The 57671-nt window shown below is 67.1% G+C and carries 45 protein-coding genes (1 of these 45 only partly in view); 25 read left to right on the forward strand and 20 right to left on the reverse strand.

Annotated elements, in window-relative coordinates:
* The first annotated feature begins 60 nt into the window (after positions 1–60).
* The 5 genes from KB874_RS14120 (at position 61) to KB874_RS14140 (ending at position 5297) form a co-directional block, all read left to right on the forward strand.
* Positions 61–1143: a Zn-dependent alcohol dehydrogenase gene (locus KB874_RS14120; protein ID WP_212537183.1), complete on the forward strand. Its 1083-nt coding sequence runs from the start codon at positions 61–63 to the stop codon at positions 1141–1143.
* Between the two features lie 82 nt (positions 1144–1225).
* Positions 1226–2458: a mandelate racemase/muconate lactonizing enzyme family protein gene (locus tag KB874_RS14125; RefSeq protein WP_212537184.1), complete on the forward strand. Its 1233-nt coding sequence runs from the start codon at positions 1226–1228 to the stop codon at positions 2456–2458.
* 56 nt (positions 2459–2514) lie between these two features.
* Positions 2515–2850 carry an ArsR/SmtB family transcription factor gene (locus KB874_RS14130; protein WP_249200490.1) on the forward strand — a complete coding sequence of 112 codons (336 nt, stop codon included), beginning with the start codon at positions 2515–2517 and terminating at the stop codon, positions 2848–2850.
* A complete protein-coding gene (locus tag KB874_RS14135; protein ID WP_212537185.1) occupies positions 2837–4255 on the forward strand; it encodes an amidase in 1419 nt (472 codons plus the stop codon). Before KB874_RS14130 ends, KB874_RS14135 begins: the two co-directional genes overlap by 14 nt.
* Before the next feature lie 13 nt (positions 4256–4268).
* Positions 4269–5297, forward strand: coding sequence for a trans-3-hydroxy-L-proline dehydratase (locus KB874_RS14140; protein WP_212537186.1), 1029 nt, complete (start codon positions 4269–4271; stop codon positions 5295–5297).
* Here the strand turns inward: KB874_RS14140 and KB874_RS14145 are convergent.
* The 3 genes from KB874_RS14145 to KB874_RS14155 all read right to left on the reverse strand — a co-directional run bounded on the left by KB874_RS14145 (position 5294) and on the right by KB874_RS14155 (position 8471).
* On the reverse strand, positions 5294–5941 hold the full coding sequence (locus tag KB874_RS14145) for a DUF924 family protein (protein ID WP_212537187.1): 648 nt from the start codon (positions 5939–5941) through the stop codon (positions 5294–5296). The two genes, KB874_RS14140 and KB874_RS14145, sit on opposite strands and share 4 nt — an antisense overlap.
* 60 nt (positions 5942–6001) lie before the next feature.
* Positions 6002–7897, reverse strand: a complete 1896-nt coding sequence (locus tag KB874_RS14150) for an acyl-CoA synthetase (RefSeq protein WP_212537188.1) — start codon at positions 7895–7897, stop codon at positions 6002–6004.
* A 145-nt stretch (positions 7898–8042) separates the two neighbouring features.
* Positions 8043–8471, reverse strand: a complete 429-nt coding sequence (locus tag KB874_RS14155) for an FKBP-type peptidyl-prolyl cis-trans isomerase (RefSeq protein ID WP_212537189.1) — start codon at positions 8469–8471, stop codon at positions 8043–8045.
* A gap of 192 nt (positions 8472–8663) precedes the next feature.
* On the opposite strand from KB874_RS14155, the gene KB874_RS14160 reads away from it, so the two are divergent.
* Both KB874_RS14160 and KB874_RS14165 read left to right on the forward strand, forming a co-directional pair.
* Complete coding sequence (locus tag KB874_RS14160) at positions 8664–9341, forward strand: haloacid dehalogenase type II (protein WP_212537190.1); 678 nt, start codon at positions 8664–8666, stop codon at positions 9339–9341.
* Positions 9341–10162, forward strand: a complete 822-nt coding sequence (locus KB874_RS14165; protein WP_212537191.1) for an alpha/beta fold hydrolase — start codon at positions 9341–9343, stop codon at positions 10160–10162. The genes KB874_RS14160 and KB874_RS14165 overlap by 1 nt, the downstream gene beginning before the upstream one ends.
* 103 nt (positions 10163–10265) lie before the next feature.
* Here KB874_RS14165 and truB read toward each other — a convergent pair whose 3' ends face one another.
* Entirely contained in the window at positions 10266–11171 is a 906-nt protein-coding gene (gene truB, locus KB874_RS14170; protein WP_212537192.1) for a tRNA pseudouridine(55) synthase TruB, read from the reverse strand.
* A gap of 125 nt (positions 11172–11296) precedes the next feature.
* Entirely contained in the window at positions 11297–12313 is a 1017-nt protein-coding gene (locus KB874_RS14175; protein WP_212537193.1) for an NADP-dependent oxidoreductase, read from the reverse strand.
* Positions 12314–12409: 96 nt separating this feature from the next.
* On the opposite strand from KB874_RS14175, the gene KB874_RS14180 reads away from it, so the two are divergent.
* The 5 genes from KB874_RS14180 to KB874_RS14200 all read left to right on the forward strand — a co-directional run bounded on the left by KB874_RS14180 (position 12410) and on the right by KB874_RS14200 (position 17250).
* The gene (locus tag KB874_RS14180) at positions 12410–14044 is read left to right on the forward strand and encodes a long-chain fatty acid--CoA ligase (protein WP_212537194.1); all 1635 of its coding nucleotides are present in this window, start codon (positions 12410–12412) and stop codon (positions 14042–14044) included.
* Positions 14034–14471 (forward strand): MaoC family dehydratase, encoded by a 438-nt coding sequence (locus KB874_RS14185; protein WP_212537195.1) that lies wholly within the window; start codon positions 14034–14036, stop codon positions 14469–14471. Before KB874_RS14180 ends, KB874_RS14185 begins: the two co-directional genes overlap by 11 nt.
* Positions 14472–14569: 98 nt before the next feature.
* Positions 14570–15802: an acyl-CoA dehydrogenase family protein gene (locus KB874_RS14190; protein WP_212537196.1), complete on the forward strand. Its 1233-nt coding sequence runs from the start codon at positions 14570–14572 to the stop codon at positions 15800–15802.
* Between the two features lie 49 nt (positions 15803–15851).
* A complete protein-coding gene (locus KB874_RS14195) occupies positions 15852–16862 on the forward strand; it encodes a phosphotransferase family protein (protein WP_212537197.1) in 1011 nt (336 codons plus the stop codon).
* Positions 16855–17250 carry a PaaI family thioesterase gene (locus KB874_RS14200; RefSeq protein WP_212537198.1) on the forward strand — a complete coding sequence of 132 codons (396 nt, stop codon included), beginning with the start codon at positions 16855–16857 and terminating at the stop codon, positions 17248–17250. The genes KB874_RS14195 and KB874_RS14200 overlap by 8 nt, the downstream gene beginning before the upstream one ends.
* A 115-nt stretch (positions 17251–17365) precedes the next feature.
* On the opposite strand, the gene KB874_RS14205 is transcribed toward KB874_RS14200, so the two are convergent.
* From KB874_RS14205 to KB874_RS14230, 6 genes are all read right to left on the reverse strand, one after another.
* Complete coding sequence (locus tag KB874_RS14205) at positions 17366–18301, reverse strand: 2-hydroxyacid dehydrogenase (protein ID WP_212537199.1); 936 nt, start codon at positions 18299–18301, stop codon at positions 17366–17368.
* 124 nt (positions 18302–18425) lie between these two features.
* On the reverse strand, positions 18426–19565 hold the full coding sequence (rodA, locus tag KB874_RS14210; RefSeq protein WP_212537200.1) for a rod shape-determining protein RodA: 1140 nt from the start codon (positions 19563–19565) through the stop codon (positions 18426–18428).
* Positions 19562–21481 carry a penicillin-binding protein 2 gene (gene mrdA, locus KB874_RS14215; RefSeq protein WP_212537201.1) on the reverse strand — a complete coding sequence of 640 codons (1920 nt, stop codon included), beginning with the start codon at positions 21479–21481 and terminating at the stop codon, positions 19562–19564. The genes rodA and mrdA overlap by 4 nt, the downstream gene beginning before the upstream one ends.
* On the reverse strand, positions 21478–22017 hold the full coding sequence (locus tag KB874_RS14220) for a rod shape-determining protein MreD (RefSeq protein WP_212537202.1): 540 nt from the start codon (positions 22015–22017) through the stop codon (positions 21478–21480). Before KB874_RS14220 ends, mrdA begins: the two co-directional genes overlap by 4 nt.
* Positions 22010–22930, reverse strand: a complete 921-nt coding sequence (gene mreC / locus KB874_RS14225) for a rod shape-determining protein MreC (RefSeq protein WP_212537203.1) — start codon at positions 22928–22930, stop codon at positions 22010–22012. Before mreC ends, KB874_RS14220 begins: the two co-directional genes overlap by 8 nt.
* Before the next feature lie 125 nt (positions 22931–23055).
* Entirely contained in the window at positions 23056–24234 is a 1179-nt protein-coding gene (locus KB874_RS14230; RefSeq protein WP_212537204.1) for an MHYT domain-containing protein, read from the reverse strand.
* 433 nt (positions 24235–24667) lie between these two features.
* On the opposite strand from KB874_RS14230, the gene KB874_RS14235 reads away from it, so the two are divergent.
* The 12 genes from KB874_RS14235 to rsgA all read left to right on the forward strand — a co-directional run bounded on the left by KB874_RS14235 (position 24668) and on the right by rsgA (position 47887).
* The gene (locus KB874_RS14235) at positions 24668–25723 is read left to right on the forward strand and encodes a TRAP transporter substrate-binding protein (protein WP_212537205.1); all 1056 of its coding nucleotides are present in this window, start codon (positions 24668–24670) and stop codon (positions 25721–25723) included.
* A gap of 84 nt (positions 25724–25807) precedes the next feature.
* Positions 25808–26401 (forward strand): TRAP transporter small permease, encoded by a 594-nt coding sequence (locus tag KB874_RS14240; RefSeq protein WP_212537206.1) that lies wholly within the window; start codon positions 25808–25810, stop codon positions 26399–26401.
* Positions 26398–27714, forward strand: coding sequence for a TRAP transporter large permease (locus tag KB874_RS14245; protein WP_212537207.1), 1317 nt, complete (start codon positions 26398–26400; stop codon positions 27712–27714). Before KB874_RS14240 ends, KB874_RS14245 begins: the two co-directional genes overlap by 4 nt.
* 87 nt (positions 27715–27801) lie before the next feature.
* On the forward strand, positions 27802–28563 hold the full coding sequence (locus KB874_RS14250; protein WP_212537208.1) for an SDR family NAD(P)-dependent oxidoreductase: 762 nt from the start codon (positions 27802–27804) through the stop codon (positions 28561–28563).
* Position 28564: 1 nt separating this feature from the next.
* The gene (locus KB874_RS14255) at positions 28565–30349 is read left to right on the forward strand and encodes a feruloyl-CoA synthase (RefSeq protein WP_212537209.1); all 1785 of its coding nucleotides are present in this window, start codon (positions 28565–28567) and stop codon (positions 30347–30349) included.
* A 197-nt stretch (positions 30350–30546) separates the two neighbouring features.
* Complete coding sequence (locus KB874_RS14260) at positions 30547–39765, forward strand: calcium-binding protein (RefSeq protein ID WP_212537210.1); 9219 nt, start codon at positions 30547–30549, stop codon at positions 39763–39765.
* Positions 39766–40048: 283 nt separating this feature from the next.
* Entirely contained in the window at positions 40049–41932 is a 1884-nt protein-coding gene (locus tag KB874_RS14265) for a BMP family ABC transporter substrate-binding protein (RefSeq protein WP_212537211.1), read from the forward strand.
* Between the two features lie 209 nt (positions 41933–42141).
* Positions 42142–43242, forward strand: a complete 1101-nt coding sequence (gene dctP / locus KB874_RS14270) for a TRAP transporter substrate-binding protein DctP (protein ID WP_212537212.1) — start codon at positions 42142–42144, stop codon at positions 43240–43242.
* A gap of 129 nt (positions 43243–43371) precedes the next feature.
* Positions 43372–44643, forward strand: a complete 1272-nt coding sequence (locus KB874_RS14275) for a TRAP transporter small permease subunit (RefSeq protein ID WP_346346555.1) — start codon at positions 43372–43374, stop codon at positions 44641–44643.
* 3 nt (positions 44644–44646) lie between these two features.
* The gene (locus tag KB874_RS14280) at positions 44647–46002 is read left to right on the forward strand and encodes a TRAP transporter large permease (RefSeq protein WP_212537214.1); all 1356 of its coding nucleotides are present in this window, start codon (positions 44647–44649) and stop codon (positions 46000–46002) included.
* A gap of 275 nt (positions 46003–46277) precedes the next feature.
* Positions 46278–46817, forward strand: coding sequence for a GNAT family N-acetyltransferase (locus KB874_RS14285; protein WP_212537215.1), 540 nt, complete (start codon positions 46278–46280; stop codon positions 46815–46817).
* Positions 46817–47887, forward strand: a complete 1071-nt coding sequence (rsgA, locus tag KB874_RS14290) for a ribosome small subunit-dependent GTPase A (RefSeq protein ID WP_212537216.1) — start codon at positions 46817–46819, stop codon at positions 47885–47887. Before KB874_RS14285 ends, rsgA begins: the two co-directional genes overlap by 1 nt.
* A 94-nt stretch (positions 47888–47981) precedes the next feature.
* On the opposite strand, the gene KB874_RS14295 is transcribed toward rsgA, so the two are convergent.
* The 9 genes from KB874_RS14295 to KB874_RS14335 form a co-directional block, all read right to left on the reverse strand.
* Positions 47982–48434: an SRPBCC family protein gene (locus tag KB874_RS14295; RefSeq protein WP_212537217.1), complete on the reverse strand. Its 453-nt coding sequence runs from the start codon at positions 48432–48434 to the stop codon at positions 47982–47984.
* 38 nt (positions 48435–48472) lie between these two features.
* Positions 48473–49312: an XdhC family protein gene (locus tag KB874_RS14300; protein WP_249200491.1), complete on the reverse strand. Its 840-nt coding sequence runs from the start codon at positions 49310–49312 to the stop codon at positions 48473–48475.
* Positions 49309–50490 (reverse strand): vWA domain-containing protein, encoded by a 1182-nt coding sequence (locus KB874_RS14305; protein ID WP_212537218.1) that lies wholly within the window; start codon positions 50488–50490, stop codon positions 49309–49311. Before KB874_RS14305 ends, KB874_RS14300 begins: the two co-directional genes overlap by 4 nt.
* Positions 50487–51332, reverse strand: coding sequence for an AAA family ATPase (locus KB874_RS14310; RefSeq protein ID WP_212537219.1), 846 nt, complete (start codon positions 51330–51332; stop codon positions 50487–50489). The genes KB874_RS14305 and KB874_RS14310 overlap by 4 nt, the downstream gene beginning before the upstream one ends.
* Positions 51333–51396: 64 nt before the next feature.
* Complete coding sequence (copM, locus tag KB874_RS14315; RefSeq protein WP_346346556.1) at positions 51397–51810, reverse strand: CopM family metallochaperone; 414 nt, start codon at positions 51808–51810, stop codon at positions 51397–51399.
* 22 nt (positions 51811–51832) lie between these two features.
* On the reverse strand, positions 51833–54247 hold the full coding sequence (locus tag KB874_RS14320) for an aerobic carbon-monoxide dehydrogenase large subunit (RefSeq protein ID WP_212537220.1): 2415 nt from the start codon (positions 54245–54247) through the stop codon (positions 51833–51835).
* Positions 54244–54735: a (2Fe-2S)-binding protein gene (locus KB874_RS14325; RefSeq protein ID WP_212537221.1), complete on the reverse strand. Its 492-nt coding sequence runs from the start codon at positions 54733–54735 to the stop codon at positions 54244–54246. The genes KB874_RS14320 and KB874_RS14325 overlap by 4 nt, the downstream gene beginning before the upstream one ends.
* 11 nt (positions 54736–54746) lie before the next feature.
* Positions 54747–55601 carry an FAD binding domain-containing protein gene (locus KB874_RS14330; protein ID WP_212537222.1) on the reverse strand — a complete coding sequence of 285 codons (855 nt, stop codon included), beginning with the start codon at positions 55599–55601 and terminating at the stop codon, positions 54747–54749.
* Between the two features lie 205 nt (positions 55602–55806).
* Positions 55807–56853: a rod shape-determining protein gene (locus KB874_RS14335; protein WP_212537223.1), complete on the reverse strand. Its 1047-nt coding sequence runs from the start codon at positions 56851–56853 to the stop codon at positions 55807–55809.
* Between the two features lie 234 nt (positions 56854–57087).
* Here KB874_RS14335 and KB874_RS14340 point away from each other — a divergent pair, with 234 nt between their 5' ends.
* A protein-coding gene (locus tag KB874_RS14340) for a hypothetical protein (protein WP_212537224.1) crosses the window boundary here: on the forward strand, positions 57088–57671 show its 5' portion. The gene runs 250 nt beyond the window's last position; 584 of the gene's 834 nt are visible here — the first part of the coding sequence; its start codon is at positions 57088–57090; its stop codon lies beyond the right edge, outside the window.

A 57671-nucleotide genomic window follows, 5' to 3' on the forward strand; every position in this document is an offset into this window, starting at 1 on the left:
TTCCCGCTTGCGTCGCCGCATTGGCCCGGCCAGTTTCGGCGCAAGACAGGGAGAGAGACCATGACCACCACCCGCGCCGCCGTCTGCACCGCCTTCGGCGCCCCGCTGACCATCGAAGACCTGCACCTGCGCGCGCCCGGACCGGGCGAGATCGAGGTCACGCTCGAGGCGGTGGCGATCTGCCATTCCGACATCTCCTATGCCGACGGCATCTGGGGGGGCGACCTGCCGATGGTCTTCGGGCACGAGGCGGCTGGGCGTGTCACCGGCATCGGCCCTGGCGTGACCGGGATCGAATCCGGCCAGCGCGTCGTGGTCACGCTCATCAAGTCCTGCGGCCGCTGCGCCAACTGCGCGGCCGGCAAGCCCACGATCTGCGAGGGCGCAACGCCGGTCCCGCCCAAGCTGACACGCGCCGACGGCACGCCGGTCGTGGCGGCGATGAATTGCGGCGCCTTTGCCGAACGCGTCATCGTGGACCAGAGCCAGGTTGTCGCCCTGCCCGAAACCATGCCGGCCGAAAGCGTGGCTCTGATGGCCTGCGGAGTGATCACCGGCATCGGCGCGGTGGTCAACGCCGGACGCCTGCGCCCCGGAGAGGACCTGGTGGTGATCGGCGCGGGTGGCGTCGGGCTCAACGCCATCCAGGGCGCGCGCATTGCGGGCGCCCGCCGCATCGTCGCCGTCGACATGAGCGAGGAAAAACTCGCCATCGCCAGGGAATTCGGTGCCACCCACGGCGTCCTTGCCACGAAGGGCGAGCCGTGGAAGGCCGCGATGAAGGCGCTCGGCCGGGGCGCCGACCTCGTCGCCGTCACCGTGGGATCGACCCGCGCCTATGACGAGGCGCCGCGCTATCTTGGCTGGGGCGGGCGCATGGTGATGGTGGGCATGCCCGCCTCCGGCGCCATGTCGCAATACGAACCGGTCATCCCCGCCTACATGGGGCAAAGCTTCATCGGCTCGAAAATGGGCGACGTGGTGATCGCCCGCGACATCCCCTGGATGGCCGATCTCTACGAACAGGGGCGGCTGAAGCTCGACGAACTCGTGTCGGGCCGCTGGACGCTGGAACAGATCAACGAGGCCATCGCCGACACCAAGACCGGCGGGGCCAAGCGCAACGTCATCCTGTTCGGCTGATGCTTCTTCATCTTGCCAGGTAAACTCCGGGGGTCCGGGGGCAGAGCCCCCGGTCCTGTCCCCGAAACACGGAGCGACGGACATGAAACTGACGGACCTCGACATCATCGTGACCGCCCCGCCCGCGCCGGGCTGGGGCGGGCGTTACTGGATCCTGGTGAAACTAACCACCGCCTGTGGCATCACCGGCTGGGGCGAGTGCTATGCCGCCGCCGTCGGCCCCGACGCAATGCGCGCCGTCATCACCGACCTCTTCCAGCGCTATTTCGAGGGTGAGAACCCCGAGAACATCGAACGCCTGTTCCGCCGCTGCTATTCCTCGGGCTTCACCCAACGCCCCGATCCCACCGTCATCGGCGCCTTCTCTGGCATGGAGATCGCCTGCTGGGACATCCTGGGCAAGGCGCGGGGGCGGCCGGTCTGGGCGCTGCTGGGCGGGATGATGAACGAGCGCGTGCGGGCCTATACCTATCTCTATCCGCTGCCGAAACACCCGCTGCCCGCGTTCTGGATCGACCCCGACATGGCCGCAGAGGCCGCCGCCGATTGCGTCGCGCGCGGCTGGACGGCGGTCAAGTTCGACCCGGCCGGCCCCTACACGATGCGTGGCGGGCATGAGCCGGCGATGACCGACATTTCCACCTCGGTCGCCTTCTGCCGCAAGCTGCGCGAGGCTGTGGGCGACCGGGCCGACCTGCTGTTCGGCACCCATGGCCAGTTCACCACCGGCGGCGCGATCCGGCTGGGGCATGCCATCGCGCCCTATTTCCCGCTCTGGTTCGAGGAACCCGTGCCCCCCGACAACTTGGCGGCCATGGCGCGCGTGGCCTCTGGCCAGCCGGTTCCCGTCGCCACGGGCGAGCGGCTGACCACCAAGGCGGAATTCGCCCCGGTGTTGCGGCAGGGGGCGGCCACGATCCTGCAACCGGCGCTCGGCCGCGCGGGCGGCCTGTGGGAGGCGAAGAAGATCGCCACCCTGGCCGAGGTCTACAACGCCCAGGTCGCGCCGCATCTCTATGCCGGGCCGGTCGAATGGGCGGCGAACATCCACCTCGCCGTCTCGATCCCCAACATCCTGATGGCCGAGACGATCGAGACGCCGTTTCACAACGATCTGATCCGCGGCGCGATCCGGGTGGAAGAGGGGTTCATCGCGGCCCCTACGGAACCCGGTCTTGGCATCGAGATCGACGAGGATCTGGCCCGCGCGCATCCCTATTCCGGGTCGGGACTGCACCTTCAGATGCAGGATGCGCCTTGCAGCTATACAGGCGGAAATCTTTTCGAGGGCGGCGCGCCCGCCCCGAAAGCGTGATCTCGCCTTTTCCCGGGGGCGCTGCTATCGTAACCTTCGGACAAGTGGGAAAAAGCATGGCAGACACGAAAGCACCCCCCGCGCCGCCTGAAGAAATGGCGACAAACGCCCAGAACGCAGCGGCTTTTCTCAAGACGCTCGCGCATGAGGGGCGGCTCATGATCCTGTGCCATCTCGGCTCGGGCGAAAAGTCGGTGGGCGAGTTGGAGGAATTGCTGGGCATTCGGCAGGCGGCGGTCAGCCAGATGCTGGCGCGGCTGCGCGAGGAGGGGCTGGTTGTCACCCGCCGCGACGGCAAGACGATCTACTACAGCCTCGCCAACGAGAATACGAGCCGGGTAATCGGTCTGCTCTACGACATCTTCTGCGCGGGCTCCGATGGCTCCTGCTAGACCGGCCTTCACCGGCCCGGACCTGTGCGCGCTGACGGCGCGCGACGCGGTGGCGATGCTGCGCAAGGGCGTCGTCTCGCCCTCTGAACTGATCGACGCCGCGCTTGCGCGCATCGAGCAGACTGGCCCGGCGATCAACGCCACGGTCACGCTCTGCGCCGAGCGTGCGCGCACTGCGGCCGCCACGGCCACCGGCCCTCTGGCGGGCCTGCCGCTGACCATCAAGGACTTGACGCCCGTTGCGGGCGTGCGCACCACCTGGGGCACGCCGGCGCTGGCCGACACGATCCCGCAGGTCTCGCACCCGCTGGTGCTGCGGCTGGAAGAGCGCGGCGGCGTGGTGCTGGGCAAGTCCAATACGCCCGAGATGGGCGCGGGGGCGAATACCTTCAACCCGGTCTTCGGCGCCACCCGCAACCCGTGGGACACGCGGATGAACGCGGGCGGATCATCGGGCGGGGCGGCGGCGGCGCTGGCCACGGGTGAGACCTGGCTGGCGCATGGGTCGGACCTTGGTGGCAGCCTGCGCACGCCGGCCAGTTTTTGCGGTATCGTCGGGTTGCGGCCCAGCCCTGGCGTAGCCGGAGGGTCCGAGACGCAGCGGTTCGACACGATGGGTGTGCAGGGACCGATGGCGCGCAACGTGGGAGATGTGGCCCTGCTTCTGGACGCGATGGCGGGCTTCGACCCGGCGACACCAGTCTCTTGGCCCGCACCCGAGGAGCGTTACCTCGACCAGTGCCTGCGCGATCCGGGCCCGGTGCGCGTGGCCTTTTCCATGCTGCCCGACCTTGCCCCGGCCACACCCGAGATGCAGGCCGTGCTGCGCGACGGCCTGTCCCGCATCGACATTCCGGGCTTCGCCATCGAAGAGGCGACGCCGGACCTCGCCGGGGCCGAAGCGACTTTCCGCACGCTGCGGGCGCTGGGCTTCTGGACCGAGGCGCGCAATACGCCCGAACGCGTCACCAGCCGCTACAAGCCCGCGCTTCAGCGCAACATCGAGGAAGGCCGCGCGCTGGACGTCGACACCATCGCCGAGGCGACGACCACGCGATCGCGCCTGTATCACACGATGCGCATGTTCCTCACGCGCTACGACGTGCTGGCCTGCCCGGTGACGGGCCTGTTCCCGCTACCGGTCGAGGTGGAGTATCCGCCCGAGGTCGCCGGTGTCGCCGGCCGCGATTATCTCGACTGGCTGCGCTTTGCCTTTCCGGCGACGCTGTGTGGCCTGCCCGCGCTGTCGCTGCCGCTGGGCTTTACCGATGACGGTCTGCCGGTGGGCATCCAGCTGATCGGCCGTCCGAGAGGCGAGGGGCGTCTGTTGTCCATCGCCCGCGCGATGGAAGAGGCGCTGGGCCTCGACGCCACGCCCATCGACCCGGTGGTCCGTCACCTGTGAGAGCGACACCGCGATGCGCAGCGTCAAGACGATCCACGTGATTTCCGCCCATGCCGAGGGCGAGGTCGGCGATGTGATCGTGGGCGGCGTCCTTCCGCCGCCCGGCGACACCCTGTGGGAGCAAAGCCGCTGGATCGCCCGCGACGGGGCCTTGCGCAACTTCGTCCTGAACGAGCCGCGCGGCGGCGTCTTTCGCCATGTAAACCTGCTGGTGCCGCCCAAGCACCCGGACGCGCAGGCCGCCTTCATCATCATGGAACCCGAGGACACGCCGCCGATGTCGGGCTCCAACTCGATCTGCGTCGCCACGGTGCTGCTGGATGCCGGCCTCATACCGATGCAAGAGCCCGAAACCCACCTGATGCTCGAGGCGCCGGGCGGGCTGGTCGCTATACGCGCGGAATGCCGCGACGGCAAGGCGCAGCGCATCCACGTGCGCAACCTGCCGTCTTTCGCCACGGCGCTGGACCGGTCGATCGAGGTCGCAGGGCTGGGAAGCCTGACCGTCGACACGGCCTTTGGCGGCGACAGTTTCGTGATCGTGGACGCGGCGGCGCTGGGGTTCTCGCTGCGCGAGGACGAGGCCCACGACATTGCGCGCCTGGGCGTCCGGATAAGCGACGCCGCGTCGGAACAGCTGGGCTTTGTCCACCCGACGAACCCGGACTGGCGGCACATCTCGTTCTGCCTGTTCGCCGGTCCGCTGGAGCAACGCGAGGACGGGCTGCACTCGGCCGCCGCCGTGGCGATCCGTCCCGGCAAGGTCGACCGCTCTCCGACCGGAACCGCGCTGTCGGCGCGCATGGCCGTGCTGCGGACGCGTGGCCTGATGCAGGTCGGCGACCGGCTGACGGTGCGCTCGCTGATCGGATCGACCTTTGCAGGCCGGATCGTGGAGGACACCACCATCTGGGATCTGCCGGCCATCCTGCCGGAAATTTCGGGGCGCGGCTGGATTACCGGCATCCACCAGCACATGCTTGACCCCGACGACCCCTGGCCGGGCGGCTATCGCCTGACGGACACCTGGGGCGCGCGCTAGGCGGGTTGCCCGTTGTCCTTGGGCAAGTGTGGAAAGTCGCCCGTGGCAATGTAGGGTTCCTCGTCCAGCGTCGACACCCGCCCGAGGATCGCGTTGCGGTGCGGGTGGCGGCCAAAGCGCCGGATCACTTCCGTCACAAGGGCATGCTGGGCGCGCAACTGGCCGCCCATCGGGGCCAGTTGTTCCGGCATCCGGTCGATGATCTGTTCTATCACCGGATCGAGCGCGATCAGCCGCTGAAGGTGATCCGGCCCCTCGCAATGCCCGAGCGCGATAACGAAAAAGACCTGCTCCCACGGCGCAAGCCCGTCGAAATCGCCGTTCGCAATGCCGTCAAGCGCCAGCCGCGCGGCCTTGATGTCCTGGGCAAAGGCGCCCGGCGTGTCCCGCCAGAGCGAGCGGGGAAACTGGTCCAGCGCGATCAGCAGCGCGAGCCTGCCACGCGGCGTGTCGGCCCAGTGATCCAGCTCTCCGCGGGCGGCGGCGCGGGTCAGCGGCCCGAAACGGTCGATGATCGCGCCATCCATGCCGCCCTGCATGCGTTCCGTCCAGAAGGCGGCATGGGTTTCCACGCTGCCCTCGTGCCCGCTGTCCGGGAACCAGAAGTCGAGCACTTGCCCCGGTGCGAAATCTTCCGTCTGCATGCTGCCATCCTCCCGCCGGTTCGGGAGAGGATGGCACCTTTTGCAGGTCTTGTCGCCCGCTCAGGCCGCGACCTTGGCCTGAACCCATTCCCACGGCCTCACAAAGGCGCCCAGCACCTCGGCCACCTGTGCCTCGGGGGTGCCATGCGCCTCGAGTTGGGCGACCAGCCCGCGCTTCTTGTCGTCGATCACCGACACGACCCGCGCCGGCAGTCCGGCCTTTTCCAGCGCCTCATTGTAGACTCGGGTGATGGCGTGCTTGCGCAGGTCGGGCTTGAACACCTTGCCCACGGCGGTCTTGGGCAGTTCGGACAGGATGGTCATGTGCTTGGGCTGGGCCGCGCGTTCATGCACGTTCACGCGGCAATGCTCGAGCAGTTCCTCCTCGGTCACCGAGGCCCCGGCGACCAGTTCGACGAAGGCGCAGGGCATTTCGCCGGAATGCGCGTCGGGCTGGCCGATGGCTCCGGCAAAGGCGACGGCGGGATGAGTCAGCAGCGCTTCCTCGATCTCGGCCGGGTCGATGTTGTGGCCGCCGCGGATGATCAGATCCTTGGCCCGGCCTGTGATCCAGAGATAGCCGTCGCCGTCCACCCGGCCCAGGTCGCCGGTGCGCAGATGCGTGTCCAGGTAGAACAGGTCGTTGTTCTTGTCGGCCTCGGTATAGGTGTTGCCGGCAAAGACGCCGGGGTTCGACACGCAGATCTCGCCGATCTCGTCCACGGCACATTCCACCGGGCCCTCGGTCGTCTGCTTGACGATCCGGACGTCGCAATAGGGGAAGGGGATGCCGACGCTGCCCACCTTCTTCTCGCCGTCCACCGGGTTGACGGAGACAAGGCAGGTCGCCTCGGTCAGGCCATAGCCCTCGCAGATGGTGACGCCGCAGGCGCTCTCGAAGCGCTTGAACAGTTCCATCGGCATCGGTGCGGACCCTGAGAACGCCGTCTTGACCGACGATATGTCGGCATCGACCTTGCGCTGCATGAGCGCCGAGACAGCGGTCGGCACGGTGATGATAAAGGTCGTCTTCCAGCGTTCGCAGAGCTTCCAGAAATTGTCGAACACGCCCTCGCCGCGATAGCCCGCGGGCGTCGGGAAGACCACATGCGCGCCCGAGCACAGCATCGCCATCAGGATTACGTGGCAGGCGAAGACGTGGAACAGCGGCAGCGGGCACATCACGCTGTCGGTCTCGGAGAACAGCAGCTTGTGGCCAAGCCAGCCGTTATACAGCATGCCGGAATACTTGTGCTGCGCGACCTTGGGCATGCCGGTGGTGCCGCCGGTGTGGAAATACGCGGCCACCCGGTCGCCCGTGCTGTCGGCGAAGGCCAGCTTGGTCGGCTGTTTCGCGACTTCCTTGGCAAAGCTCTTGTAGGTTGCATGGGGGTCGCCGTGGGGCTTGGGGCGCACCAGCGGCACGATCCAGCTTTTCGGCGGGGTCAGGTAGCGGTTCAGGTCGACCTCAAGCACCGTGTGCACCTTGGGCGCGTGGCGCACGGCCTCGCGCACCTTTTGCGGCAGGTCGGTCTTGGGGAAGGGTTTCAGCGTGACGACAACCTTGGCGTTCGTCTCGCGCAGGATGGAGCCGATCTGCTCGGGTTCCAGCAGCGGGTTGATCGGGTTGACGATCCCCGCGACCATGCCCCCCAGCAGCGTCGTGATGGTTTCTGTCGCGTTGGGCAGCACATAGGCGATGACGTCGTCCTCGCCGATGCCAAGGCTGCGGAACAGGTTCGCCGCCTGCGCCGTGCGGTCGCGCAACTCCGCCCAGGTCAGCGTCTCGGCCTTGTCCGTGGGGCCCGACAGCAGCTGATAGCTGGTCGCGGATCGGTTGGGGAACTGCTGCGCGATACGGCTCAGCTGGCCCCAGATGGTGGCGGGGATGTCCCGCGCCTCCCACGGCTTTTCCTGTTCGATGGCGTTCCTGTCGGCCATTCCCGCATAGGTCATGGTCGGCTCCCCTCCCTGTTGGCTGTCATGCCGCCCCTCCCGGACGGTTTGCGCCATGATGGAAAGGAACGCCCCCGCGCGCAAGAAGGATGGACGCTGCGGCAGGGTCGGTCTGACGCAGCGTTCCTTTGCGCGGACCCGGCGATCAGCCGATCTTGACCAGCTCGATGGCGAAGGTCAGGTCCTTGCCCGCCAGCGGGTGGTTGGCGTCAAGCGTGACCTCGGTCTCGGTCACTTCGGCCACCGTCACCGGCATGACCTGTCCGGTCGGTGTCTGCACCTGCAACTGCGTGCCGATATCCAGCGGAATGTCGGCCGGGATCTCGGTCCGCGGAACGGCCTGCACGGCCTGCGGGTTGGGCTGGCCATAGGCCTCGTCGGCGGGGACGGTAACGGTCTTCTTGTCGCCCACGGCCATGCCGGTCAGCGCCTTGTCCAAGCCGGGGATGATCTGGCCGGAGCCGACCTCGAATTGCAGCGGGTCGCGGCCCGCGCTGCTGTCGAACTGGCTGCCATCCTGAAGCGTTCCGGTGTAGTGAATGGCGACGGTATCGCCGGTCTTGACCTGCGTCATGGTATATCCTTCGTGTCGTGGAAAGGTTGGTTGGCAAGGCCGGGTCGCTCCCGGGTGCTTGCATGGGCTGGAGGCAAGGTAAGCGCTGCGGGCGCGAATTGCAAACCGCCTGCCCGCGCCGCGAGGTTGCGGGGTCTTTTGCCCGCCCGGCATCCGTGCCAGTCTGCCGCCCGAGGATGACAGGGGGGTGACATGGCGATTTCCGTTTGCGTGTTCGATGCCTATGGCACGTTGTTCGACGTGGCCGCCGCCGCGCGCATCGCGGCCGAGGAGCCGGGGCGGGACGAACTGGCGAGGGTCTGGCCCGCGCTGGCCGAGGACTGGCGGCGCAAGCAGCTTGAATACAGCTGGCTGCGCGCGGTGACGGGCGATTACGTCTCGTTCTGGCAGGTCACGAAAGATGGGCTCGACTGGGCGATGGAGCGCGCGGGCCTGGACGACGCCGAACTGCGCGAACGCCTGCTGGCGCTGTATTGGGAACTGCCCGCCTACAGCGAGGTGCCGTTCATGCTGGCGCGGCTCAAGGCGGCGGGCAAGGCCTGCGCCGTCCTGTCGAACGGCAGCCCCGACATGCTGGAGGGCGCGGTGGACAGCGCGGGCATCGGTGAATACCTGGACGCGGTGCTGTCGGTCGAAAGCGTCGGCATCTTCAAGCCTGCCCGCGCGGTCTATGACATGGTGGGCGCGCGGTTCGGTTGTGCGCCGTCCGAGGTTCTGTTCGTCTCGTCCAACGGCTGGGACGCGGCGGGGGCCTCGGCCTATGGCTTCGACACGGTTTGGGTCAACCGCGCGGGCCTGCCGGTCGACCGGCTGATGGCCGCGCCCGGCCGCATCCTGACCGATCTCAAGACCATCCCGGAGCTTGTCTGATGCCGCGTTTCACCACTTCCGACGGCTTGTCGCTGTTCTTTAGCGACGAGGGTGAGGGGCTGCCGCTTCTGTGCCTTGCGGGGCTGACGCGGGACGGGCGGGATTTCGATTTCGTCGCGCCGCATCTCGAGGGCGTGCGGCTGATCCGGCTGGATTACCGCGGACGCGGGCAGTCGGACTGGGGCCCGCATGAAAACTACCAGATACCCATCGAGGGGCGCGACGCGGTCGAACTGCTGGATCACCTCGGGATCGAAAAGGCGGCGGTGCTGGGCACCTCGCGCGGCGGGCTGATCGCGATGGTCCTCGCGGCCACGGCGCGGGACCGTCTGCTGGGCGTGGCGCTGAACGACATCGGGCCGGAGATCGCCGACGCCGGGCTGGAGGTCATCAAGGGCTATCTCGGCCGCAAGCCGCCACAAAAGACGCTGGCCGAGGTCGCCGCGCGGCGGGCAGAACTGCTGACCGGCTTTGTCGGCGTGCCGGAGAGCCGCTGGCTGGAAGAGGCGGAGCGGCTGTTCGTCCAGACCGAAAATGGCCTGGAACTGACTTATGACCCGATGCTGCGCGATGCGGTGCTGGGCGGCGGAGCGCAGCCCGCGCCGGATCTCTGGCCGCTGTTCGACGCGCTGGCGGGCCTGCCGCTTTGTGCGATCCGCGGGGCCAATTCGGACCTGCTGTCGCCGTCGACCTTTGCCGAGATGCGGCGTCGCCGTCCCGACATGATCGCGGCCGAGGTGCCGGGCCGGGGGCATATCCCGTTCCTCGACGAGCCGGAGGCGCTGGAGTCGCTGCGGCGCTGGCGGGCGATGCTGGGCTGAGGGTTTCGCCGCGGCTGGCGCCGCGTCGATCCGCCGGGGGGGCTCTGCCGCCCGGACCCCCCGAGATATTTTCAGCCAGAAGAAGGGCAGGGCGGCGGCGTGCTCAGAGATTGAACACGCGGTCTGGATGCAATTCGCCGGCCTTGTAGCGGCCCACGGCGACAGCGCGGCCCTCGAAGCTGGCCCAGGCCTCGTCGCCGTATTCCACGTCCGCAGGGATCACCATGCCGGGATTGCCGTGGCGCAGGCGGGTGGCGCCTTCGGGCGTTGCCTTGAGTTCGGGCAGGTCGGCAAGCCCTTCTTCGAGCGGGCGGATATGGGTGTCGAGGTCGGGCGTCTGGGCCAGCTTGTCGACCTGGTCGATCGTCAGGCCGTCCTCGGCCTCGAAGGGGCCGGACCAGGTGCGGCGCAGGCGCAGGACATGGCCGCGGCAGCCCAGTTTCCGGCCAAGGTCGCGGGCGATGGCGCGGACATAGCCGCCCTTGCCGCAGACCATTTCCAGTTCCACATGGTCGGCATCGGGGCGGTCCAGCATCACCAGGCTTTCGACCCAGAGCGGCCGGGCCTGGAGGTCGAGTTCCTCGCCGTCGCGGGCGCGCTTGTAGGCGCGTTCGCCGTCGACCTTGACCGCCGAGAAGGCGGGGGGCACCTGCATGATCTCTCCGACGAAACCGTGCAGGGCTTCCTTGACAATGTCATCGGTGGGGCGCTGGTCAGAGGTGGCGGTGACCTCGCCCTCGGCGTCGTCGGTATTGGTCTCCTGCCCGAGGCGCACGGTAAAGACATAAGCCTTGAGCGCGTCGGTGATGTAGGGCACGGTCTTGGTCGCTTCGCCCAACGCAATGGCCAGCACGCCCGTCGCCTCGGGATCCAGCGTGCCCGCATGACCCGCCTTCTTCGCCTGGAGCGCCCAGCGCACCTTGTTCACGACGGCGGTCGAGGTGATGCCCGCGGGCTTGTCCACCACCAGCCAGCCGGAAATGTCGCGTCCCTTGCGCTTGCGTCCCATGATCGTGCCCCTTTCCGGATGAGGCGCGCCGCGTAGCAAGGCGGGGCGGGGCTGTCAATTGGCAGGGATTCGATCCGGACCTCGCGGAACCTGCGTGAATCCCTCTGCCGCTTGGGGAGCGCGGGTCAGACCCGAACGAGCTGCTTGCCGCGGTTGCGGCCCTGCAGCAGGCCGATGAAGGCCTCGGGCGCGTTTTCCAGCCCGTCGGCCACGTCCTCGAGAAAGGCGATTTCGCCCGCGGCGACCTTGGGGGCCATGTCGGCGAGGAACTCGGGGAAGTGCTGCCAGTGGTCGAAGATGATGAAACCGTGGACATGCAGGCGTTTCACGAGGATGGCGCGCCAGGCCATCGGCAGGCGATCCTGCGCGCCGTCGGCACCGCCATACCACGCGATCGTGCCGCAGACCGGGATGCGGCCATGGGTGTTCATCAGCGGCAGCACCGCCTCGAGCGTCTTGCCGCCCACATTCTCCCAGTAGATGTCGACGCCGTCCGGCGCGGCCTGCGCCAGCGCCTTGCGCAGGCTCGAGGCGTCGTCATGTGCGCGGTGGTCGATGGCGGCATCGAAGCCGAAGGTCTCCGTCGCCAGCCTGCATTTCTCGGGCCCGCCCGCAACCGCCACGGTGCGCAAGCCCGCGGCCCTGGCCAGTTGCCCGACCAGCGAGCCCACCGGGCCGGTCGCGGCGCCCACCACCAGCGTTTCGCCGGCCTTGGGGCGGCCGTATTCGCGCAGGCCGGTCCAGGCGGTGAAGCCGGGCATGCCCAGCACGCCCAGCGCGGTCGAGGGCGGCAGTCCTGCGTCGAGCTTGCGCAGGCCCGGGGCGGGCAGAACCGCGTGGCTGGCCCAACCGGTGATGCCGGTGACCTGGTCGCCCGCGGCGAAACCCGGCGCGCGCGAGGCCAGCACGCGGCCCGTGCCCTGGCCGGTCATCACCTCGCCGAGGCCGACCGAGGGGGCATAGCTGCGCACGTCGTCCATCCGGCCGCGCATGTAAGGGTCCAGCGAGAGCCATTCGACCGCGACCAGCACCTCGCCCTCGGCAGGGTTGGGCAGGGGCGCGGTGTCCAGCGCGAAATCCTGCGGAACGGGCATGCCCTGCGGGCGGCGGGCCAGCGTGATGCGGCGCATCTGGTCTGTCATGGTCTCTCCTTTCGCGGGCGGAAAACGGGTTGCGCCCGGCTGCTGCTTGGGATCACCCTATGCCACGACACGCGGACGGCAAGGGAGGAGCGCCCGATGCAAGGCATGATGATGACTATGCCGCTCTCGATTATCGAGATCCTGCGCTATGCGGCAGAAGCGCATCCGGGGGCGGGGATCGTCTCGGTCCGGACCGAGGGAGATGTTCACCGCGAGACCTATGCCGAGGCCTATGCCCGCGCCGCGCAGCTGGCGCATGGGCTGGGCGCGCTGGGCGTGGGGCAAGGGGACCGGGTGGCGACGCTGGCGTGGAACGGCTACCGGCATTTCGAACTGTATTTCGCGACCGCCGGCATGGGCGCGGTCTGCCACACGATCAACCCGCGCCTCAGCGCCGAACAGATGCTGTACATCATCCGCCACGCGGGCGACCGGGTGCTGTGCTTCGACCTGACCTTTGTCCCGCTGATCGAGGCGCTGGTCGAACACTTGCCCGCCGACCTGATGCTGGTGGTGCTGACCGACCGGGGGCACATGCCCGAATCGGCGCTGGACCTGCATTGCTACGAGGACCTGCTGACCGGCCAGCCCGAATTCTACGACTGGCCGCTGCTGGACGAGAACAGCGCGGCGGGCCTGTGCTATACCTCGGGCACCACGGGCAACCCCAAGGGCGCGCTTTATTCCCATCGCTCGACGGTGCTGCATGCGCTGTCCATCGCGGTCACGCTGCCCCGCAGCCTGCACGAGGGGGCGCGCGTGCTGCCTGTCGTTCCGATGTTCCACGTCAATTCCTGGGGCCTGCCCTATGCCGCGCCGATCGTCGGCGCCTCTCTGGTGATGCCGGGGGGCAAGCTGGACGGCGCGTCGCTGTTCGACCTGATGGAGACCGAGAGTGTCAGCGCCAGTTGGGGTGTGCCGACCGTCTGGCTGGGCCTGCGCGCCGAGATCGAGAAGCGCGGCGCGCTGCCCTCGAGCCTGAAACAGCTGGTGATCGGCGGCTCTGCCGCGCCGCGCGCGATGATCGAGTTCTTCGAGAAACGCGGCGTCGATGTCTGCCACGCCTGGGGCATGACCGAGATGAGCCCGGTGGGCACCCATGGCCAGCTGTCGGACTCGATGAGCGACCTGCCGTTCGAGCGCCGCATGGCGCTGAAGGCGCGGCAGGGTCGCCGGGTTTTTGGTGTCGAGCTGAAGATCAACGATGAGCAGGGCAAGCGCCTGCCGCATGACGGCAAGGCGGTGGGCGAGCTGTTCGTGCGCGGCAACACGATCATCGCGGGCTATTTCGAGAATGCCGAGGCGTCTAAATCGGCCTTCGACGCCGAGGGCTGGTTCGGCACGGGCGACGTGGCCAGCATCGACCCGCATGGTTTCCTGTCGATCCAGGACCGGTCGAAGGACCTAATCAAGTCGGGGGGCGAGTGGATTTCGTCTATCGACCTCGAAAACATCGCCATGGCGCATCCCAAGGTCGCCAATTGCGCGGTGATCGCCGTGCCGCATCCCAAGTGGGACGAACGCCCGCTGCTGGTCGTGGTGCCGCGTGACGCGGACGATCCGCCCTCGCTGGACGAGATCCACGCCCTGATGCTGGACCACGTGGCGAAATGGCAGCTGCCCGACGCGATGGAGATGATCGACGCGCTGCCGCTGACCGCGACCGGCAAGGTGTCGAAACTGACCTTGCGACAGCGCTTCGACGGCTACGAGCTGCCCGATGCTGGCTGACGAGCTGCGCAGCCTCGCCCCCCGCGAAACGCGCTGGTTCGCGATGGACACCGCGCGCGTCCGCGCCTTTGCCGATGCGACGGAGGACTGGCAGTTCATCCATCTCGACGAGGAACGCGCCGCGCAGACGCCGATGGGGGGCGCTGTGGTGCACGGGTTCCTGACGCTGTCCATGCTCTCGGCCATGTCCTACGAGGTGACAGAGGGGCTTGCGGGTTTTGCGTCGAGCGTGAACTACGGGTTCGACCGGATCCGCTTCGTCTCGCCCGTGCGGGTGGGCAGCAATATCCGCGGCCGGTTCAGCGTTGCCGGAGTCGACGAGCGCGAGGGCGCTCTCGACGTGCATTGGGATGTCGCGGTCGAGATCGAGGGTGCGGATCGCCCGGCCCTTGTGGCCAGCTGGATCACGCGGTTCTTCCTGGAATAGACGCCCGCGCGCGGCCGCCCCGGCGCGGCGCCCACCCGCCCACCCCGCCGCACCGGACCGGCCGCGCGCGGGCTTGGGCATCGACAGAGGAGAGGGATATGGATCTTGGCATGACGGAGCGGGTGAAACCGCTGGTCGAGACAGTGCGGCGCATGATCGAGGACGAGATCGCGCCGCTGGACGCGGAGTTCCACGCCGAGGTGGGCAAGCACCCCAAAGGCCGGTTCCACCACACAGCCCGGCAGCTGGAGATCCTGGACGGGCTCAAGGCCAAGGCGAAGGCGCGCGATCTGTGGAACTTCTGGCTGACCGGCAGCGACCGGGGCTATGGCCTGAGCACCGTCGAATACGCCTATCTCGCCGAGGAGATGGGCAAGGTGTCCATCGCCGCCGAGGTCTTCAACTGCAACGCGCCCGACACTGGCAACATGGAGGTGCTGGAGCGCTACGGCGAACAATGGATGAAGGACCGCTGGCTGGCACCGCTGCTGGAGGGCGAGATCCGCTCGGCCTACGTGATGACGGAACCGGGTCTGGCGTCGTCCGACGCGGCGCAACTGGCGTTCGAGGCGAAGCGGGACGGGGATGACTTTGTCCTGAATGGCGAGAAATGGTGGATCTCGGGTGCGGGCGATCCGCGTTGCGCGCTGTATATCCTGATGGCCTGCACCGATCCGGACGCGCCGAAACACAACCGCCACACCATGTTCGTGCTCGACCCCGCGACGCCCGGCATCGAGGTGCTGCGCCCGATGGAGGTCTTCGGCCAGGACGACGCCCCGCATGGCCATATGCACATCCGCTTCACCGATGTCCGCGTGTCCGCGAAGAACATCGTGCTGGGCGAGGGGCGCGGTTTCGAGGTGGCGCAGGGTCGGCTTGGTCCGGGACGCATCCACCATTGCATGCGCGCCATCGGGCAGGCGGAAAAGGCGCTGGAAATGATGTGCCGCCGGGGCCTGTCGCGCGAAGCCTTCGGCAAGCGGATCATCGACCTGGGCGCCAATTACGACATCATCGCCAATGCGCGGATGGAGATCGAGATGGCGCGCCTGCTTTGCCTCAAGGCCGCGTGGATGATGGATACGGCGGGCGTGCGCGCCGCCCAGCCTTGGATTTCCAAGATCAAGGTCGTGGCGCCGCTGATGGCGGGCAAGGTGATCGACGAGGCGATGCAACTGCACGGCGCGGCGGGGATCAGCCAGGACTTCGACCTGGCGCATATGTGGACCCATGTCCGCACGCTGCGCTTTGCCGACGGGCCGGACGCGGTGCACCGGCGGCAGGTGGCGCGGGCGGAGTTGCGCAAATACTCGAACGAGGGTGCGTGAGGCGGGCGTCAGGTTTGATTATTTGTAACAAGAAGAAGCAGGGGGTGGCATGGACCTGAACCGTCTGTCGGACTGGATGGCTGAGCATGTGCCGGGTTTCTCGGGGCCGCTGAGCACGGTCAAGTTCGACGTGGGCCAGTCCAACCCGACCTATCGGCTGGACAGCCCCTCGGGCTCCTGGGTGCTGCGGCGCAAGCCGCCGGGCGCCCTTCTGAAATCGGCCCATGCGGTCGATCGAGAATTCCGCGTGCAGCGCGCGCTGGCCGGGTCGCCGGTGCCGGTGCCCCGCATGATCGCACTGTGCGAGGACAACGCCCTGATCGGCTCGATGTTCTATGTCATGGAGCATGTTGCGGGTCGCACCATCGCCGATCCGTCGATGCCCGCCGAGACGCCCGAGGCGCGCACTGCGATCATGAACGAGATGGGGCGCGTCCTGGCTGCGATCCACGATGTCGATGTCGTGGCCGTTGGCCTGTCGGATTACGGCCCGCCCGGAAATTACTACGAACGGCAATTCTCGCGCTGGGTGCAGCAATACCGCGCTTCCGAGACCGGAGAGATAGCGCCCATGGAGGCGTTGATCGACTGGTTGGGCGCTCACATGCCCGCCAAAGACGGGATGCGCTGCCTGGTGCATGGTGACTACCGCATCGACAACCTGCTGTATCAGGCGGACGGCCCGCGCATCCTTGCAGTGCTCGACTGGGAGTTGTCGACGCTGGGTCATCCCTTTGCCGACCTCGCGGGCGTCATCATGCAATGGCAACTGCCGCCCGGGGCCGAAGGGCGGGGCCTGTCCGGCATTGACCGGGCGGCGGCAGGCTTGCCCTCGGACGAGGATTTTGTGACCGCCTATTGTGCGCGGCGTGGCATCGACCGTCCCGACCGCTTCGGCTTTTACGTGGCCTTCGCTTTCTTCCGAATGGCGGCGATCCTGCAAGGGGTCAAGAAACGCGCGCTGGACGGCAACGCGGCCAACCCGGAAAAGGGGCTGCGGCTGGGCACATTCGTGCCGCGCTTTGCCGAACTGGGACTGGAGGCCCGCGATCATGGATGACCGGTTCCGCGAAGACCCCTACACCTTCGCAGCCCATATCGGCATGCAGATGCTGGACTGGTCCGAGGGCTTTGCCCGGTTCGAGCTGCCCCTCGTCGACTTCACGATGAACCGCCACGGCAATCCGCATGGCGGCATCCACGCCGCGCTGCTCGACACCGTGATGGGCTATGCCGGTTGCTGGACGGGCGATCCAGACCTCCGGCAGATGTGCCTGACGCTGGCGCTGAACGTGCAATACCTGTCGCGACCGCGCGGTGCGGTTTTCCTCGCCGAGGGTCGCAAGACCGGCGGCGGCAAGTCCACCTTCTTCGCCGAAGGCGAGATCCGCGACGAGACTGGCGAGTTGATCGCCAAGGGAACAGGCACCTTCCGCTACCGGCGCTAGCGTCTCCTTCGCAGCTGCAAGGCCATCCTCTGCTTCATCTTGCCGGATAAACTCCGGGGGAGTCCCGAAGGGACGGGGGCAGAGCCCCCAGCCCCGGCAACCGTTGGCGCGCGGCTCAATAGCCCGCGTCGCGGTCCACCACGTGCAGGAAGGGCAGGCCGCGCTCGCCGCGGCGCACATTCTCGGCCACGACGCGGGCGGCCGAGGGCGGGCGCGTCTCGGACGCGATATGCGGCGTGACGGTGACACGGGGATGCGCCCAGAACGGATGGTCCTTCGGCAGCGGTTCGATCCGGAAGACGTCCAACGTCGCATGCGCCACCTGCCCGCTGTCGAGTGCGGCCAGCAACGCGTCGTCGTCGATCAGGGCGCCGCGGCCGGGATTGACCACGAAGGCGCCGGGCGCCAGCAGAGCCAGGGACGAGGCGTTCAGGACATCCTGCGTTGACGGCGTGTTCGGCAGCAGCAGAACGACGACCTGCGCGCCCCGCAGTGCGGTCGCCAGCGTGTCGTCACCATGCAGGCAGCGGATTCCGCTGATGCGCTTTTCCGACCGGCTCCAGCCTGTCACCGCAAAGCCCAGGCCGCGCAGCATCCGCGCGCAGGCCGATCCCAGCGCGCCCAGTCCCAGCACCGTAACCGGCCGGTCGCAGGCCAGCGGCGGCGCCACCGGGTCCCAGCGGTGATCGGGGTTCACGATATGCGCGTCCATCCCCAGGTGGTGCCGCATCACGTGGCCGCTGACCCATTCGACCATGCCCTGGGTCAGCCCTTCCTCGTCGACCATCCGGCAGAGCGGCACCCGCAGCGTCGTGTTTCCGACGACACCCTCGACCCCTGCCCAGAGGTTCAGAACCGCCTTGAGCCGCGTGTAGGGGGCAAAGTCCTGCACCGCCGAATTGGGCGCGTAGACGATGTAGTCGACCGTCTCGGGCGGCATTTCGGTCGCCAGGCGACAGTCGAGACCGGCGGCGTCCAGCGCGGCGTGCAGCGGCGTTTCGTATTCGGCCCAGAGCTCGGAGCGGGCGGCGAAAAGGATATTGGCGGTCATGGGCGTCTCTCTTGCGGATTCGCCCCAGACCTAGCACAGCACGACAGGCGGCGCGACGAGGGGGCTCTGCCCCGTCGCCTTCGGCGACTCCCCGGAGTTCTTCCGGCAAGATGAAGGGGCGATGTCAGCGCGGGCGGTGGATATGCGCGCTCTGCACCAGGCCGAAGGCGACCATCAGCACCAGCATGGCCGAGCCGCCATAGCTGACCATCGGCAGCGGCACGCCGACCACCGGGGCGAGGCCCATCACCATCGACATGTTCACGGCGAAATACAGGAAGAAGGTCAACCCGATCCCGAGGATCAGCAGCGACGAGAACCGGTCGCGGTTCTGAAGCGCCGAGACGATGCAGAAGACCAGCACCAGAACGTAGAGCAGCAGCAATGAGAACCCGCCGATGAAGCCGAACTCCTCTGCCAGCGTGTTGAAGATGAAGTCGGTATGCTTTTCCGGCAGGAAGTTGAGCCGCGATTGCGTGCCCTGCATGAAGCCGCGCCCCGTCCAGCCCCCCGAGCCCATGGCGATCTTGGCCTGGGTGATGTGATAGCCCGCGCCGAGCGGGTCGGACGAGGGATCGAGGAATGTGTCGATGCGGCGGAACTGGTAATCCTTGAGCAACTGCCAGTCGGTGCCGCGGCTTTCGAAGACAAGCCAGATGCCGCCCGCGCCCGCGGCGATGACGGTGCCGAAATAGGCCCAGTGCACGCCGGCGAGGAACATCAGCAACCCGCCCCCTGTTACCAGCAGGATCGCCGTGCCGAGGTCGGGCTGGGTCAGAACCAGCGCGGTCGGCAAGAGGATGATCAGCACCGGCAGCAGCACCCAGAGCGGCCGTGAGGTCTTGTTCAGCGGCAGCCAGTCGTAATAGGCGGCCAGGAACATCACCAGCGTGATCTTCATCAGTTCCGAGGGCTGCAACCTCATGAAGCCGAGGTCGATCCAGCGTTGCGCGCCCATGCCGATGGTGCCGAAGAATTCGACCAGCACCAGCAGGAACAACGCTCCGAGGTAGGCCACGAGGCTCATCGACCGCCAGAACCAGATCGGCACCATGGCCACGATGAACATCACCGCCAGGCCCAGCGCAAAGCGTTTCATCTGGGGCTCGGCCCAGGGGCTGAACGATCCGCCTGCAACCGAGTAGAGCATCAGGAAGCCGACGCCCGCCACGGCGGTCAGCAGCAGCACAAGCGGCCAGTTCAGGTGCAGCGCCTTGCGCCATCCCGACGGGACGGTCTTTACGTTGTATTCAAGATAGCTCATGCGCGCGACCTCGCCTGGGCCTCGCGCTCCTGGCGCTCGCGTTCCAGCCGTTCCTGCAACGCCTCGATGCGCGAGCGGTCCGCAGCCGGATAGGCGTCGAGCGGGGGCGTGCCGCCATACAGCGCCTGAAGCGTGATGTCGCGCCCGATGGGGGCCGCCGCGGCCGAGCCGCCGCCGCCATGTTCCACCACGATCGAAACCGCGATGCGCGGCGCGTCCCACGGGGCGAAATCGACAAAGAGCGCGTGGTCGCGTTCCTCCCACGGCACGTCCTCGTTGCGCACGACGCGGTTGAGCACCTGCGCCGTGCCGGTCTTTCCGGCCATGCGCATGTCCTCTGCCAGGATGCGAGACCGGTAGGCGGTGCCGCGGCGGTCGTTGCTGACCGCATACATCGCCCGGTGGATGCGCTTGAGGTGCCCGGGACTCAGGCCGAGGTCGGCGCCGCCGCGCGTGGGCGTCTCGACCCCGTTGATCGTCTTGACCAGCCGCGGCTCGATGCTGCGCCCGGTGGCGATCCGCGCGGTCATCACCGCCAGTTGCAAAGGCGAGGTCAGCACGAAGCCCTGGCCGATCGAGGCGTTGACGGAATCGCCGATCCGCCATTCCTGGCCGCGCTCGCGCCGCTTCCAGTCCTTGTCGGGCATCAGGCCGGCGGTCACCGCCGACATCTCGATGTCATGCGCGACGCCAAGGCCCAGGCGGCGGCCCATCTCGGCGATGCGCTCGATTCCGACCTTCAGCGCAAGGTCGTAGTAATAGACGTCGCAGCTTTCGCGCAGCGATTCCTCGAGGTTCATGTGGCCGTGGCCGACCCGTTTCCAGCAGTGGAAGCGGCGTGTACCGATTTCCATGTGGCCGGGGCACCAGACTGTTTCGTCTGGGGTGATGACACCGGCCTCCAGTGCCGCCAGCGCCGTCACCATCTTGAAGGTCGAGCCCGGCGGATAGGCGTCCTGCACGGTCTTGGAGGCCAGCGGGCGGTGGTCGTTGTCGCGGTATCCAGCGAAGTCGGGCACCGAGATGCCACGCACGAACTTGTTGGGATCGAAGGACGGCGACGAGGCGATGGCCAGCAGGTCGCCCTTTTCGAGGTCCATCACGACGGCCGAGGCGCTTTCGGGCCCGAGGCGTGCCTTGATGTAATCCTGCAACCCGCCGTCGATGGTCAGCTGGATGTCGGCGCCCGGTTCGCCCTCGCGGCGGTCAAGCTCGCGCATGACGCGGCCCACGGCGTTGACCTCGACCCGCTTGGTGCCGGGTTCGCCGCGCAGCATCTCCTCGAACTTCGACTCGACGCCGACCTTGCCGACCTGGAAGCGCGGGATGCGCAGCAGCGGCGGCGGATCCTCGTAGCGGGCGAGATCGCGTTCCGAGACCGGTCCGACATAGCCCGCGACGTGAGCAAAGGTCTCGGCATGGGGGTAGACTCGGCTGAGGCCGACCTCGGTGGTGACGCCGGGCAGGGCGGGGGCGTTCACCGCGACGCGGCTGATGTCCTCCCAGGCGACGCGGTCTGCCACGGCGACGGGGATGAAGGGCGGTGTGCGCTTCATCTCGGTCAGGGCGCGGTTCAGATCGTCGCCGTCCAGCTCGACCAGTTGGCCCAGGCGGGCGATCACCTGCTCGACGTCGCCTGCATCTTCGCGGGTGACGGTGATGCGGTAGGTCGGCTCGTTATCGGCGATGATGGTGCCATTGCGGTCGAAGATGCGGCCCCGCGACGGTGGGATCAGGCGGATGTTGACGCGGTTCTCTTCCGCCAGCAGACGGAACTCGTCGGCCTGGTCGACCTGGAGATGCCGCATGCGCAGCCCGAGCACGCTGGCGAAGGCCAGCTGCGCGCCGCCAAGCATCAGCGCCCTGCGGGTGATGCGGGTGGCGCTCTCGGCGGTTTCCTTCGGCGTGCGTCTCATGTGCCGCGCCCCATTGGGTCGAATTCGCCGGGCGCATTGTGGCGCACACCGAAGACGATGTAACTGACGGCCACCACAAACGGGTAGGCCAGGACGGTCATGCCGTATTGCATGGCCGCTAGGAAAAGCGTTCCGGGCGCCACGATCAAGACCCCCAGCACCAGCCGATACGCGATCGTGATGACCAGCAGCAGGCCCGCGACGTTCAGCCATTCGCCCACGAAGGTGCCGTCGCGCAGCCTTCGTTCCTGCCGCTTCATCCATTCCGCGGCGATCAACACCAGCGCCGCCCAGAGACCGGGCGGCCGCCCCAGCAGCAAATCCGCCAGCAGCAGCGCGCCGGCGATCGAAAGGGCAGGGACATAATCGGGCCGGCGCAGCGCCCAGGCAAGTGTCAGGGCCACCAGCAGGTCCGGCCCGGCAAAGCCCGCCGGCACGGTCTGGAGCGGTAGAAGATTGACGAACAGGATGCCCAGCACCAGCCCCAGATAGGCCAGGCGCATGCCGATGAGCTCGGATGCGGCGCGCTCAGCCATCGGGCTGGCCCTCTGCGGGGGCGGCGGACTCGGCCGTTCCGGGCGTTGCGGGCGGTGTCGCGGGCAGGATCAGTCCGCCCGGTTCCGAGACCCGGCGCGCGCCGTGATCGCGCAGCACGCGCAGGAACTCCAGCCGTTCGTAATCGGCGGCCAGCCGCACCCGCAGTCGCCCGCCTGGATCCTGCGCCACCTGGCCGATCAGCAGGCCTGGAGGAAAGACCTCTCCGTCGCCCGAGGTCACGATGCGGTCACCGGCGCGGACCTGTTCGGGATCCTCGAGAAAGTCGATCGGCGGCGCGGCGGTGTTGTCGCCCACCACCAGCGCGCGCTGCCCCGAAGGCTGGATCACCGCCGGGATGCGGCTTGTGGCGTCGGTCAGCAGAATCACGCGGGCGGTGTTGGCGCCCACGCCCGAGATCCGCCCCACCAGGCCGATCCCGTCCATCGTCGCCCAACCGTCCACGATGCCGTCGCGCGAGCCTACGTTGATCAGCACCGATTGCCGGAACGGGCTGCCGGAATCCGCCAGCACGACGCCGGTGATATAGGTCAGGCGCGGATCGAGCTGCACGTTGTTCAGGTCGCGCAGCCGGGCGTTCTCCTGCTCCAGTTGCAGCGCCGCTTCCTTCCACGCCGTCATCTGCCGCAACTCGCGGCGAAGCTCCTGATTCTGTTCGTAGATGCGCTGATAGCTCTGGAAATCGCGAACGATGTTCACCGTTGCGGTGACCGGCGCCATCGCCCAGTCCATGTTCGGGATCACCGCGTCCACCACCTGCGCGCGAAAGCGCTCGACGCGCGGCGAATCGATCCGCCACAGCAGGAACAGGCCCAGCAGGCACAGCACCACGATCGCCAGGAAGAGGCGTTTCAGCGGTGTTGTGAAATCGTCGCTGCTTGCGTCGCGGGCCAAGGCGGCGGGACTCCTGCGGTGGTGGATCTGTCCGGGGCCTATTAAAGCCTAACGAGGCGCATGTGTAACGGTTTTCGCGGTGCACCGGGTGCGGCGAAGGGCGGGGCAGGATTCCGCCGACGTGCTCACATGCCCAGTCTTTCGCGCACCTCGGACAGCCGCGAGCGGCTGACGGGCACCTTGCCGAGACCCTGCGTGTTCTCGAAAAAGCAGATGCCGTTGTCCTTGCGCCGTTCGAAGCTGGTCACGTGGTCGACGTTGACCAAGTAGCTGCGATGGGTCTGCACAAACAGGCCCGCCGGGACGCGCGCCGCCGCCTGGGTGATCGACCAGGGGCAGAAATGCCGTCCGCCATCGGTGTAAAGCAGCGTGTAATGCCCCTCCGCGCGGATCGCCGCGATTTCCTCGGGGGCAAGGAACCGGGTCCGGCCGTCTGCCTCGTAGGGGATGGCGCGGGGGGCGGCGGCCTTTTCGGCGGGTGCCGGGGCGGACCGGGCGGGGGCGGGCACGGCCGCGTAGGGGCGCGGCGCGTCGGCTAGGGGCGGCGGCGCGCCTCCGGCCAAGGCCAGCGCCATTCCACCGCCGGCGTCGGCGTCGCCCAGGCGGCTGGCGAAACTCGCCCCGCTCAGCAGGAAGGCGCCCGACAGAACAAAGGCCGAGACGGCGACGCCGAAGGCCAGCACCTCGCGGCTCATGGGGACGGCGGGCATCGTCTCGCCGGTGGCGACGAATCCGGTCCCGGCCATGGCGATGAAATGCACGGCGCAGACCGCAAGGCCAAAGCCCAGCGTGCCGATCAGGATGTTGCGCGGGCGGCGTTCCTCGTAGGAGATCAGGAAGGACAGGACCGACAGCGCCACCGAGGCCGCCAGCGCCACAGCTATCCCGCTGGCCGAATAGACCGGGCGGCAGACCTCCATCCCGGCCATGCCGATATAGTGCATCGTGGCGATTCCCAGCCCGGTGACCGTGCCGCCCAGCACGACCTTGCGCCGCGTGCGGCGTCCCTCGTGCACGATCAGCAGCGCCAGGCCCATCATCAGGATCGCCGTCAGCGCCGAGATCAGCGTCACCAGGGGATCGAAATAGAAGACCAGAGGCAGGTCGAGGCCCAGCATGGCCACGAAATGCATCGACCAGACGCCCCAGCCCAGGATGACCGCCGCAACCGAGACCACGGCGCGCCGCATCGGCACACGCATGTGTGACGCGCCCTGCATCAGGGACAGGCCGGAAAACCCCGCGATCAGGGCGATGGCCAACGCCGCAAGGGCGAAGAGCCAGTTATGGCTGTAATCCAGCAAGAGGCCCTCCCCTTCCTCGCGCCGTCGGGAGAGATATAGCGACCGCGCGCGGAATTCATAGCCGTTTCCGGCGCGGCTTCATTTCCAATTTTGTTTACAGGGAAACAAAACCGTGTTGTCCTTCCTTCAGGTTCGGGCTGGAAGACGCTGGACAGTTCACTGCACTTGCGGTCCGATACGACAGGCATGGCCCGGTGCGATGTTGCAATATAATGCGAGTCGTGCAAGATGTTGCACAAGTCGCGCCAGGCAGCAGGGGAGGATAACATGACCACATTCGTGACGGGCGCAACCGCGCCCCCGGTCTGCCTTCCGTCGCCGGGGCCGGACCCTTTTTGCCGATAGCGCGCGGCGATGCGCGCGCCACCGGCGCAGGACAAAGGCGGAACCTGACGCCGGACCACCGGCGCAGCGGTCATTAGGGAGGACTATCATGACCACACGCAGAACTCTTCTTGGAACCGCGGCCGCGGCGCTGACCGCGGCGGTGCTGGGGACGGCGGCGATGGCGCAGGAGGTCACGCTGACCCTGCACCAGTTCCTGCCCGCGCAGGCCAACGTGCCGAAGCTGGTGCTGGACGTCTGGGCCGACCGCGTAGAGGAAGCTTCGGGCGGGCGCATCGACATCGAGCGCTATCCCTCGATGCAGCTGGGCGGCACCCCGCCCGAACTGATGGACCAGGCGATCGACGGCATCGCCGACGTCGTCTGGACGGTGGTGGGCTACACGCCGGGCCGCTTCCCCTCGACCGAGGTATTCGAACTGCCCTTCATGGTGTCGGATGCGCGCGCCGCGTCCTATGCCTACTGGAAGATGTTCGAAGAACACATGAAGGACGGCGAATTCGCCGACGTGAAGATCCTCGGCACCTGGGTGCATGGCCCCGGCATGTTCCACACCAACAAGCCGGTCGCGGTACCCGCCGACCTTCAGGGCATGAAGATCCGCGGCGGTTCGCGCCTGGTGAACGACCTGCTGGGCCGGGTCGGCGCCGAGGCGATCGGCATGCCGGTGCCCGCCATCCCCGAGGGCCTGTCCAAGGGCGTGATCGACGGCACCACGATCCCGTGGGAAGTCACCAGCGCGCTGAAGGTGCCGGAACTGGTCAAGAACCACACCGAGTTCGAGGGGCCGGCGCTGTACAACCTGACCTTCGTCCTCGCGATGAACAAGGACAAGTACGACAGCCTGCCCGATGACCTGAAGGCGGTGATCGACAGCCAGTCCGGACTGGCCTTCTCGATCTTCGCGGGCGGCACGCAAGCGGATGCCGATGGCCCCGCGCGCCAGATCGCGGTCAACATGGGCAACACCATCGTCACCGTATCCGAGGAGCAGGCCAAGGAGTGGGATGCGCTGGTCAACCCGATCTACGAGACCTGGGTCGCCGACATGCAGGGCAAGGGCATCGACGGCCAGGCGCTGATCGATGAGGCCCGCGCGCTGATGGCGGAATACGATCCGTCGATGGATACCTACGCCAAGTAAGGCGAAAGGCCGGGGCGGCGCGGGCTGCCCCGGCGCTTTGCGGGGCCGGGGCAGGGCGTCGCGCGGGCAGGGGGCCGGACACCGATGCAAGGCATCCATCGCTTCATGACGGCCATGGCGCGGATCATGGCGGTGCTGGGCGGCATCGTGCTGCTGGCGCTGATCGTGATCACCTGCGTCTCGATCCTCGGGCGCGCCCTGAACACGGCGCTGCATTCGGGCTTGATTCAGTCGGCGGCACCCGATTTCGCCCAGGCGCTGATCGATTGGGGCATTGGCGCGATCCGGGGTGACTTCGAGCTGGTCGAGGCCGGCATGGCCTTCTGCATCTTCGCCTTCCTGCCGCTTTGCCAGGTCACCGCCGGTCACGCCACGGTCGACATCCTGGTGGGTGCCATGCCGCGCCCGGCGCGACGGGTCTTCGTCCTCCTGGGCGAGGCGCTGTTCGCCGTCGCGCTGGTGGTGATCGCGCAGCAGCTTTACCTCGGGATGGAAAGCAAGCTGCGCTCGGGGCAGACGAGTTTCCTGCTGCAATACCCGGTCTGGTGGGGCTATGCCGCCGCCCTGACAGGGGCGGTCGCGGCGGCCGTGGCAGGGGTTTACATGGCGCTGGTGCGCACGCTGGAACTGCTGACGGGTCGCGTGCTCGTGCCCAACGCCGTGGGGACGGATCATTGAGCAATCTCGAAATCGGCATCTATTCCTTTCCAGCGCTTCTGGTGATGATCTTCCTGCGGGTGCCCATCGGGCTGGCGATGTTCCTTGTTGGGTTCGCGGGGCTCTGGATGGTCACGGGGCGGCCCAACATGGCGCTGGCCCGGCTCAAGACAGAGGCCTACACGACCTTTTCGAACTACTCGCTGTCCATCGTGCCGATGTTCCTGCTGATGGGCTACTTCGCGACGCTGGGCGGCATGAGCCAGGCGCTTTTCAAGGCGGCGGAGTCGTGGCTGGGCCACCGCAAGGGCGGCGTGGCCATGGCGGCGATCGGTGCCTGTGCGGGGTTTGGTGCGATCTGCGGCTCGTCCCTGGCGACCGCCGCCACGATGAGCCGCGTGGCCCTGCCCGAACTCAAGGCCTATGGCTACAAGGGCGGCTTTTCCACAGCGACGCTGGCGGCGGGCGGCACGCTGGGCATCCTGATCCCGCCCTCGGTCGTGCTGGTGATCTACGCCATCCTGACCGAGCAGAACATCGCCAAGCTGTTCCTTGCCGCCTTCATCCCCGGTATCATGGCGGCGATCGGCTACATGATCGCGATCGCGATCTACGTGCGGATGAACCCCGGCAGCGCCGGCGTGCGCGAACCCGTGCCGATGGCCGAACGGTTCCGCGCGCTGATCGATGTCTGGCCGGTGTTGCTGGTCTTTGTCGCCGTGGTCGGCGGCATCTATGGCGGCATCTTCACGCCGACCGAGGGCGCGGCGGTCGGCGCGCTGGGCACCGGGCTGATCGCGCTGGTCAGGGGCGGTCTGACGCCGCGCACGCTGATGGACAGTTTCACCGACACGGCGCGCTCGACCGCGATGATCTTCTTCATCGTGCTGGGCGCGGCCTTCTACAACGGGTTCCTGGCGCTGACCCAGGTGCCGCAGACGCTGAGCGCGCTGGTGGTCGAGCAGGGATTTGCCCCGCTGACGGTGCTTTGCGTGATCCTGCTGCTCTACCTGGTCTTCGGCTGTTTCATGGACAGCCTGTCGATGATCCTGCTGACCGTGCCGATCTTCTTTCCGGTGATCTCGGCGCTGGATTTCGGCATGACGGTCGAGCACGTGGCGATCTGGTTCGGCATCCTGGTGCTGATCGTGGTCGAGGTCGGGCTGATCACACCGCCGGTGGGGATGAACCTGTTCGTGATCAACGCGATGGACCCGGCGACCCCGATGACGCAGACCTACCGGGCGGTGATCTACTACGTCGCCTCGGACTTGGTGCGGGTGGTGATCCTGGTGGCGTTTCCGGCGATCACGCTGTTCCTGCTGCCGGGATGAGGCGGGAGAGCGGGCAGGGGGCTCTGCCCCCGTCGCTGCGCGACTCCCCCGGAGTTTGTTTGGCAAGATGAAGATGGGAGCTTTGCGATGGATGTGAGCGGACAGGTGGCGGTGGTCACGGGCGGCGCAAGCGGGCTGGGCGCGGCGACGGCGCGGCGGCTGGCGGCGGATGGGGCGCAGGTGGGGGTTCTCGATTTCGACGCGGATCGCGGTGCGGCCGTGGCGGAGGAGATCGGGGGCTTTTTCGTGAGGACGGATGTCGGCGACGAGACCTCGGTCGCTGCGGCCATCGCGGCGGTGAAGGACCGGTTCGGCGCGCCGCGGATCGCGGTGAACTGCGCGGGGATCGGTCTTGCGGCGCGGGTCGTGGGGCGGGACGGCGCGCTGTCGACGAGCCTTTTCGAGCGGACCATCCGGGTGAACCTGATGGGCACCTACCATGTCATGTCGCATGCCGCGCGCGAGATGGCCGCGCTGGATCCGCTGGAGACCGGCGAGCGTGGCGTGGTGATCAATACTGCCTCGGTCGCCTGGCAGGACGGGCAGATCGGGCAGGCGGCCTATGCGGCCTCCAAGGGGGCCATCGCGGCCATGTGCCTGCCTGTCGCGCGGGAATTCGCCAAGTTGGGCATCCGGGTCGTGGCCATCGCGCCCGGTCTGTTCGAGACTCCGATGATGATGGGCTTGCCCGAGGAGACGACCAAGGGCATCGTCGCCAACATCCCCTTTCCCCATCGGCTCGGCGATCCGGCGGAATACGCGCTGATGGCGGCGCAGATCGTCGCCAACCCCTATCTCAACGGCACGACGATCCGGCTGGACGCCGCCGTGCGTCTGCCGCCGCGGTGACATGGCGGCCTATCGCCCCCATGCTGTGATCCGCGAGGATCGGGCCGATGGTTCCATCCTGCTGCGGTCGGCTAATTCTTTGGGGCCGGTGGCGGCGAAGACCGCGGACTGGCTGCGTCGCTGGGCCGAGTTGACGCCCGACGCGGTGTTCCTTGCTGAACGCTCGGGCGGGGGATGGCGCGCGGTGACCTATGTCGAGGCGTTGCAGGCGGTGCGGGCGCTGGCCGCCGCGCTGCTGGAGCGCGGCATGGGCGCGCAGACGCCGATCCTCATGCTGTCGGGCAACGGGGTGGATCACGGTCTGCTGGCGCTGGCGGCGCAGTATGTCGGCGTGCCCACCGTGCCGCTGGCCGAGCCCTATTCGCTGATCCCCGCCGCGCGGCCGCAGCTGGAACATTGCGCGCGGCTGATCCCGCCGGCGATGGTCTTTGCCGCCGACGGGGCGCGGTTCGCGGCGGGGCTTGCCGTGTTCGGGGACGTGGAGCGGGTGGTGAGCCGCAACGCGCCGTCGGGCGCCACGCTCCTCGCCGACCTGCTCCGCGCCACCGGGGCGGTGGAAGAGGCGGCGGCGCAGGTCGGGCCGGACACGGTGGCGAAATACCTGATGACCTCTGGCTCGACCTCCAGCCCCAAGGCGGTGATCACGACGCAGCGCATGATGTGCGCCAACCAGGCGCAGATCGCAGGGGCGTTGCCGTTTCTGGAGCAACACCCGCCGCGCATCGTCGACTGGCTGCCCTGGAACCATGTCTTTGGCGGGTCGCACAATTTCAACATGATGCTGGCGCATGGCGGCGCGCTTTACATCGATGGCGGCAAGCCGGTGCCGGCGCTGATCGGCGAGACGATCGAGAACAACCGCATGGTGGGTGGCACCATCGCCTTCAACGTGCCGGTGGGCTTTGCCATGCTGCGCGACGCGATGCGCGCCGATGCCGCCCTGCGCGAGCGGTATTTCCGCGATCTCGACATGCTGTTCTATGCCGGTGCCTCGCTGCCGCAGGATGTCTGGGACGATCTCGAGGAGATGGCGCAGGAGGTGCGGGGCGAGGTGCCGCTGTTCACCTCGTCCTGGGGCCTTACCGAGACCGCGCCCGCGTGCCTGTTGCAGCATGAACCGACGCGGCGCTCGGGCGTGATCGGCGTGCCGCTGGGCGGGGTCGAGGTCAAGCTGATCCCCGAGGATGAAGGGCGCTGCGAGATCCGGGTGCGGGGGCCGAACGTCATGCCGGGCTATTTCCGCGATCCCGAGCGGACGGCTGCGGCCTTTGACGACGAGGGGTTCTTTGTCACCGGCGACGCGGTGCGGTTCGTTGATCCTGATGACCCGGACCGCGGGCTGCACTTTGACGGGCGGATATCGGAGGATTTCAAGCTGACCTCGGGCACCTGGGTGCGGGCGGCTACGCTGCGGCTGGAGCTGCTGACGGAACTGGGCGCGCTGGCGCAGGACCTGGTGATCTGCGGCGAGGGGCGGGACGAGATCGGCCTGATGATCGTGCCCGGCCCGGCGGTGGCGGGCCATGCCCCGGCAGAGGTCGACGGCGCGCTGATGTCCGACGGGCTCGCGCAGGCGCTGCGCGCGCGGCTGGCGGGCCGCGCCGGGCTGGGGTCGTCATTGCGGGTGGCGCGGGTCATGGTGCTGCCCGAGCCGCCCGATATCGGCGAGGGCGAGATCACCGCCAAGGGCAATCTCAACTTCCGCCGGATCCTGACGCGACGCTCGGCCCTGCTGGAGCGGCTCTATGCCGGCGGTGCGGGCGTGGTGAAGATCGACACGCGTTAGGCGGGCGAAATGGCCGCGCAACGGTGTTTCGGCGTCTCGCGGCAAGGAATCCTTGCCGGTTTCCGGCAAAAGCACATCGCCAGGCACATTTCGTTTTGCGCGAGGGGCGCCACGACCTATGGTTGTCCCCAGTTGAGACCACCGGGGCGCAGCCCCTGCAAGCATTGAAGCAAGTCTGTTGAATAGCGGGGGGCGCCATGGCCGTCTACAAGACCACCCTGAATTTCGAGGCTGAGGACCAGTCGCTCTGGGGGCCGTTCGGGGCGCCGAACCTGACGATCGACACTGGCGACGACCTGATCTGGAGGACCGGCGGCAGCACCGATGTGGGCTTTGACGTGCTCGGCAACGGGTTCGAGGCCGAGGCCTATCTTGATCTCACCATCGGTCTTTACGCCTTCGCCAGCCTCGGCAGCACCGGCAGTTTCGGCGCCAGCCTGTCGATGGATGTCTACGCCACCATGCCGGGCGGCATCCTCATCGACACCTGGAACTCGGGCCAGACAGGAATTCCGCAGACCTTTGACGTCAGTTTCGACGCCTGGACACTGCATCGCGCCAGCCTCGAAACCAGCGGTTTCGGCTCCGGTGCCAGTGCCGGGCTGCATTTCGTTCTGGGGATCGAGGCGGGGTTGCGGAACGGCAGCTACTGGCACTGGTTCGGCGGCGACGATTTCGCGGATTTCAAGCTGATCGACCTCGACTTTTCCGAGCCGCTGGAAAACTCGATCCCGCTGGTCGAGATCAGCAGCGCCAGTCCGGAATTCGAACTGGAACTGACCCAGGGCATCACCATCACCGCGCGCCTGCCCACCGGCGCCGACACCGAGGCCCAGGTCAGCTATTCCAGCGGCGACGCGCCGGTGATCACCGCCTCGGGGGCGTCGGACACCCGCTTCATCTCTCTCGATGCCGACCTGGACGAGTTGCTGGTGCGCTTCGCGTCCAAGATCCCCGGCGTCGGCGCTGTCATCAAGGGGCTGGGCGAGACCGTCTTTGCCGAGCACAAGTTCGACCTGAACGACTACATCCCCTTCATCCCGCGCGGCAAGCTGGTGCTGTCGGCCACCGCTCTGGATATCGGCGCCTCGGCCGGGCTGGTCATCACGGAAAAGAACACGCTGGATTTCGGCGGCGGCGACACCACCCCCGACGTGGCGGTGACGTTGCGCTCGGACAATGGCACGCCCACCAACATGCTGGACGACCAGGTGCTGACCACCACGCTGGGCGGCACGGTGACCTTCGACCGGCCGATCTACAATGCCCCGGTCAAGCCCGGCCAGGAAGGCATGGAGCAGGTCGGCGACATCGGCGAGATCAACGTCCACGCCACCTATTCGCTGCCCGACGTGCGGTTCGATCACGAGATCGGATTGGGGCTGAACGCGGTCTTCACCATCGAGGCGCTCCAGGCCGAGCTGGGCGGATCCTGGGTGCCGTCCTTCCTGCAGGTGGCATTCGGCCCTCTGCTGTCGCTGGAACTGCCCGATGGCGGCTTTACGCTGGACCTGTTCAGCGTGCCGCTGCCCGGCTTCGACATGGCGTCGAACGCGTTCAACACCGTCACCGACACCTACGAGATCTTCTTTACCACCGAGCTTGCGCCCGGCCAGAGCACGGAGGCGGACCTCGAAAGCCCGAACGCGCGGCAGGCGGTGATCGATTATCGCGAGGCGCGCCAGCAGAACAGCAAGGAAACGGCGGCAGCGCTCAACGATCTGTTCACGGTGCCCTTTCGGGAGTTGGCGATCGGGGCAGGCGTCAGCAACCTGATCCCCACCGACGGTGGCGGGCCCTATACCGGCGGCGCGTTCCTGGCGACCTGGGACGGGAACCAGAATTCGATCATTTCAGACGTCCGCGTGTATAACGGCCTCTACGCGATCAACACCTTCCCCGACAATGCCGGGCGGTTGACCGCGAACATGTCGGATGCCGCGTCGGGTGGTACGATGCTGCTGGGGTCGCCAATGCGGTTCGACACGGCGAACATCTCGGCGCAGACGCTGCTGCTGGCCATGGGGCAACCGTCCGGGCAGTGGGTTCATCACACCTGGGATGTCTTCAGCGGCACTGACCGCACGCTGTCGACGCAGACCGCGATGGACGTGATCGGCGGCGACTATGGCGACGTGCTGGTGTGGTTCGACGACGGTTTCAACCCGGTGCTGGGCAACCTGATCGACGGCGGCAACAACGTAGACGGCGAATACGATGTTTTCCTTGGCAATTTCACGGTCAGCCACAACGACGTGGCCATCGAATGGGATCTTCAGGAAGCGGTGACCTCGGGGCTGAATTTCAGCGTCGCGCTGAGCGAAGACCCGCGCGATACGCTGACCGTGCGCAATGTCGAGGCGATCAACATCATCACCGGCGATGCCGACGACTACATCACCGGCTACATCCACGCCGACTACATCTTTACCAGCGGCGGGTCCGATTTCGTCATCCTGCCAGGCGACAACGCCAACGACACCGCCTACCTGGGCGACGGGGACGACTACCTGCGGACCGAGTTCAAGGCCGGCGGCGGTGCCGACCTGATCTGGGGCGGGCGCGGCTATGATCTGGTGACGGTGCGTGCCGATGCGGCGGGGCTGGGCCTGCGGGTCGACGTGATCGGCGACAACGTTCGCAGCGCCCAGGCCTATGGCTATGGCGAGCAGGGTTATCACGCGGCGTCGAGCCTGTTCGAACTCGAGGCTCTGATGAACGATCACTGGTCCTTCGTGGTCCAGGGCTCGATCGTGGAACAGGACCAGCGCACTGGCCTGGTCGGTACCGACCATATCGGCGACGTGGTGCGCTATTCGCAACTCGACGGGTCGGGCGCCGAGTCGGTCATCAATTTCAACTCCTCGGTCGAGAACCTGTCGGTCGAGGGACAGAACGACGACGGCGACCTTGTGCTGTTCACAGGCGGGCATCTCTACAAGGGCGGCTCGGATTTCGGCGATACCTTCGTGGGCGATCTCAGCCTCGTGGCGGGCGTGGGCCAGGGCGTGTCGATCGACGGGCGGGGCGACGTCTATTCGGCGCCGGGCTTCATCGTCGGCAACACCTATATCGAGGGCTTCGAGCGCTGGGTGATCCGCGGCACCGGCAATGCCGACAGACTGTCGGGCGGCTTCTACGGCGACTACCTGGACGGCGGTTTCGGCGACGACGTGCTGTGGGGTGGTGACGACCAGTTCATCGATGTCATCCAGGGCGGCTATGGCCGCGACACGGTCTGGTGGCTGGATGGTGGCGCGGACCTGCTGCATGGCGGCGTGCTCGAAACTGATTTCAACCCGGATTGGGAAAAGGACACGCTGGTCATCGCGCCGGGCCTCACCGCCTCGCCGCAGGGCGGTCTGAACTGGGCCTTCCTGGGAACGATCGGCAATTACGATGGCAGTGCACGGTCCGACCGCGCCGGCCTGGGGATCGTCGATGCCGGGGCGTCGACCGCCGTGCTGCTGGCGGCTATGACAGAGGCGGCGCGGTTCAACGACGTGACCGCCGTGTCCTTCGGCGGCGACTTCCTGTTAGACATGGCGGTCTTTACCGCCTTCGAGAAGGTCAATATCGAGGGCAGTGGCGATTTCGACGACCTGCTGATCTACCAGGGCGGCGTGACCTACGTGGGGGGCGAACGCGCCTTTGACGCGGATGTGTTCGTCGCCGATTTCTCGGACCAGGTGCAGGCGATCGACCTGCGCATCGCCGAGGATGGCTCTGCAGGCCAGATTCTGGGCAATGGCGTCTATGTGCAGGGCCTCGACCGGCTGGTGATCAAGGCGGGCCAGGGCAGCGACGTCATCCATGGCGGGCGGCTCGATGACCATATCGAGGGCGGCGCGGGCGGCGACCGGCTGTTCGGCGGCCTCGGTGACGACGACCTCTTTGGCGGCGAGGGCGACGATGTCGTCTATTGGCTGGCCGATGGCTGGGACATCGCCGATGGCGGCGAGGGGCGCGACCGGCTGATCGTGGTGGGCGCCGATCCCGAGGGCAACACCCGGGCGCTGGGGGTGCTGCTGAACGAAGGCGAGGCGCTGGAGTTCGACTATACCGGCGGCGACCTCTCGTTGCAGGGAATCGACGCGCTGATGATCTCCCTGGGCTCGGTCGTCTCCACGTCGATCCGCGCCGCGCGCCTGGGGTCCGAGCCGCTGGCGACGCGGATCACGCTGGACTACTCCGGGTTCGAACTGATCGACGTGTTGGGTTCGGACGCGGAAAGCGACCTGATCGTTTACGATGGCGGCTCGCTTTACTGGGGCGGGGTCGGCGCGGCCACCGACCTGTTCGTGGCCAACCTGTCGGATGAGGCCGAGGATCTGCGCTTTGACGTGGATCACATGTCCGAGGCGGTGCAGTTCGTCCAGGACGACTTCGCCAATCCTTCGGGGACTGGCTTTGCCGGCACCTACGACATCGGCAACGGCACCTTCATCGGCGGGTTCGAGAGGCTGGGTCTGCAGCTGGGCGCGGGCGACGACAGCGCCATGGGCGGTGCGCTGTCAGACTTCCTGGCGGGTGGCGACGGCGACGACACGCTGGTCTCCGGCGGGTCCGGCGCCGAGCAGGAGACGTTGCGCGGCGACGCGGGCGACGACCTGCTGGGCTGGTCGGGTGGCAGCGCGCTGCTGGACGGCGGCACGGGCACCGCCGACCGCGCCGAGGTCAGCGGCCTGACCGATGCCGTCACGATGAGCATCGGCGACGACCTGGGCCCCATCGTGGGCTGGACCGCCGCCGACCTGCTGACCTTTGCCGACATGGTCCAGTTGAAGGATGACCTCGACTTCTACCCGTCCAGCCATGTGGGCTATGACGACGGGCAGGGCAATTCGGTGATGCTGACCGCGATCGAGCGGCTGTCGCTGCGCGGCTCGTCAGCGGGCGACGTGCTGATGACCGCGGGCGCTTATTCGCAGCTGTTTGGCGAGGCGGGCGACGACGTGCTGATTTCGACCGGTGGCCGCGACCTGCTGCTGGGCGGTGCGGGTCTGGACCGCTATGTGCTGTTCTCGGGCTTTGGCAACGACCTGATCGCGGGCGAGACGCTGGGCGGCGCGCAGATCTTCTTCCCCGATTTCGCATCCACCGACCTCACCTATTCCGACATCGCGGGCGACCTCCAGATCGCGACGCCGAACGGCACCCTGCGCATCAACGACTGGTTCAACCTGGGCGGCCTTGATTTCACGATCTTCACCACCGACGCCACCGGCGGCTTCACCGTTCCGGGCGATGCGCCCGGCGGCCCCGCGACCGTCTGGACCGAAATCGACGGCACGGCGGGCGACGACACCGAACTGGCCGGCACCGCAGGCTCCGACAGCATCCGCGGCCTTGCGGGCAATGACGAGTTGCTGGGATCGGCGGGCGCGGACGTATTCAACGGCGGTCCGGGCTTTGACGTGGTGTCCTACGCGCATCTCGACGAGACGGTCTACATCAACCTGGACATCTACCAGGGGCTCGGCGGCGTCTCCGAGGGCGACGTTTTTGCCGGGATAGAGGGTATCGTCGCGGGTCAGCGCTCGGCGATCCTGATCGGCGATGTCGAGGACAACTTCCTTGCCGGTTCACCCGAGGGCGATTTCCTGTTCGGCTTCGTCGGTGACGACATGCTCCTGGGGCTGGAAGGCGCCGACACCTTCTTTGGCGGATCGGGCGACGACGTGCTGTTCGGCGACGAGGGCGACGACACGATGGCCGCCGAGGATGGCGATGACTACGTCGATGGCGGCGCGGGTCAGGACACGATCGACGGCGGCGCGGGCGACGACACGCTGGCGGGCGGCGATGGCGACGACGCGGTCACGGGCGGCACGGGTGATGACGTTCTGATCTATGGCGGCGACGACAGGCCGACGACTCCGCTGGTCGAGGGCGGGTTCGATACGCTGGACGGCGGCGACGACCGCGACATGGTCGATCTGTCGCCCTTCAGCCAGGCGGTGGTGATCGACCTTGCGGCCAACCGCATCGACAGCGCCGACGCCCCCAGTGCCGGGCCGGGCGCGACGCTGCGCCAGGTCGCGGTGCTGGCCGCCATCGAAGAGGCGCGCGGCACGGCCTATGACGACGTGATCCGGGGCGATGCCCAGGACAACCACCTCGAGGGCGGGGCGGGCGACGACACGCTGTCCGGCGGCCTTGTGGGCAACAACACGCTGTTCGGCGGCGAGGGTGTCGATCTGGTGGATTACCAGGACGAGACCTTGGGCGTCACCCTAGACTTCAACCCGGCCTTCGGTGCGCCTGTCTTCTATGGCAGCGGCTACACCGACACACTGGACGATATCGAGGGCGTGCTTGGCAGCGCGCAGGCCGACTACGTCTATTTCTGGGACGACGCCAACTTCGCCGCGCTGGGCGCGGGGGATGACTATGTCGAGGGCCGCGGCGGCGACGACGTGCTGGGCGGCGGGGCGGGCAACGACACGATCGATGGCGGCGACGGGATCGACGTCTACGACGTGTCCGACGGGTTGTCGGCGGTGGCCATCGATATCGCGTTCGGCCAGTGGCAGGACGGCCACGGCGGCACCGACGACGTGCGCGCGGTCGAGGGGGTGCGCGGCACCGACTTCGACGACACGTTCGACGGCAGCGACGGCACAAACATCATCCAGGGCGGCAAGGGCAACGACCTGATCCGCGGTCACGGCGGAGCCGACCTGCTTGACGGTGGAGAGGGCGACGACACCCTGGTCGCGGGCGTGCCGCAGCTGATCCTGGTCAAGCCCGCGCGGGACGAGAACAACCTCTGGGAAGAAGGGCCGCTGCTGAACGATTGGATGACCCTGGCGCCGCGCCGGCTGGTGGATGTGACCGCGCCGACCGCGACGGTCCATGCCATCACCGGCGCCACGCCCGACGGGTTCGGCCTGCGCGAGACCTACCGGATCACCGTCGAGGCGGGCGACACGATCTTCGTTGACATCGACTCGACCTCGGGCGATTTCGACCCGCACCTGATGATCTTCACCGAGGGCGGCAACATCCTGTCGCGGCTTACGCCGGGCGTGGATGACGGCAATGCCTCCGATCCCGGTAGCACCGATTCCAACGGGTCTCTCGACCCGAGGTTCAGCTTTACCTTCGACTTCGGCGGCACCTATGGCATCGGCGTCGGTGCCTATGATGCAGCCAACAGCCCCGATCCGGGCAATGCCGCACCACGACAGCCCTACGTCATGCACGTGACGCTGCCCGGCGCGGCGCCGGTCGATCCGGGCGTGGCGGGCTCTCTGCTGATGGGCGGTGCGGGCAATGACAGCCTGCTGGGCAGTCTGGGTCGCGACGAACTGGTTGGCGGTGCCGGCGGCGACACGCTGCGCGGCGGCGCGGGCGACGATCTGCTGGACGGCAATGACGGGCGCGACCTGATGGAGGGCCAGCTTGGCAACGACCTGATGGGCGGCGGCTCCGATGCCGACACGATGGATGGCGGCCTGGGCCGCGACACGGTGAACGGCGGCGCGGGCGACGACCTGCTGCTGGACGGGTTCGAAGACGGCTTTGCCGGCAGCGACTGGTTCATCGGCGGCGATGGCGCCGACACGATCCGGGCCGCGGGCGGCAACGACACCATCATCGGCGACGCCGGGAACGACAGCATCGAGGGCGGCATCGGCGACGACGTGATCGACGGCGGCAGCTGGGCCGATACGATCGACGCAGGCGATGGCGAAGACTCGGTCAAGGGCGGGCTCGGCACAGATTTCGTCACGCTGGGTGCGGGCGACGACCTGTTCGAGGACGAAAGCCAGACCGGCGCGGCCGGCCGCGACACGGTGCGGGGCGGCGATGGCGACGACACGATCCTCGCGGATGGCGGCGATGACAGCTTGTTCGGCGAGGACGGCGCAGACTCGATCCTCGGCGGCGAGGGCAACGACTTCATCGACGGCGGCAACCAGGGCGATACGATCGACGCGGGCGACGGCGACGACACGGTGCTGGGCGGCGGCGGGCGCGACTTCATCCTGCTTGGCGCAGGGTCAGACCGCTTTGTCGACGGCTCGCAGGGCGGACTCTATGGCCTCGACACGGTGCAGGGCGGCGAGGGCAACGACACGCTGCTTGGCGGGGGCGGCGACGATGCGCTGCATGGCGACGATGGTGACGATTCCATCGAGGGCGGCGAGGACAACGACTCGTTGAGTGGCGGAACAGGAGCCGACACGCTGCTGGGCGGCAACGGATTCGACGACATGTTCGGCGGTTGGGGCAACGACCGGATTGAGGGCGGCGCGGGCGCGGACGTGGTCTCTGGCGGACAGGGCGCCGACACGATCCTTGGCGGCGACGATGCCGACCTGCTGCTGGGCGACGATGGAAACGACAGCATCCAGGGCGACGGTGGGGCCGATTACATCGACGGCGGATCGGGGTCCGACACTCTGCTGGGCGGCGAGGGCGCGGACGAGATCCGCGGCGGCACCTGGGCCGACCGGATCGAGGGCGGTGCCGGCGACGATACGGTGTTCGGTGACGGCGGCCCGGACACGGTGCTGCTGGGAGAGGGTGACGACCTGTTCGAGGACGACGCCCAGACCGGCACTGCCGGGGCCGACACCGTCTGGGGCGGCAACGGCAACGACACTTTGCGCGGCGGCGGCGGGGCCGACAGCCTGTCGGGCGAGGATGGCGAGGACAGCATCCAGGGCGGTGCCGACGACGACATCATCGACGGCGGCGGCCAGGCCGACAGCATCGACGCGGGCGACGGTCACGATGTGGTCACGGGCGGCTGGGGGCCGGATTTCGTCCTGCTGGGCAGCGGCAACGACCGCTATACCGACGTGGCGCAGGGCGGTGTCCTGGGCCGCGACACCGTCGCGGGCGGCGGCGGCCAGGACACGATCGAGACCGGCGCGGGCGACGATTTGATCGACGGCAACGCAGGCCACGACCTGCTGATCGGGGGCGATGGTGCCGACACGATCCGCGGCGGCAACCAGAACGACACGCTGCGTGGCCTGGGCGGCGACGACCTGGTGGTGGGCGGCCTCGGCGCAGACCTCGCCTACATGGGCGGCGGCAACGATGTCTGGGTGGATGACAGCCAGGTGCAGTTCGGAAACGACACGGTCTATGGCGGCTGGGGCGAGGACACGATCAGCCTCTTCGGCGGCGACGACGCGGTGGGCGGCGGGCGCGACGCGGACACGTTCTACCTGAACCCGCAGATCGGCAACGACACGATCTACGACTTCGAGCTGGGAGTGGACGAGTTGCAGATTCACCAGGCGCTGTGGCTCGGCACGCTGGACCAGGCGCGGCTCGACGCGCTGTCGGACACGTCCTCCGGGACGCTGGTGCTGACCTTCGACAATGGCGACACGCTGCGGCTGAACGGCCTGGCCACGAATTCGGGGTTGCTGGACGACATCGTCCTGTATTGAGGACGGCTTTTGAAACCGGCGAGGGCACAGCAGGTTGGCGCGATGCTGTCGCGCTGTCCATTCGCCGGGAATTGCGCGCGCCACGGTTCGGACCGGATACCCGAACTTGAAAGGGGCTTCCCGCACACGTCGCCTCGATCCGCTGCCATGTGGCGCGTTTTGAGTTCAGCCGCGCGCAGTCTTCGCATGACGTGTGGTCAGTGCCGCTGCCTTGAAAAATTCGCCCTTCTCGATACTGTCTGGAAGATCGAATTGTTTCCGGTTTTTTTTGGAGTAACGCCAAATGTCGATTGCAGCACTCATTTTCAACCTCGGCGGAAAATTCGACAAGAGCTACAATGAGGCCGCGTTCCTCGGGGCCGAGGCGTGGGTCTCCGAAACGGGCGGCAGCTATGACAGTCTCGAGATCGTCACGGAAGCGCAACGCGAGTTTGCGGTTCGTCGCTTCGCCGAGCGGGACAACTCGCCGATCATAACAGTCGGCATCGGTTTCGATGATGCGGTCGCCGATGTTGCGCCTTTCTTCCCTGACACTTCGTTTGTCGTGATCGGTGCCGAGGTCAGCGCCCCGAATGTGACGTCGATACTTTTCGACCTGGCTGGTGCCGCCGAGGCGGCCGGATATCTTGCCGCACTCGCGTCCGACACCGGAAGGATCGGCTTCGTCGGCGGCATGGCGACCCCCGAGCAGATCGCCGCGGCCGAAGCCTACCGATCCGGTGCGATCGCTGCCGATCCCTCTGTCATCGTGGACATCGTCATGACGGGAAACACGCCCGCGGCGTGGAACGACCCGGTGAGGGGCGCAGAGTTAGCGTCAGCCATGGTGGCCTCAGGTGTCGATGTACTTGTCAGCCCGTCCGGCGGAACATCCCTCGGCGTTCTGCAATATGCCAGCGACAATGGCGTGCGGGTCATCGGCATGGATATGTTCGATCCCGGAGCTTTTTCCGACGTCATGATCACGTCCTTCTTTCCGAGGATCGACGCCGCAGTATTCGACATTCTCGCGTCGGGGCGTCCGGCCCCCGGCACGGTGGTACTCGACTTCGAAAGCGATGGCATAGGGTATCTCGAGGATATCGATAACGGTCTTTTCCCGACCGATCTGCGCGAGGCGATGGAAGCCTTCGTGACGGTCGACAACCCGGTGTCCGCGACCGAAGGTGCAGATGATCTCCACGGCTCGCCCGGTTCGGACATGCTGTCCGGACTTGGGGGCAACGACACGATCACCGGGAACGACGGCAATGATACGCTGAACGGCGATGCCGACAATGACTCGATCCTGGGCGGATCAGGCGATGACAGGCTTCTGGGAGGCAGGGGCAACGACGAGGCCTATGGCAACCGGGGCGCCGACACGCTGGTGGGCGGTGTGGGCGACGACCGTCTGGATGGCGGGATCGACAACGACAGCGTGATGGGCGAGGCGGGCAACGACACTATCTTTGGAGGCCCGGGCTTTGACACTCTTCGTGGCGGCACGGGCGACGACCGCGTCATCGGTGGTGACGGGCGCGACCTCGTCTACCTGGGCGGCGGCAACGATCTTTTCGTTGACAATACGCAGGGTGGTGCGAACGGCCGCGACACGGTCTTTGCCAATGCAGGCCACGACACTGTAAGCGGCGGCGCGGGCGACGACGTGTTCCACGGACAAGGCGGCAACGACAAACTGATCGGGCGGCTCGGCAACGACCGGCTCTACGGCGGCAACCAGAACGACACGCTTTTCGGCGGTGCCGGCAACGACACGGTAGTGGGCGGCAATGGGCGCGACCGGGCCTACCTGGGCGATGGCGACGATCTGTGGGTCGACAACGAGCAGGTGCAGTTCGGAGATGATTTCGTGGTCGGCGGCAAGGGCAACGACCTGATACGCATGGGCGGCGGCAATGACACGGCGACGGGGGGCGCGGGGACGGATACCTTTGTTTTCGCCTCCGGCATCAATGCCGACACGGTGACGGATTTCGAAGTGGGGATCGATGCGTTGCAGGTTTCCTCGGCCTTGTGGACGGGGGCTGTGGATCAGGTCTATCTGGATTCGATCTCGGACACGACCTCGGGCAGCCTCGTTCTCGATTTCGGGTCTGGCCAGTCCGTGACCTTCACCAACCTTGCGTCGAACGCGGGGCTGCTGGACGACATCGTTCTGTTCTGAACCGGCGGACGGCCTGTCCCCGACCCGATCTCGCGCGTCGGAAGGACTGGACAGACTGTTCCATGCATTCGCCAACTGCATGGATTCCGTGCGGTTAGCGATATCGGAAAAAAATTCTTACCAATTCCGGATGTTCACGTTAAATTGGCCAAACCGGCGGGGGGCTGCTTGCACCGGACTCGCGCCGAAAAATCCAAGGGAGGATATCCATGACCATCAAGACAACGACGCGCCGGGGCGCGTTGCGTGCCTTCGCTGGGGCGGGGGCTGCCACGCTGGCGGCACCGGCCATCGCGACCGCGCAGGGGCAGACCACCACCTGGAAGATCCAGACCAGTTGGCCAGGCGGCGCCGGCCTCCAGATCTTCAAGGACTGGTGCGCCACCATCGTGGAAAAGACCGGCGGTGAGCTGGCCTTCCAGCCCTTCGGCGCCAACGACGTCGTGGGCGACTTCCAGCTGTATGACGCCGTCAAGAACGGCGTGCTCGAGGCGGTGAACCCCTTCACGATCTACGCACAGGGCATCATTCCGGCGGCGACCTTCCTGACGTCGATCCCGCTGGGCATGCGCAACCCGCACGAATTCGACGTGTTTTACTACGGCCTCGGCGGTCTCGACATCGCGCGCGAACTGTATGCCGCGCAGGGCCTGGTCTTTGTCGGCCCCGTGCATCACGGCCCGAACATCATCCACTCGAAGGTTCCGATCCGCTCGATCGACGACTTCGCGGGCCGCAAGATGCGCCTGCCCGGCGGCATGGTGGCGGAAATCTTCACCGCCATCGGCGCCGAAACCACCGTTCTGCCCGGTTCGGAAATCTTCCCGGCGCTGGAAAAGGGCACCATCGACGTGGCCGACTACGTGGGCCCGGCGGTGAACTACGCGCTCGGCTTCAGCCAGGTGACCGATTACATCGTCATGGGCCCGCCGGGCTTCATGTCGCTGTATCAGCCGGTCGACATCATGGATATCACCGTGGGCCAGGCCGCCTGGGACGCGTTGAGCCCGCAGATGAAGCAGTTCGTCGAGATGGAAACGCATGTCTACTCGGACATGCACCATGCCGCGATCCAGGCCGCCGACCAGGAAGCCTGGGGCAAGTTCGAGGCCGACGGCACCGAGGTCACGCGCCTCAGCCAGGACGACGTGGAACTGATGACCGAGGTCGCCGTGCCGATCTGGTTCGACTACGCGAACCGCGATCCGAACGCCGCGCGCGTCTTCAAGATCCAGCTGGACTACATGATGTCGGGTTCGCTCGGCTACGTGGATCCGGCACTGACCGAAGGGCTCGAGCTGAAGCTCTGATCGCCTGACGGACGGTTCTTGTTGCCGCCCGGCGCGTGGTCGCGCCGGGCGGTTTCCTTGCAAAGCCAATAACACATGGGGAGCGCCATGCCGGGGCTGAGTTTTACGCTACCGCATTGGTTGTATTGGGTGGGTCTGATCGTATTTCCCATCGTGGCGATGGTCCTGTCCCGTCGCCCGCAACCGGAACAGAAACGTTATACGCTACCGCTGGGCTACATGATCGCCGTCACCGGCGGGATCATCGGCCTGCATCGGTTCTACGTCAAAAGCATGATCGGGCTGGTCTATATTCCGATCTTCCTGTTCATCCTGTATGCCAACAGCCAGGAGCATGACGCGCGCACGGTCCTGTCGGACTACCAGAACCAGATGCGCGTCGCCGAACGCGTGCTGGAGCGCGAGGAAGGCCGCGTCGCCGAGGCCCGCGCCGATCTCGACGAGATCCGCGCCGCGGTCGAGGCCGCCGAGGAAGGGTCTTTCGCCCGCCGTGGCGCCGAACGCCGCCTGGAACGCGCCGAGAGCACCATCGCCACCGGCGAAGAGCGCCTGACCGAGGCCCGCGCCACGATCGAACAGATGGGCCCGCAGCGAGACGAGGCGTCGGTTGCGCGTGCTTTTTGGGACACCGCCGCCGGCTATGCATTCTACGCGATCCTCGCCCTGCTGGCGATCGACTTCGTGCTGCTGCCGGGGCTGGTGAAACGGGCCAACGCCGCGCTGCCCGCACATGAGGAAATGACCGAGGCCGAAAAGGCCCTGAGGGCCGCCGAGGCCGAGGAAGGGCCCAAGCACGACCGCGACTATGCCGAGAACTGGATTGACCGGCTGTCGCTGTTCTGCGGTGAATTCGTTGCCTACTGGGCGGTGATCGCGGTCTTCGTCTACTATTACGAGGTGATCGCGCGCTACGTCTTCGGCTCGCCGACGAACTGGGCACACGAGTCGATGTACCTGATGTTTGGCATGCAGTACCTGATTTCCGGCGCCTACGCGATGATGACCGAAAGCCACGTGCGGGTCGACATCTTCTATGCCCCGCTGTCCAGGCCGAAGAAGGCCTGGGTCGATCTGCTTACTTCGATCTTCTTCTTCATCTTCGCCGGCACCCTGCTGGTCACGTCGTGGATCTTCGCGATGGACGCGTTGGCCGTGCCGACCGGCAACTCGGTCGTATCCGAATGGGCGCGCGGCAATCTCGGCTTCTTCGAGATGCTGGGCTCTCTGAGCGGTGGCCAGTGGACCGACCCGAACATCCGCTGGGGCGAGATCAGCTTCAACGAATGGGAAGTGCCGCTCTGGCCGATGAAGTGGGTGATGGTGATGGGCGGCCTGCTGCTGGTGCTGCAGGGCGTGTCGAAACTGTCGAAAGACATCCGTGAAATCGCGCGGGGGAACTGAGGCATGGGTATCGAAATCGGAATCGAGTGGCTGACGCTCATCATGTTCGGCAGCCTTCTGGCGCTGCTCATGGCGGGTCTGCCACTGGCCTTTGTCACAGGGGGCCTCGCCTGCGTCTTTCTGTTTGTCCTGGGTGACGCGCGGGCGCTGAACATCGTGCCAAGCCGCATCTTCCCGCTGATGACCAACTATCAGCTCTCGGCCATTCCACTCTTCATCTTCATGGCCGCGATGCTCGAAAGGGCGGGGATCATCAACGACATGTTCGACGTGATCTACAAGGTCATGGGCGGACTGAAAGGGGGCCTCGCGGCGGCAACGATCATCGCCTCGACGATCCTCGCGGCGATGGTCGGCGTGATCGGCGCGGCGGTGGTGACGATGGGCATCATCGCGCTGCCCGCCATGCTGAAGCGCAACTATGACCCCAAGATCGCGATGGGTTCGATCATGGCCGGCGGCACGCTGGGCATCCTGATCCCGCCGTCGATCCTGGCGATCATCTACGCGGTGGTTGCCGAACAGTCGGTGGGAGAGCTGTTCATCGGCGCGGTCATTCCGGGTCTGATGCTGTCGGGAATGTACATCCTCTATGTGGTGATCCGCAGCTACATCAACCCGGCGCTCGGTCCGGCCATCCCGGTCGAGGAGCGCGTCTCTACCCGCGAGAAGATCCAGCTGGTCGGCAAGATGACGGCGCCGATCACTCTGGTCGTGGTGGTGCTGGGCATCATCTTCTCGGGTGTGGCGACGCCGGTCGAGGCGGCTGGCATCGGCACCTTCGGCGCGTTCATCGTGGCCGCCATCCACCGCAAGCTGGACTGGCCCACGGTGCGCGAGGCCTGCACCACGACGCTCAAGGCAAGCGCGATGGTGATCTGGATCATGTTCGGCGCGACGATCTTTGTCGGGCTCTATGTGCTGGAAGGCGGGCAGCAGTTCGTCAACGACGCGATCGCGGCCACTGGCCTTGGCCCCTGGGGCGTGCTGATCCTGATGCAGATCCTGCTGGTGATCCTGGGAATGTTCCTGGACTGGGTCGGCATCCTGCTGCTCTGCGTGCCGATCTTCGTGCCGATCATCAAGGCGCTGGGTGCCGCGGCCTTCGGCCTCGACAGCCCGGACGACCTGGTGCTGTGGTTCGGGGTTCTCTACCTCGTGAACATGCAGATGAGCTTCCTGTCGCCGCCCTTCGGCTATGCACTGTTCTATCTGCGCGGTGTGGCGCCTGCGGAAATCCCGATGTCCGACATCTTCAAGTCGGCGCTGCCCTTCCTGGCGCTTCAGATCGTCGGGCTGGTGCTCTGCATGCTGTTCCCGCAGATCATCACCTTCCTGCCAAGACTGGTCTACGGATGATCCCGCGCTGATCGCGAAACCCGAACGTCCCGCCGGGCCGGCAACAGGCGATTTGCGGGCGCAGCAAGACCAGGCCTGCCAGCGAAAGCTGGCAGGCCTTATTCGTGTGATGGACGCGGGCTGCGTCCCGGCCCGCAGGGCGGGGTCAGGGCTGGGCGCGCATGAGGGGCATCCCGCCTCGCGGCTTTCGTGCTACACCGGCCCGGAGGTGGATCGCGTCGCAGTCCGAGACGGGCCGCGGAACGGTTTCCCGCCCCGTTGATGGAGACAAGAGGATGCAGTTCTCGGACGCGTTCAAGGACAGGGAGAGGCAGATCGCCGACCTTGTCACCGCGAGTTTCACCGCCTCCGAAGGGGCCGGGGAAGGCGCCCTGGTCGGCGGGCTCGTCCGCAGCCAGATGGCCAGCACCCCGCCGCAGGACCTGCACATCTTCCTCGCCGAGGAGGACGGTGCCCTGCTCGGCGTTGCCGTGTTCACCCGGCTGCGCTATGCCGCCGACCCGCGCAGGGTCTTTCTGCTGTCGCCGCTGGCGGTGGCGACCGACCGGCAGGGCGAGGGCATCGGCCAGGCGCTGCTGCAGCACGCGCTGGGCGTGCTGCACAAAAACGGCGTCCATGTGGCTATGACCTATGGCAATCCGGCTTTCTATGGCAAGGTCGGCTTCGTGCCCTTGTCCGAGTCCACCGCCGCCGCGCCGCTGCCTCTCAGCCACCCCGAGGGCTGGATCGGGCAATCGCTGACCGGGGCGGCGCTGACGCCGCTCAGGGGGCCGTGTACATGTGTGCCGGCGCTGAATGATCCGAGGTTCTGGTGATGGTCCGCGACTACTCCGCCTTTCTGCCGGCTGCCGCTCCGCTGCAAAAGGAGCGTTCCGCGCTGGACCGCCTCGGCTGGGATCCGTTCTTTGCCCAGCAGATCGACGTCGATGCACTGGCCGAGACGCCCCCGGTGCGGGTCGTCGCCGTGCATCGCAGCGGGCTGCACGTGGTGGGCGAGGGCATCGACGAGACGGTTCCGCCGGGGGTCGACGCGACGGTCGGCGACTGGCTGCTGCTGGATCGTGCCCAGCCCCAGTCGTGCCGCGTGCTGGAACGCAAGAGCCTGATCAAGCGGCGCGCTCCGGGCACGGGCCGTGGCGTGCAGCCGATCGCAGCGAACATCGATACGGTCTTTATCGTCACCTCCTGCAACCAGGATTTCAACGTCGCCCGGCTGGAACGCTACGCGGCGCTGGCCTTCGATGCCGAGGTCGAGCCGGTGATCGTGCTGACCAAGACCGACCTGGTCGACGATCCCGCGCCCTATGTCGACGCGGCCAGGGCGATTTCGGACCGGATGGCGGTCATCGCCCTCGACGCCCGTGGCGATGAACCGGCAAGGGCGCTGGCGAATTGGTGCCGACCCGGCCGGACGGTTGCCTTCCTTGGATCGTCGGGCGTCGGCAAATCCACCCTGACAAACGCGCTGCTGGGGCGGCAGGCGGTCGCAACCCAAGCCATCCGCGAGGACGACGCGCGGGGCCGGCACACGACGACGAACCGGGAACTCCACGCGATTCCCGGCGGCTGTCTCGTGCTTGACACGCCGGGTATGCGGGAACTCCAGCTTGCGGACGCGGCCGCGGGGATTGCCGATGTCTTCGAGGATATCGCGGCCATGGTGACCGGGTGCCGCTTTGCCGACTGCCAGCACGACACCGAACCGGGCTGCGCCGTCGTTGCGGCCGTCGCCGAGGGACGGCTCGACCCAGCGCGCCTGGCCCGCTGGCGCAAGCTTCAGGCAGAAGACGCCTTCAACTCCGCTAGCCTGTTCCAGAGACGTGAAAAGGATCGCGCCTTCGGCAAGCTGGTGCGCAACGCGACCGGCGCAAAGACACGCCGCTGAGAGTGACGGTGCAAGGATGGGGCGCCATGCTCCGGGGTGCCCGGTCGGCATCTGCCGTCCCTGAGCGGCGCGCGTGCACGTTGCATTGCCCGGCTCAGGCCGCCTCGGTTCTTTGGACTTCCTCCGCGAAACTGTCGAAGAACTTCGCCGCCAGCTTTTTCGCGGTCGCCTGCACCAGGCGAGAGCCCAGCTGCGCCAGCTTGCCGCCGATCTCGGCCTTCGCCTCGTAGACAAGCCGCGTGCCGCCCGCTTCCTCGGTCAGCGTCACCTCCGCGCCGCCCTTTGCGAAACCGGCCGCGCCGCCATTGCCCTGGCCGGTCAGGCTGAAGCGTTCTGGCGGGTTTTCCGGGTTCAGCGTCACCGCGCCGGAAAAGCGCGCCTTTACCGGCCCGATCTTGAGCACGACCTTGGCCTCGAGCTCGGTGTCGGAATGCTTGATCAGCTCCTCGCAGCCGGGAATGCATGCTTGCAGCACCTGCGGATCGTTGAGCGCGGCATAGACGCGGTCGCGGGGGGCGGGGATGAGGATCTCTTCGTTCAGTTCCATGGGTTCTTCCTGGTCGTTTCCCGGATGCGGATGGGGTTTCAGGGGGCCGCGCGCTGGCCGCCGCGGCGTCGGGCCACAAGGTCGGCGAGGATCGACAGCGCGATCTCGTCGGGGGTGATGGCGTTGATCGGCAGGCCTGCGGGGGCATGGACGCGCGCCAGCGCCGCTTCGTCGACGCCTTCGGCGCGCAGTTTGGCGTGCATCGCCTCCGCCTTGGCACGGCTGGCCACAAAGGCGATGTGGCGCGCGGGGCTGGCCAGCGCTGCGCGCAGGGCAGGAAGGTCGCCCGCGCCTTGCGTGGCGATCACCACATAGGACGCGCCGCTCAGGCAGGCCGGGTCGTCCAGCCCCTCGATGATCGTCTCGCAGGCGGGCAGGGCGCCGGTGGCCGGACCCGGCAGGGCCAGCATGCGGTGGAACTGGAACCGTTCCGCCAGCGCGGCCAGTGCGAGTGCCACCGGCCCCCCGCCGCAGATCGCCAGCCGGGGCCGCGGCAGAACGGGTTCGATGAAGATGTCCAGCGACCCGCGCGACGGACAGCCGTTGCGGGCATAGCGGATGCCGTCGCGAGTCTCGCCGGGCGCGACGCCCTGTTCGGCCAGCAGGTCCTCGGGCCGGATCGAGACCAGTTGCGGCTGCCCGTTTTCGACCGCCTCGCGCGCGGCGCGGGCGACGGCAGACCGCACACATCCGCCGCCGAGGAAGCCCGCGATCAGCGTGCCGTCCTCGGCCAGAAGAGCCTTGGCGCCGGGCTTTGCGGCGGTGGCGGCCAGCGTGCGGATCACGGTGGCGATGGCAAAGGGCGTGCCCTTTGCCTGGCGGGCGGCGAGGGCCGCGGCAAAGGCGGGGTCGGTGGCAGGATCGGTCATCAGCGTCATAGCGCCTCCAGTCGCTGTTCCAGCGCGGCAAGATCGTCGAGCGTGTTGGCCGCCTCGAACAGGTCTAGATGCGGCAGGGCGGCGGCCATGCCCCGCGCCACGGGTTCGTATCCGCGCCAGCCCTTGAGCGGGTTCAGCCAGACGATCCGGCAGCCGCGGCGGCGCAGCTCTGCCAGGGCGTCGGCGATGGCTTCGGGCGGGTCGGTGTCGTAGCCGTCGGACAGGATCAGGACGACGGTGCGGCCATCGACCAGGCGGCGCGCATAGCTGCGGTTGAAATGCTGTAGCGCGCCGCCGATCTTCGAGCCACCGCCGATCCCGTCGGCCAGAAGCGTGGTGCGATTCAGCGCGCGCATCGGGTCCTCGTCGCGCAGCGCCTCGGTGATCCGGGTCAGGCGGGTGTGGAACAGGTAGGCGTCGGCGGCATCGTCCGCGCGTAGCAGCCCGGCAAGGAAGGCGAGGAAGGGCCGCGCATAGACCAGCATCGAGCCCGACACGTCCACCAGCGCCGCGATCTTTACCGGCCGGTCGGGACGGCGGCGCATGGCGAGGCGCAGCGGCGCGCCGCCGGTCTGAAGCGCGCGGCGAATGGTGCGGCGGAAATCCAGCACGCTGCCCCGCCGCGCGGCCTTGCGCCGGCGCGAGCGGCGGTCGCGCAGCGCAGCGCCCAGGCGGCGGGCGATGGCCTCGGCCTGGCGGATGTCGTCGGGCGAGACGAGGTCGCGCAGGTCCTTCTTCATCAGGTTGGCGTTGCGGGCGGCCTGCAAAAGGCCCTCGCCGTCGCTTTCGGCCTCGCCGCCATCATGGCCGTCGGGCGCATGGATGCCTCCGGCGCCAGCAGCGGGCTCGGCGCCTTCGTCGCGGCGCGAACTGCTGGTGTGGTCGGCGGCGCGATCCGTCGGCACCGCCTTTTGCCGCACGCGGCCCGCATCCATCCAGAAGGCGTCGAACAGCGCGTCGAACCGCGCCGCCTGTTCGGCATTGCCCGCGCAGACCGCCCGCAGGGCAGAGCGCACGGCCCCCGGTTCAGGCGTCGGCAAGCACAGCAGTGCCGAGGTCGCCGTCGCGGTTTCCGACACGCCCAGCTGAAAGCCGTGGCTGCGCAGATGGTCCATGAAGGCCGAAAGGCGCGCCATGGGCCCCGGATCGCGGGCGGCAAAGCGGGTGACGCGGCTCATGCTGCCTTTCCCGCCAGGCGCGCAGCCACCTCGGGCGGGATCGCCGCGCGGTCGGCCTCGGTCTTGAGCAAGGTCGCCAGGGCGGCGGACAGCGCGGCAGGATCCTCGGTCAGGTCCGACAGGCCCAGCCCCGCCAACGCCGCGGCGAAATCCAGCATCTCGGCGATGCCGGGCGTCTTGCGCAGTTCTTCCTTGCGCAGGGACTGGACAAAACCCACGATCTGCCCGGCGAGCTTCGCCTCGAGCCCGGGATGGCGGGCATTCAGGATCGCCAGTTCCGTCTTGCGGTCGGGATAGTCCACATGGGTATAAAGGCAGCGGCGCCGCAGCGCGTCGGACAGGTCGCGCGTGCCGTTCGCGGTCAGGATCACGATGGGCCGGGTGGTGGCCTCGATGGTGCCCAGTTCCGGCACGGTGACCTGGAAATCCGACAGGATCTCCAGCAGGTAGGCCTCGAATTCCTCGTCGGCGCGGTCGATCTCGTCGATCAGCAGGACGGGCGGCATCGCCTGCGTGATGGCCTGCAACAGCGGCCGTTCCAGCAGGTACTGTCGGGAAAAGATGTCTTCCTCGCCGCGGCCGGCCTGAATCGCCAGCAGCTGCCGCTGGTAGTTCCATTCGTAGATGGCGTGGCTGGCATCAAGCCCCTCGTAGCATTGCAGCCGGATCAGCCGCGTCTCGCGCGCCGCAGCCAGGGCGCGGGCGATTTCCGTCTTGCCGACGCCCGCCGCCCCTTCAAGCAGCAGCGGGCGGCCCAGCGTCACGGCCAGGTGCAGCGCCATGGCAAGGTCGTCGCCGGCGACATAGCCCTGCCGGGCAAGCTGTTGCTGCAAGTCCTTCATTCCGCGCCCCTCCTCCCCTCGGGCGGTCGAGGCGCCGCGAGGGTCGCGGCGCCCGATGTCGTCGTTATTCCAGTCCGCGCCTGGCCAGCCAGTCGCGCATGAGTGCGATCTCGGGCTCCTGCGCGGCGATGATCTCTTCGGCCAGCGCCCGCATGTCCGGGTCGGTGCCGAATTGCAGCAGCACCTGCGCCATCTCGACCGCGCCTTCGTGGTGGGCGATCATACCTCTGGCGAAATCGACATCGGCATCGCCGGTGAACTCGATCGCCATGGCGGCGTGCATCCGGTCATTGGCCGCGATGAAAGCCTCGGTCGAGGGCGTCTGCGCCGCCTGGCCATGAGCCGCGCCATGCGCGGTGTGGGTCGAATGATCGCTTTGGGCGAGGCCTTGCGTGGCAAGGGCCATGACCAGGGCGGCGGCACCGACCATCGTGGCCGGTCGGCGCCCCGAGGGGCGCCAAAGGGTTTCGATCTTCACTGCATTTCTCCTGTCAAAGGGATTACTGATGCAGTCCAAGAGATTGGGCTATCTTCCAGATTCGCCAGTGGTCATGGGGCATATGTGATTGCCGCAGGCCAAAAGCGCGGAATGCGTCGTGCACCGCGTTGGAAAACGCCGGCACGCCACCCACGTTCGGGCTTTCGCCCACGCCCTTGGCCCCGATCGGATGATGCGGAGAGGGCGTCTCGGTGAAGTCGGTGGTGTAGTTGGGCGTCTCCCATGCGGTCGGCAGGTAGAAGTCCATCAGCGTGCCGGTCTTGCAGTTGCCCATCTCGTCATAGGCGATCTCCTGGCCCATCGCGATGGCCAGCGCCTCGGTGACGCCGCCATGGACCTGGCCCTCGATCACCATCGGGTTGATCCGGGTGCCGCAATCGTCCAGCGCGTAGAACTGGCGCACCTCCCATTCGCCGGTATCCACGTCGACCTCCATGACGCAGATATAGGCGCCGAACGGGTAGGTCATGTTGGGCGGATCGTAATAGCTGACCGCCTCGAGACCCGGTTCCAGCCCCGGAATGGCCTGGTTGTAGGCCGCATAGGCGATGTCCTTCATGGTCTTGAAGCGCTCGGGCGCGCCCTTGACCACGAAACGGTCCACGTCCCATTCCAGGTCGTCGTCATGCACTTCCAGCAGGTAGGCGGCAATCATCTGCGCCTTGGCGCGGATCTTGCGCCCCGCCATCGCGGTCGCCGCCCCCGCCACCGGGGTCGAGCGCGACCCGTAGGTGCCAAGGCCGTAAGGCGCGGTGTCGGTGTCGCCTTCCTCGATGGTGATCGAGTCCGCCGACAGGCCGATCTCGCTGGCCAGGATCTGCGCGAAGGTCGTCGCGTGGCCCTGACCCTGGCTGATCGTGCCGAGACGCGCGATGGCCGACCCCGTGGGGTGGATGCGGATTTCGCAGCTGTCGAACATGCCCATCCCGAGGATGTCGCAGTTCTTGACCGGGCCCGCGCCGACGATCTCGGTGAAGTGGGTCAGGCCGATGCCCAGCAGCTTGCGGGTCTCGCCACGCTTGAACGCCTCGACCCGCTCGGCCTGCTCTTTCCGCAGCCCTTCGTAATCGACGGCCTTGAGCGCCTTGTCCCAGGCGGTGTGGTAGTCGCCGCTGTCATATTCCCAGCCCAGCGCGGACTGGTAGGGGAACTGCTCCTTCTTGATGAAGTTGATGCGCCGCAGCTCGGCTGCGTCCATCCCCAGCTCGATGGCCAGAACCTCGATCATGCGCTCGATGCAGTAGGCGGCCTCGGTCACGCGGAAGGAACAGCGATAGGCCACGCCGCCCGGCGCCTTGTTGGTATAGACGCCGTCCACCGCCACATGCGCCACGGGGATGTCATACGACCCGGTGACGATGTGGAAGAAGCCCGCCGGGAACTTGGTCGGGTCCGCGCAGGCATCGAATGCGCCGTGGTCGGCGGTCACGTGCACGTCGAGCGCGGTGATCTTGCCTTCCTTGGTGGCAGCGATCCGACCCTTCATCCAGTAGTCGCGGGCAAAGGCGGTGGCCATCAGGTTTTCCATCCGGTCCTCGATCCACTTGACCGGAACGCCGGTCACGATGGAGGCCACGATGGCACAGACATAGCCGGGATAGACGCCGACCTTGTTTCCGAACCCGCCGCCGATATCGGGGCTGACGACGCGGATGTTGTGTTCTTCGATCCCCGACAGCAGCGAGGCCACGGTGCGCACCACGTGCGGCGCCTGGAAGGTGCCCCAGATCGTCAGCTTGCCATTGACCTTGTCCATGCTGGCGACGGTGCCGCAGGGTTCCAGCGGGCAGGGATGGGTGCGGTGGTAATAGATCATCTCCTCGGCCACGACCTCGGCCGCGCCGATCGCCTGTTCGGTGGCCTCCGCGTTGCCTTCTTCCCATGTGAAGATGTGGTTGTGATGCTTGCGCGGGCCGTGGGCGCCTTCCTTGGCGTCCTTTATGTCCTCGCGCAGGACCACGTCCGATTGCAGCGCCTCGAACGGGTCGACGAGAACCGGCAGTTCCTCGTATTCCACCTCGACCAGTTCCACGGCGTCGGCCGCGATGTAGCGGTCCTTGGCAACGACAAAGGCCACTTCCTGGCCCTGGAACAGCACCTTGCCGTCGGCCAGCACCATCTGCTTGTCGCCCGCCAGTGTCGGCATCCAGTGCAGCGACAGCGGTTCGAGATCCTTGGCGGTGAGCACGGCCACAACGCCGGGCAGGGCCAGCGCCTTGGAGGCGTCGATGCTGACCACGCGGGCATGGGCATAGGGCGAGCGCACGAAATCGCCGTGCAGCATACCGGGCATGCTGATGTCGTCGACATAATGGCCCTTGCCCTGGGTAAAGCGGACGTCCTCTACCCGCTTGCGCGAGCAGCCAAGGCCCTTGAGCGCGCTGCGGCGCTCTTCGCGTTCGTCGAGGTCCTTCATTCTGCGGCCTCCTTCATGGCGTTCATCTGCTCGGCGGCAGCGAGGATGGATTTCACGATGTTCTGGTAACCGGTGCAGCGGCACAGGTTGCCCGAGATCCCGAACCGCACCTCTTCCTCGGTGGGGGTCGGGTTCTCCTGGAGCAGGCGGTAGGCACGGGTGATCATGCCCGGCGTGCAGAAGCCGCATTGCAGCCCGTGATGCTCGCGAAACATCTCTTGCAGGACGTGCAACGCATCGGGCTTGCCGATGCCCTCGATCGTGGTGATCTCGGCGCCGTCGGCCTGTGCGGCCAGCACGGTGCAGGATTTCACCGACTTGCCGTTCAGGTCCACGGTGCAGGCGCCGCAATGGCTGGTTTCGCAGCCGACATGCGGGCCAGTCAGGCGCAGTTTTTCGCGCAGGACGTAGATCAGCAGTTCGCGGGGCTCGACGGCGAGTTCGTGTGTCTCGCCGTTGACGGTCAGGGTAACGAGTTTCTTGGCCATGTGTTCCTCCCTCAGGCGCGCGACCAGGCGCGCAGGATGGCGCGCTTCAGGATGACGCCCGCGACGTGGCGCTTGAATTCCGCAGGACCGCGATTGTCCTGCATCGGGTCGATGACGGCCTGCATCGCCGCATCGGCAGCGGCGAGCGCATCGGTGGTGCATTCGGTGCCGACCAGGGCCCCGGCGGCGTCGGCGCAAAAGACCGGCGTGTCGGACAGGTTGGTCATCGCGATGGCGGCCGTGGCGACCTTGCCGCCCTCTTTCGTCAGCAGAACGGCGGCGGCGGCGGTGGCATAGTCGCCGATCTTCCGCTTCTGCTTTTCATAGGCGTATCCGCCGCTGGTCCTGGCAAAGGTGATCGCGGTCAGGATCTCGTCATCCTCGCGCGCGGTCATGTAGGCCGCCTCGTAGAAGTCGCGGGCCGGAACGCTGCGGATGCCCTCGGGGCCGTGCAGTTCAAAGGACGCGTCCAGCGCCTGGAACAGGCCGGGCATGTCGTTGCCGGGATCTCCATTGGCGACATTGCCGCCCACCGTGCCCATGTAGCGCACCTGCGGGTCGGCGATCTGGAGCGCGGCCTCGCGCAGGATCGGCGCGGCCTGCAACAGGTCGTCATGGGTGATCAGCTCGTTCTGGGTGGTCATGGCGCCGATGCGCACGGTGCCGCCCTCGATCGAGATGCCCCGCAGCGCGGCGATGGCCTGAAGGTCGATCAGGTGCGGCACCTCGGCCATGCGCAGCTTCATCATCGGGATCAGGCTGTGACCGCCGGCGATCACACGGGCCTCGTCGCCATGCTCCTGAAGAATCCCCAGCGCGGCAGCGACACTGTCGGGCCGGTAGTATTCGAAATTGGCGGGTATCATCCGCACCTCCCTCTTGTCTCTGGACCAGAGCAAAGCGGGCGGTGAGGGGAAGGGGGACTCGGCGGTAACGAGCGGCGATGTGCATTTCACGAAATGCGACGAGTCTGCACGAAATGCGTGTGCAGGTGCAGCAATCGACGATCTGCGGGCATGGAAAAAGCCGGCGCGATGGCCGGCTTCCTTCGGTGCGTTCGGTGGGACTGCGTCAGCTGTCGTAGTCGATGGCGTGGCGCAGCAGCTTTTCGTATTCCAGCGCCTTGCCGGTGCCCAGTGCCACGCAGTTCAGCGTCTCGTCGGCGATGGACACGGCCAGTCCCGTCTGCTCGCGCAACGCTAGGTCGAGGTCGCCCAGCAGCGCGCCGCCGCCGGTCAGCATCACGCCCCGGTCGACGATGTCGGCGGCAAGGTCGGGCGGCGTGGCTTCGAGCGCGGTCATCACCGCCTCGCAGATCTGCTGCACCGGTTCGGCCAACGCCTCGGCTACCTGCGCCTGGCTGATCTCGGTCTCTTTGGGGACACCGTTCAGCAGGTCGCGGCCCCGAATCTGCATCGATGATCCGCGCCCGTCATCGGGCATCCGTGCGGTGCCGATGCTGGTCTTGATCCGCTCGGCGGTGGATTCGCCCACCAGCAGGTTCTGCTGCCGACGAAGGTAGTTGATGATCGCCTCGTCCATGCGGTCGCCGCCGACGCGGACCGAGCGCGCATAGACGATGTCGCCCAGCGACAGCACCGCCACCTCGGTCGTGCCGCCGCCGATATCGACAACCATGTTGCCCGTCGGATCGGTGATCGGCATGCCCGCGCCGATCGCCGCCGCGATGGGTTCGGAAATCAGGCCCGCCTTGCGCGCGCCCGCGGAAAGCACCGACTGCCGGATCGCCCGCTTTTCGACCGGCGTCGCGCCATGCGGCACGCAGACGATGACCTTGGGCTTGGAGAAGGTGCTGCGCTTGTGCACCTTGCGGATGAATTCCTTGATCATCGCCTCGGCGGTGTCGAAATCGGCGATGACGCCCTCGCGCATCGGGCGGATCGCCTCGATGCTGCCGGGGGTGCGGCCCAGCATCAGTTTTGCGTCCTCGCCGACGGCGAGCACCTTTTTCACACCGTCCTTGACGTGATAGGCCACCACCGACGGTTCGGACAGGACGATGCCCTTGCCCTTGACGTAGACGAGCGTGTTGGCCGTTCCGAGGTCGATGGCCATGTCCGCGGAGAACATGCCCAAGAGTCTGTCCAGTCCAAACATTGTTTGATCGCCTAGCCTGCCTGCGGTCCATGGAAAAACCCACGACTCTGCGGCCCGGGCCTCGGTCTGTATAGGCCGCCCGCCGTTGGGTTGAAAGAGGCCGACTGTATCAATCAGCCTGATTTCGCCGATTAATGCCCTCCAGAGGACGATTCCGGCAATTCTTCACGATCCCGTCAACTTTTCGCCACACATGTCAACAAGCCTGTCACCGGTTGTTCGGGAGACGGGCACATGCTTTTTAGGAAAATGGTTCTGGGCGTCGTCGCCTTCGGCATGGGGATCCTGCTGGGCGCGGCCGATTTCATCGTCCAGAAGGCCCGTGCTGGCGAGGGCTATGGCACCGCCGAATACATGGTTTCGCTGATCGACCGGTTCGACGGCGCGCAGGGCCCGCTGGGCGTGGTGTTCCGCAGGTCGATGCTGGTGACGGCTGCGCTGCCTGCGGCGCCCCTGGGCTGGGAGGCGCATGACTGGGCGTCGGTTTCCTATGACGGCCTTTTCAGCCGCGAGCAGCAGAAGGCGATGGACCGTCACCTTGTCTTTGCCGCCCCGGACCTGACCTACCTGGACAACATGGGGCAGCACGAGGCTCGGTTGCTGGACATCTATCTCGACGACGTGTCGCGGGTGTATCTTGCCGACGACAGCTATCTCGACCTGCGCGTCAGCGTCGACGGCTACGGCATCGGGTCCGCAGCCTGGGCGCGCTACCAGGACGAGGTCGACGCCTATTTCACGCATGTCTCTGCCAAACGCTCGTTTGCCCGCATCCAGGGACTGGACTGGGAAGAGCGGATCGGCCCGGTCGAGAAGGC

The organism is Thetidibacter halocola, assembly GCF_018224955.1.
Taxonomy (GTDB): Bacteria; Pseudomonadota; Alphaproteobacteria; order Rhodobacterales; family Rhodobacteraceae; genus Thetidibacter; species Thetidibacter halocola.

Excerpts from the sequence above, each read along its gene's own strand:
- KB874_RS14155 (WP_212537189.1), bottom strand. The coding sequence starts at position 8,471 with ATGACGCAGGTCAAGACCGGCGATACCGTCGCCATTCACTACACCGGA.
- KB874_RS14195 (WP_212537197.1), top strand. The coding sequence starts at position 15,852 with ATGGACCTGAACCGTCTGTCGGACTGGATGGCTGAGCATGTGCCGGGT.
- KB874_RS14120 (WP_212537183.1), top strand. The coding sequence starts at position 61 with ATGACCACCACCCGCGCCGCCGTCTGCACCGCCTTCGGCGCCCCGCTG.
- KB874_RS14320 (WP_212537220.1), bottom strand. The coding sequence starts at position 54,247 with ATGAAGGACCTCGACGAACGCGAAGAGCGCCGCAGCGCGCTCAAGGGC.
- KB874_RS14280 (WP_212537214.1), top strand. The coding sequence starts at position 44,647 with ATGGGTATCGAAATCGGAATCGAGTGGCTGACGCTCATCATGTTCGGC.
- KB874_RS14185 (WP_212537195.1), top strand. The coding sequence starts at position 14,034 with ATGCTGGCTGACGAGCTGCGCAGCCTCGCCCCCCGCGAAACGCGCTGG.
- KB874_RS14300 (WP_249200491.1), bottom strand. The coding sequence starts at position 49,312 with ATGACGCTGATGACCGATCCTGCCACCGACCCCGCCTTTGCCGCGGCC.
- KB874_RS14260 (WP_212537210.1), top strand. The coding sequence starts at position 30,547 with ATGGCCGTCTACAAGACCACCCTGAATTTCGAGGCTGAGGACCAGTCG.
- dctP (WP_212537212.1), top strand. The coding sequence starts at position 42,142 with ATGACCATCAAGACAACGACGCGCCGGGGCGCGTTGCGTGCCTTCGCT.
- KB874_RS14235 (WP_212537205.1), top strand. The coding sequence starts at position 24,668 with ATGACCACACGCAGAACTCTTCTTGGAACCGCGGCCGCGGCGCTGACC.
- KB874_RS14175 (WP_212537193.1), bottom strand. The coding sequence starts at position 12,313 with ATGACAGACCAGATGCGCCGCATCACGCTGGCCCGCCGCCCGCAGGGC.
- KB874_RS14165 (WP_212537191.1), top strand. The coding sequence starts at position 9,341 with ATGCCGCGTTTCACCACTTCCGACGGCTTGTCGCTGTTCTTTAGCGAC.
- KB874_RS14330 (WP_212537222.1), bottom strand. The coding sequence starts at position 55,601 with ATGATACCCGCCAATTTCGAATACTACCGGCCCGACAGTGTCGCTGCC.
- KB874_RS14310 (WP_212537219.1), bottom strand. The coding sequence starts at position 51,332 with ATGAAGGACTTGCAGCAACAGCTTGCCCGGCAGGGCTATGTCGCCGGC.
- KB874_RS14135 (WP_212537185.1), top strand. The coding sequence starts at position 2,837 with ATGGCTCCTGCTAGACCGGCCTTCACCGGCCCGGACCTGTGCGCGCTG.
- KB874_RS14205 (WP_212537199.1), bottom strand. The coding sequence starts at position 18,301 with ATGACCGCCAATATCCTTTTCGCCGCCCGCTCCGAGCTCTGGGCCGAA.
- KB874_RS14130 (WP_249200490.1), top strand. The coding sequence starts at position 2,515 with ATGGCAGACACGAAAGCACCCCCCGCGCCGCCTGAAGAAATGGCGACA.
- rodA (WP_212537200.1), bottom strand. The coding sequence starts at position 19,565 with ATGAGCTATCTTGAATACAACGTAAAGACCGTCCCGTCGGGATGGCGC.
- KB874_RS14250 (WP_212537208.1), top strand. The coding sequence starts at position 27,802 with ATGGATGTGAGCGGACAGGTGGCGGTGGTCACGGGCGGCGCAAGCGGG.
- KB874_RS14200 (WP_212537198.1), top strand. The coding sequence starts at position 16,855 with ATGGATGACCGGTTCCGCGAAGACCCCTACACCTTCGCAGCCCATATC.
- KB874_RS14240 (WP_212537206.1), top strand. The coding sequence starts at position 25,808 with ATGCAAGGCATCCATCGCTTCATGACGGCCATGGCGCGGATCATGGCG.
- KB874_RS14180 (WP_212537194.1), top strand. The coding sequence starts at position 12,410 with ATGCAAGGCATGATGATGACTATGCCGCTCTCGATTATCGAGATCCTG.
- KB874_RS14285 (WP_212537215.1), top strand. The coding sequence starts at position 46,278 with ATGCAGTTCTCGGACGCGTTCAAGGACAGGGAGAGGCAGATCGCCGAC.
- KB874_RS14150 (WP_212537188.1), bottom strand. The coding sequence starts at position 7,897 with ATGACCTATGCGGGAATGGCCGACAGGAACGCCATCGAACAGGAAAAG.
- KB874_RS14335 (WP_212537223.1), bottom strand. The coding sequence starts at position 56,853 with ATGTTTGGACTGGACAGACTCTTGGGCATGTTCTCCGCGGACATGGCC.
- KB874_RS14160 (WP_212537190.1), top strand. The coding sequence starts at position 8,664 with ATGGCGATTTCCGTTTGCGTGTTCGATGCCTATGGCACGTTGTTCGAC.
- KB874_RS14295 (WP_212537217.1), bottom strand. The coding sequence starts at position 48,434 with ATGGAACTGAACGAAGAGATCCTCATCCCCGCCCCCCGCGACCGCGTC.
- rsgA (WP_212537216.1), top strand. The coding sequence starts at position 46,817 with ATGGTCCGCGACTACTCCGCCTTTCTGCCGGCTGCCGCTCCGCTGCAA.
- KB874_RS14140 (WP_212537186.1), top strand. The coding sequence starts at position 4,269 with ATGCGCAGCGTCAAGACGATCCACGTGATTTCCGCCCATGCCGAGGGC.
- KB874_RS14145 (WP_212537187.1), bottom strand. The coding sequence starts at position 5,941 with ATGCAGACGGAAGATTTCGCACCGGGGCAAGTGCTCGACTTCTGGTTC.
- KB874_RS14255 (WP_212537209.1), top strand. The coding sequence starts at position 28,565 with ATGGCGGCCTATCGCCCCCATGCTGTGATCCGCGAGGATCGGGCCGAT.
- KB874_RS14190 (WP_212537196.1), top strand. The coding sequence starts at position 14,570 with ATGGATCTTGGCATGACGGAGCGGGTGAAACCGCTGGTCGAGACAGTG.
- KB874_RS14305 (WP_212537218.1), bottom strand. The coding sequence starts at position 50,490 with ATGAGCCGCGTCACCCGCTTTGCCGCCCGCGATCCGGGGCCCATGGCG.
- KB874_RS14125 (WP_212537184.1), top strand. The coding sequence starts at position 1,226 with ATGAAACTGACGGACCTCGACATCATCGTGACCGCCCCGCCCGCGCCG.
- KB874_RS14265 (WP_212537211.1), top strand. The coding sequence starts at position 40,049 with ATGTCGATTGCAGCACTCATTTTCAACCTCGGCGGAAAATTCGACAAG.
- truB (WP_212537192.1), bottom strand. The coding sequence starts at position 11,171 with ATGGGACGCAAGCGCAAGGGACGCGACATTTCCGGCTGGCTGGTGGTG.
- KB874_RS14220 (WP_212537202.1), bottom strand. The coding sequence starts at position 22,017 with ATGGCTGAGCGCGCCGCATCCGAGCTCATCGGCATGCGCCTGGCCTAT.
- KB874_RS14325 (WP_212537221.1), bottom strand. The coding sequence starts at position 54,735 with ATGGCCAAGAAACTCGTTACCCTGACCGTCAACGGCGAGACACACGAA.
- mrdA (WP_212537201.1), bottom strand. The coding sequence starts at position 21,481 with ATGAGACGCACGCCGAAGGAAACCGCCGAGAGCGCCACCCGCATCACC.